Genomic DNA, 56,972 nt, shown 5'->3' on the forward strand with positions numbered 1-56,972 from the left:
AAGTACGTCGAACACGAACTGACGGCGGCGAAGGCGCTCGGGGCGATCCGCCCGGCCGCCGACCGGCTCGGGCTCGGCGACCTGGACGGGGACTGGGTGGAGGTCGACGGCCGGATGGTGCCCAATCCGTTGCGGCTGGCCGAGCCGGGCGGGCTCTTCGGCGACCTCCGCGTCCGCTACCTGGTCGGGCGTTCGCACGGCGACCTCCACGGCGGCAACGTGCTGATCCCGGCGACCGTCGACGGCATCCCCCGCCCGAGCACGTTCTACCTGATCGACTTCGAGTCGTACGAGAGCCGGGCGTCGCTGGCCCGCGACCTGGGCGCCATCCTGATGTCCATGGTCCTGCGGTGGGTGGCGCCACGACCCGGCCCGGACGGGACGTGGCCGCCCGGCCTGCCGCCCCGGCAGGCGGAGGCTCTCCTGCGCTACCTGGTCCGGCCGGACAAGCCCGCACCGAGCCAGCTGCCCCGGGCACTGGCCGACATCGTGCGGCTCACGCACGAGGCCGGAACGGCGTACGCCGACGACGGCAACTGGCGTCCGGAGTGGCGTACGCAGTTCCGGCTGTCGACGGTCGCCCATGCGCTCGCCGCCGCCACCTACGACAACGTGAGTCCGGACGGTGCCCGGTGGTGCTTCCGACTGGCCGCGCACCTGGTGGAGGCGCACCGCGAGGAGCACCACCGCACGGTGACGCCGCCGGCCTCCGGCACCGGCACGCCGGTGCCCGGGCGATTGGACACGTCCCGGCCCTCGGGTTGGGACCAGCTTTCCGGCGCGGGGCACGCCCCGGGGCGGCACCGCGCCACGCCGACTCTGCCGCGCAACGCGGTGCCCGCCATGGATGCGGGGCAGGCCCGACTGATGCCCCACCTGCGCAACCGGAACGCCGCGGCGGATCGGAGCGGCGGGCGGTGGCGCTCCCGCGTCGGGCGGCGGGCACCGGCCGGCCCGGCCGGAAACGGCGGCTGGCGTCGGATCGCCGCCCCGGCGACTCTCGTCGCGCTCGGCATCAGCCTCGTGCCGGTGCTGGCGGGAGCAGGCGTATCCGACCGGAGCATCCGGCCGACGGCGATGCCGTCCAACCGGACCGAGACGCCGCCGACCAGCCGCGACGACGATCGCGCGGGCACGCCGTTCGCGCCGGTCGGCCCGGGCGTGCAGCTCGACCGGATCGCCGCCCGGGTGGCGCAGCGGTCGGAGCCGCCGAGCCGGGGTTGGTACGCCCACATCTGCCTGCGGGTGTGGTCGCCGGACGACCTCAAGCCGCACTCGGATCGGCCGGAGCGGTTCCGCGAGGAGCGGCTCTGGTGGACCCGGGAGGGCACCGGCCGGCGCACCGTCCAGGCCGTCGACCACGGCCGGCGGTCCCGGGCGAAGGTCGCCCCGCTTGGTCCGAACGAGCTGACCGAGGTGCCGCCGCCACCGTCGACAGATCCGGCCGAGCTGCGCGCGCAGGTCGCGAGCCTGCTGGCCGGGCGCCCGCCGGAGCTGCGCAGCGCGGCCGGCCTGCTGGAACTGGTCGCCGAGATGTACCGGTTCTGGCCGCTCTCGCCGCCGCAGCGGGCGGCGCTGCTGCGGCTGCTCGCCGAGACCGAGGGCATCATCGACGGCGGCAGCTACCCCGATCGCGCCGGCCGGGACGGGTACGCGATCAGCGCCTTCAACGGGGAGGGCCAGCAGGAGGTGTTGCAGTTCGACGAGAAGACCGGCCGGCTGCTCAGTCACGAGAAGATCGGCGCCGGCAACGAGACGCTCGCTTCCTATCTGTTCCTGGACAGCGGGCGCACCAACACCATCGTCGACCGGCCGTGCGCCGACCCGAAACCGACTAACAGGGACGGTTGACGTAGTTGGCCCAGTCTCGATAGGGCGCGGCGTCGGCACGAACCCGGTTGCCGGCGCCGACGCTGAACAACGCGGTGCTGTTGTAGTAGAACGTGACCGATCCGCTCGACAGATTGTAGTGCGCGGACGCCACCCGGAACTGCCACTGCCAGGTCGCGAGGTTCTGTCGGCCACAGTCGGAGAGCTTGCCCCGCGGATAGCCGAAGTTGGGCCGGTCATAGAAGCAGTACCAGCCGTACGGGCAGTCGGCCAGCGCGTAGGTGCCGACGGGTGCGCGCAGCGTGACCAGCACCGCGCCGTCGCCGTAGCTGATCTCGTTGGCGCTCACCGGCATCCCGCCCGGGTGCGCCGCCAGGTAGTCGGTCATCTCGCGGTTCACCGCCGCCATCCCCGGCCGGGGAACGCCGGCGACGATCAGGAGGCCGCCGAGAACGGCGGCCACCATCCTTCGGTACGCACGCGGAAAAGCCATTCCACACCCCCGCTGGACATTGATGAATCCCTTCGTCCAACCAGAATAGGAAGGCGTCTTCCCTGATCACCAGGGGTGGCACCCGACACATCCTGTCGCCATGCCGATATTTTTGCCGTGGCGCAATCGTTCAGCGCACCGGTGGAATTTCCAGCGCCGATTCTTTCCGTCTGCCAATTGCGGAGTGCACCTTCGTGGCGTCGATTCCCGCCGTTCATCGTGCCCGCTGCGCGAGCGCGGGCAGGTGCAGGCGGTCGGCGGGCACGCCGGCGATGGGCAGCCAGCGGCGGGCGGCGGCGAGCATGGCGGGCGGCCCGCACGCGTACACGTGCTGACCGGACCGGTGGTGGTGGATCGCCAGGCCGATCGCGGTGCCCTGCTCGGCCGGCTCGGCGTCCGGGTCGTCGGAGAACGCCGGCACGATCCGCAGCCAGTCGTACGCCTGCTGGAGCTTGTCCAACGCGATCGCGTCGTACACGTCGGCGAAGGTGCGTGCGCCGACGATCAGCGTCACCCGCCGACGAGTCGCTACGCCGGCGACCTATTCGACCAGGGCCCGCAGCGGCGCCAGCCCGGTGCCGCCGGCCACCAGCAGCAGATCGTCGTCCCCACCGGCCAACTCCAGCCCGGAGTCGGCGGGCGCGCCGAGGTGGAGCAGTTCGCCGGGGCGTACCTCATGGACCAGGCTGCCGGAGACGGACCCGCCGGGCACCGCGCGGACATGGAACTCGACGGTGCCGTCCGCACGCGGCGCGTTGGCCGGCGACAGCCACCGCCACCGTCCAGGGTGGCGGGGCGTACACACCGGCACCGCCTGGCCGGGCCGGTGCGGCAGCCGCCGCCACGGGCGTACCGTCAGCGCCGCGACGCCCTCGGCGGCGCGATCGTGGTCGACCACCTGGGCCGGCCACCAGGCCGGGCCGTCACCCACCCGGGCCGCGGTCCGCTCGACCAGCCGCCACACCCGCCGCCACCGCACGCCGGGCACGGCCAGCAACGCGCCGCCGAGCGCCGCCGCGTGCCAGGGCCGCCAACCGAGATCGCGGTACGCGCAGCCGAGCACCCGCAGCGACGCCAGGCGAGCAGCCCGGTCGTCGCCGCCGTCGAGCAGGCGCAGCAGGGTGGCGTGCAGTAGCGCGGCGTCCCGCTCGGGAAGCGGCCCGGGGCAGCGGTCCTGCATTGCCGCCCAGAAACCGGCCCGCCGTCTCGTGGATCACGACAGCCGCCCTGCGCCGGTCGCGTGCGCCGGCACGCGGCCAGTGTGCGGGACGGGCGCGGGGTCGCTTTCCGGTGCTGGGGTGTGCACGGTCGGTGGGGCCTGGGTGGCGAGCGGGGTCAGGTCGGGGAAGTCGACGGGTGCGGCGGGCATCGGTGGGCGCCTCCGGGGTCGCGGTGTCGGGTGGCGGCGCCGGGGCGGGCGGGAGCGGCGGTCACGCCGCGATCGGGGGCGCGGCACCGCCGGAGCCAGCACCCGCCCCGGGCCGTGCGTCGACTCTCGACCATGGCTGCCTGCGGCCGTATTCCCTGGTGATCGTCGACGTCATGCGCGCTCCGTATGCGCCCGGTCACGACTCTCTCTTCCTGGCGGTATGCGTGGGATGCATACCGGCACGCCGCGGAGGGGTTTGAATGGTTAGGCTCGATTTCGGACACAGCCACCCGCGAGAGCGAGGTTGTCGGTGACACACGCGAACTGTCCCCGCTGCGGCGGGCGCCTGGCCCGCGACAACTCCAGCGGACGCTGCGCACCCTGCCAGGCCGCCGAGCGGGACCGACTGAGCGCGCCGCCGGTGGTGCCGGAGTCGTTCTGGGAACACGAACCGGTGCGGATGGCGTTGGCCGGGCGGCACCTCGGGCGAGTGATCCGCGCATACCGGTATCACCCGTACCACGGGCGGAGCCCGCTGCCGCAGAGCGTGGTGGCGGCATGGCTGGGGATCACGCAGGCCCAGTTGAGCCGGATCGAGAACGGGCCTGCGCTGGTGCACCTGGACCGACTGGCGCACTGGGCATCGTTGCTCGGCATCCCGCCGGCACGCCTATGGTTCGCCACCGGCCCGCACTCCCCGGCAGACGCTCCGTTCGGCTCGAACCACGTCGGACCGGACGAGGGCAGGCGCGCCCTGCTGGCCGGAATCGCCGCTGTGGCGGTCGGTGCCGGCCTGGTCGGCGGAGCCGGGGACACCCCGCCACGCCGTATCGGCAGTACGGACGTCGCACGGCTGAATGCCGTACTGGACCTGTACCGATCGGTCGACCGCGAGAGCGGCGGTGGCCTGCTCTATCGAGAGATCGCCCGTTTCGCCGAGTCGGTGTACCGGATGCTGGACTGGTCCCATCCGACAGGGTTGACGCCCCGCCTGGTCGCTGCGGTGGCGGCAGCCCGTCAGTTGGCCGGTTGGACCGCGCTCGACGCGGGCCGTCACTCGGACGCCCAACGACATTTCGTTGCCGCTGAACGGGCGGCGATCTCCGTCGACGATGTGCCACTGGCTGCGCTGATCCGCTACGCCCAGGCCAAGCAGTTGCAACACTTGCGGCACAACCAGGATGCGCGGGCGACGCTGCAACTGGCGCACTCCCAGCTCGGCGCACGCGGCACCCCGGCAGTGAAGGCTGTGCTGTGGGGGGCGGAAGCCGCCTCGGCTGCGGCGCTCGGCGACCACCAGGGAGCGCTGAATTTGCTCGGTCGGGCGACCGAACAGTTCGAGCGCGTGGACCCCGATCGCGAGCCAGCATGGGTGGCCTTCTACGACCGAGGCGAGCTGCTTGCCCAGTACGGTCGGGTGTACCGGGACATGGCACGGCGTGCGGGCACACATGCCGTGCAGGCGGTGCAGAGCGCGGAGGGTGCCATCGCGGCGTTCGGCCCGGCGAGCGTCCGCAGCATGGTGCTCAACGAGGTCGGCCTGTGCAGTGCGCTGTTCCTGGCCAACGAACCCGAGCGAGCCCTTGCTGTCGGCGCACGAGTGGTCGAGCAGGCCGGTTTACTCAGCTCCCGCCGCGTGGTCGACCGAGTTGTCAACCTGCGCCGTGACCTCAAGCAGCATCGCCGGATGCCGGAGGTCGCCGAGTTCGAGCGTGCGCTGAAAGCGCGGGCTGCGGTCGCGGTATGAGCGGACGCTTCTCGGAAGAAGTGATGACCCGAGCCATGCGGGAGATCGCGGCCGGTCTCGGCGTCCCGACCAAGGATGCTCGGCTGCTCCGCTTGACGAACAATGCGGTGTTCGCGCTGCCGGCATCTGGTCTTGTCATCCGGATCGCTCGCACGCATCGTCTGAGAGACCGGGTCACGAAGGTGGTGCAGCTCGCCCGCTGGTTCGCCGAGATAGACGCGCCAACGATCCGCCTAGCGCCCAAGGTCGTGCAACCTGTCGAGGTTGCTGATCTGACTGCATCGGTGTGGGCCTACGTCCCTGGGAATGCCTCGGCTCCGACTGTCGAAGACCTGGGTTCAAGCTTGCGGCGATTTCACGCACTCGACTCGCCGCCTTCCTCAGTCGCTGCCTGGGACCCGGTTGGAGATGCCCGCCGACGCTTGGTTGATGCCGACGGGCTAAGTGCGGAGGACCATGACTATCTCAGGGCATGGTGCGAACACTTGGAGCCCCAGATCGCCGAACTCAACGAACGTTCGGAGCGAACACTGATTCATGGAGACGCCCATGTCGGGAACCTGCTCCGCGAGCCATCTGGCCGGGTTGTCCTCTGCGACTTCGACGCCACCTGCATCGGACCTTGGCAGGTCGACTTGGCGGCGGTCGCAGTCGGCGCGGCCCGATTTGGGACTGGCGAAGCACACCGCAGGCTCGCTAATGCCTACGGGTACGATGTCACCTCCGACCGCCACTGGAGCGTTCTGCGGGAGGCGCGCGAACTTAAGATGATCTCAGCTGCGGCTCCTCTTCTCGCTAGTTCGGCAGCAGTAGCGGCTGAGTTCGCCATCCGAATGCGCTCTATAGATCAAATGGAGCCGACTAGGCGCTGGACACCATTTGCTAATCTCACGTAATTTCGCTGCGATCCAGCGCAGACAACAAAGCGACAAGCCCGCCACCTCGGATAACAGCTCAGGCGAGGCGACGCCCGGCTACAGAGGTCCAAGGCTGACGTCTCTCGGCGTGGCAGCCTGCGACAAGCCGGCTGACATTCGCTGCCTCATCAAAAATCCTTAGCACCCCGATCGGCGTCAAAGGCACGCCGTCGGCGGACTATCTCATCAACGCGGGAGGCAGCAGCAATAGGGTCTTCATGCTCCCAAACCGTGATCAGTAGCCAACCAGCATCTCGCAACAATTCCTCGTTCCTTCGGTCCCGAGCGACGTTCCGACCAATTTTGGCGGTCCAGTATTCACTGTTAGCGGTGGGCTTGCGATGGTGCTCAGAGCAGCCATGCCAGAAGCAGCCGCGGACTTCCACGACCACCCGAGCCGGTCGAAAAACTATGTCGGACTTCATTCGCAACTCAGGAAGCGGCTTTGCGCAAACACGATAGCGGAGGCCACGAGCATGCAGGGCGCGTCTGAGTAATAACTCGGGCTTGGTATCGCGGCTGCGATTTGACTGCATGGACCGACGGATAGCTGGCGTGGACGCCCAAGAACCGCCAGACGTGTCACTTGCTACGGCAGGCATATGCAAGCATCCAACGTTTGACCGGTGACCGACTGACGCCTCGCGAGCCTATTCGTTTGCCGAGCTGCCGCTCTCTTCTTCCTCAGTTTCTGCCTCATCCTTATCTTTCCGTCCCCGTGGGTCGGAGGGCTCGTACAGAACGGTTCCAACGAGGCCCTCGACATCGATTGCCGAAGCGGAAGGCTCGGGTCGCCCCTCAACGTATGCGAGACGGACAGCTGAGATGTATGCGAGGCGCACGGCCTGGATCACCAGGACTCTTCGCAGACCCTCTGACACTTCCCCGCGTTCATGAGCCACTGCGGCAAGTCGGGCAATGGTTTCGGCTCGCCGCGCGATGCGCACGTCTGGATGACCCCGCTCCTCGCGCGTATCAGCACTAATCAAGGGAAATCCCTGCGACGGCGGCAAACGAGTTGGATGAGATAGCGGAGGAATTTTTTCGTTAAGAATAGCGTGGAAACGACTTTCCTCGATCGCCTCCAAGTAGACGGCGTACTCCACCGCATCTAGCCGCGTTCTTGCCGCCTCGTAACCCTGCTCATCATCCTTCTTCGTCAGCCCCTCGTACTCCCATAGAGGCCACAGCCGCATCTCCGCGACCTCAAACACGTCAAGAATCCTCATAGCGACGGCATCAGTCCGCTGGTTCGTTAAATGTCGTCGGATGCGCGTACGAAGCTTCTCGTTTGTTTGTCCGACGTAGATGGGCTCACCGTCGTAGTCATAGAAGGCATAGACACCCCAGCGGGCATCAGCCCACTTTCGGCCATGGCCGTCACTAGCCGAGAGGGCATCTTCCAGGAGGGCGCGAAAATCACGAACAGAAGTTGCTGGGAGCTTGTTCTTCGCCGGCTTCCTCTTCTTGGCAGGTCGGTTAGCGCTAGCCATTGACGACGGCCAACTCAGGTGCAGTGCGCGTCTGCAGCGTGCCCAACATGAGAGGCATTAGGTAGTGCTTCGCCAACCATGACACTACCGGTACGCATACAGCGTCCCCGAAGCCAAAGAGAGCCTGATTGCTTCGGAGGTTATTGAGCGTGTAGCTCCCGGCTCCCATCAGGCGCGCATACTCAAGCGGGGTCATCCACCGTACGCGGACGGCCCCATCGCCCACTTCTACTACCGCCTGCTTTGATGATCCGCCGCGGGCGGTTCGCAGACATCCAGAGATGTCATCAGGGCGAATTTCCCAAGTCGGTTTGCCGTTTCTTGTCCGGCGGTAAGCAGTGCGGTAGGTCACAGTCGTCTGGACCTTCAACTTCTCAAGCCGCTCTGCCTGCATCGGCGACAAGGAGCCGAGGAACGCGTCGCGACGCTTGTCCTCCCACCAACCGTCAGGACCCACCTGCTCCACAAGGTCAGAGAGCCCGGAAGTGAGGGGAGGGGGCGGCGTGGGAAGCTTCGCCCGGTGCGTCCTCAAGGAGGGGTCGCCAAAGGGTGCGAGAAGCCAGTCAGGGCGAAGTTCGCTGTTGGGAACCGGCTCATCGGCTGGAGGGTTCAGCGCCCCCACGACGAACAGGCGGGGACGCGACTGCGGCACGAAACGCCTCGCATCAAGGGTCAAGACGTCCGCGGAGTAGCCGAGGCGATTGAGTTCACGGATGGCGGTCGCCAAGTCTTCGCCGCCGTGGCTAGTGGCGAACCCAACGACGTTCTCAAGCGCGACGACGGGCGGGCGGGCGTCTTCCCCCATCTCGTCCAGGACGTTGGTGAAACCCCAGAATGTTGATGATTCACTGCCGCTCAACCCTCTACGCCATCCGGCCAGGGAGAGGTCAGTGCACGGGAAGGAGGCCCATGCGAGAGCAAGGTTGGAAGGCATGTCGTTGCCTTTGACCTTGCCCACGTCGCCCGACTTGAAGACGTGGCCGTCGTCTTTCCCGAAGTGGCCTTCGTACATCTCCTGCTTGGCTGGCTCGATGTCGTTGGACCACACAACGCTGATACCGGCTTGCTCCAAGCCGAGGCGGACAAGGCCGATGCCCGCGAAGAACTCGGCGGCTGTGGGCTTGGGAGCGGCATCCGGCCCTGTCGGGACACTCTTCAGCGTAGGTGCGATCTTCACCCTGGCGACCCTAAGTCAAATCCGGTCGTAGGTCGATCCTGCGTGGCAGGTGTCGCAGGGCCGCTTGAGCACTACCGCTTTATTCGACGAGGCTCACCCTAGTGAGACTTGGCGATGGTGCCGCCTGAGCCCTACCCCGGACAGGCGGCCGGCAACTTCCCACTCGACCTGATCACCGGTGACGTCATGCGGACCGACGCGCCGGACCACGGCTAGGACACGCGCTCCGAGCTGCTGGCAGCATCAACGCGTACGTTCATGTCAGAGGGCACTGGTACTACGGACACCAGCGAAGGGAGGCGCGTGAGTGATCATCATCAACCAGGGCAACCTTCTGACTGCCGACGCGGAAGCCCTCGTGAACACGGTCAACACGGTGGGCGTCATGGGCAAGGGCATGGCTCTTCAGTTCAAGCGCGACTACCTGGCCAACTACAAGGCCTACCGGACTGCCTGTGCGGCTCGGAAGGTAAGCTTGGGGGGAATGTTCGTCTTCGACTCTGCCCGCCCCGGCCCGCGCCGATACATGATCAACTTTCCGACCAAGGGCCACTGGCGCGCCAGCTCCCGCCTCGAAGACATCCGCGCGGGGTTGGCGGACCTGGTTCGCGTGGTACGCCAGAAGGAGATCACCTCGGTAGCGGTTCCCGCGCTTGGTTGCGGCAACGGTGGCCTCGATTGGGGGAAGGTTCGGCCCATGATCGAGCAGGCATTCGCCGAGCTTCCCGAGGTCCGGGTTCTGCTGTTTCCTCCAGAAGGTGCGCACGACTCCGTCGACATGCCAGTGGTCACCGGCAGTAGAACTGCTGGTCAGCCTAGCGAGGGCCTGACAGGGTCCTCGGCGACGGCTATCAACGACGCAGCGCGAGTGCCGACCGCTCAGACCACGACCGCCGACGCTGCTCTGATCAGCGAGTCGTAGGTTGCCGTGCTGCGTTCCAGCTCGACCCCGAGCGAGCGGGCGAACCGGTCCAGCTCCGCCTGCACCTGCGTCGCCGCCCGGCCGTCGCCGACCATCGCCTCGATCTCGAAGAACGCCCCGAGCCCGTCCACCTCGTCCAGGCAGAGCACCATGTCACCGAGGCGGGCGGTCCGGCGGGTCTTCACGATCCGTACCGTCGGGTGGAAGCCCATCGCCAGGATCGCCGCGTGCATCTCGCTGCGGCCGAGCACCTCGGTCTCGTGTTCCTGGCAGGCCAGCTCGTTGTCGAGCGGTGTCTTGACGCAGAACAGGTGCCGACCGTCCTGGGTACGCAGACGGGCGAAGGCTCTGCCCTGTTTGCTCTGCCCGTAGTCCCAGCCGTTGGCCGCGTACGCCTGGTCGTCCTGGCGTGCTTCCGCCGAGAATGCGACTCCCTTGGCGGCCAGCGCCCGGATCAGGGCGTCGGGCTCCGCGACCCGGTACTTGACCTCGATCTCCCGGATGCCGTCGGTCATCACGTCTCCATGGCTGTGGGCCGCCGCGTACCCGGGGTACTCAACCACAGCCACGCGTCGGCCGGCCGGCGACACCCCGGGGTCGCAGTTGCCGCAGGTCAGCCCGGCTCACCCGCCGGCGCGGTCGAGCGCGCGAACCGCAGCAGCGCGATGAGCACCTGTTCGAAGTGATCCGCGCCGGGGCGGCCGGTTTCCTGCTCGAGGACACCCCGCGCGTACCTACGTGAGCCGGCTGCTCCAGAAGTTGCCCGCCCGGGACCGCGCCCAGCTCGTGGTGATCGCGTACGAGAGCGGGCTGGTCCGCCCCGGCGAGACGTGACCCGGCCGGCTACCCGACGTCGACGGTGGCCGGCTCCGGTTCGGCCGGCCGACCGCCGTCGCGCCGCTCGTCCCCATGCCCCGGCCACCACGCCTTGTGCCCGATCAGCCCGGTCAACGCCGGCACGAAGAACATCGACATGACGAACGCGGACAGCACGATCCCGATCGCCACCGCGAAGCCCATCTGCTGGAGGAACGAGATCGGCGCGAGCATCAGCACCCCGAACGTGCCGGCCAGGATCAGCCCGGCCGCGGCGATGGTCGGGCCGGCGTGTTCCACGCCGATGGCGGCGGCCCGGTGCGGTTCGTGGCCCTCGCGGGCTTCCTCGCGGAGCCGGGCGATCATGAGGATGTTGTAGTCGGTGCCGATCGCCACCACGAACAGGTAGAGGATGATCGGGAGCTGGAACGTGACGCCGGGTTTGCCCTGGAGCCCCTGGAACAGATAGACGGTCGCGCCCAGCGTGGCGGCGAAGTTGAGCAGCACGGCGATCACCAGGTAGACCGGCGCGACGAGGCTGCGCAGCAGCAGCCCGAGGATGAGCGCGATCAGGGCGGCGGCGACCGGCAGGATCACCGACAGGTCCCGGTTGTTGGCCGAGTTGATGTCGGCGAAGAGTGCGGTCGGGCCGCCGACCAGCGCCGTCGTGCCCTGTGGGGCCTTGGCGTGCAGCGCGTCCCGCAGGTCGTCACGGACCAGGGCGATCGCCTCGTTGGAGACCGGGTTCTCGTCGAGCAGCACGTTGATCCGGGCGACGCCCGGGTCGGTGGTGCTGCGCTCGGCCGGCTGCACCCGGGCCACGCCGGGCGCGTCGGCCGACGCGGCGGCGAACGCGTTCACCTGCTGGTCGGTGAGCGGGGTGCCGTTGCCGGTGGTCAGGTAGACCTCGGTGGGCGCGAGCGCGCCGGCGGCGAAGCCGCGCTGGAGGTCCTTGGCGGCCCGTGCAGACTCGGTGTCCTGCGGGAAGCCGGCGCTGAAGTCGTAGTCGGCCTGGTAGCTGAGCACGCCTGCGGCGAGCGCGACGAGCAGCGCGCCGGACGCGGCGGCCACCACGGCGGGTCGACGGCCGACGGCGGCGCCGAGCCGCCGGGACAGCGTCGCCTTCGGTTGGCGCTGCCACGCCTTCGACGGCCAGAACACCCAGCGGCCGAGCAGCGACACGACGGCCGGAATCAGGGTCAGCGAGGTGATCAGCATGACGCCGACCGCGATGGCGAGCGCCGGGCCGAGCGAGCCGAAGAAGCCGAGCGAGGCGAGCAGCAGCACCAGGAACGCGACGATGACCGCGCCGGCGGCGGACGTGATGACCTCGCCGACCCGCTGCACCGAGACGATCATCGCGGTGCGCTTGTCGTCGCCGGCGCGCAGCCGTTCGCGGTAGCGGAACAGCAGGAACAGGATGTAGTCGGTGCCGATGCCGAACAGCACGATCAGCAGGATGGTCTGGAGGTCCTGGCTGACGTTGAGGTCGAACGCCTTGCCGGCGGCGGCGACCAGCCCGGTGGTGACGGACATGACCACGCTGATCACCACGACCGGCAGCAGCGCGGCGATCGGGCTGCGGAAGATGATCAGAATCAGCCCGATGATCAGGACGATGGTGGCGACGCCGACGATCGCGAACGCCGAGTTGAACGTGTCCTCGTTGTCGACGAAGCTGGCCACGTCGCCGGCCACCCCGGCGGTGAGGCCGCTGTCGGCCAGGTCCGGCCCGAGCGCGGCGCGCAGGTCGCGTACGGCGTCGAGCAGTTTCGGGTCGCCCGGGTTCTCGGCGTCGAGACCGACGGAGATGATCTGCACGGACCGGTCCGGCGCGACGGCCGGCGGGCCGGTCAGGTAGCCGGAGGTCTGCGGGATGTTCCGGCCCTTCAGCGTCTGGGCGAGCTGCCCGACGCGCGCCTCGTCGGCCGCGCTGAGCGGTGTGCCGTCGCCGCGTTTGACCACGATGGTGGCGGTGGCGGTGGCGGCCTGTGGGAACGCCCTGGCGCCCAGCTCGGTGGCCCGCACCGACTCGTAGGAGCGCGGCAGGAAGCTCTCCTGGTCGGCCGAGGTGATGTCGCTCAACGACGGGCTGGTGACCACCACGGCGATCGCGGCGAGGACCCAGCCGCCGATCACCCACCACGCCTTGCCGACGACGAACCTGCCCAGTCGCTCGAACATCGTTTCCCCCCGTGGAGTTCGACTGTCTCGCCAGCATCCTACCGTCGGTGACCAATCCTTTTCGGACGGCACGCGCGGTCGCGTCGATGAACGGCGTGCGAGGATCGGTGGATGAGCGTTCGGTGGCCCGGCCCGGGTGTCCTGGCGGCGTGGCTGCTGGCGACCGTGCCGGTTCCACTGCTCTTCTTCGAGGTGACGCACCGGTGGGAGGAGGACCCGTCGCCCGCCGCCGCGCTGTGGTGGCCGGTGCTGGCGTCGCCGGTGCTCGCCGCCCTGGTCGCGGCCGGTCAGCCCCGCCGCCGCGGCGTCGCCGGCCCCGCGCTCGCGGTGGCCGTCGCCACGCCGGTCACGGCCGTGCTGCTGGGCGCGTCGCTGGCGTTCTTCCGCTGGGTGGTGCCGCTGACCGGCGAGGCCCGCTGGGGGTGGGCGCTGCTCGGCGGCTTGGCGCTCGCGGTGGCCGGCGCGCTGACCGGGTACGCCGCCGGCGCGCGCCTGCCCCGCCGGGACCGGCCGCCGTCGCGGCGCGGCTACCTGGCCGGGGCGCTCGCCGTCGTGTTCGGGGCGTTGCTGGCACAGTCCGCGGTCCGGCTCGGCGCCGAGGGCAGCACGATCGGGAAACCCCTTCGGGAGTACGGCGGCGCCGGCCCCTACGCCACGTCGGCCGGGCGGGTCACGGTGCCGGCGCCCGGGGCGTACGCGATCTTCGGGGTGGGTTTCGCACCGGCGGCCCCGGACTGCCGGCTCACCGGCGCGGGCGCGGCGGTCCGGGTGGCGGAGCCGGTGCGGGTGCCGCCCGGCGGCTACGGCGGGGACGCCGCCAGCTACGCCTGGGTCGCCTCGGTCCGGCTGCCGGCGGCCGGGGCGTGGACGCTGACCTGCCGCACGTCGGATCCGGAGGCGTCCTACGTGGTCGGCGACGAGCCGCGGATCCGGGGCGCGGTGGGCGCGCTGATCCACTGGCCGGTGGGCGTGATCTGGCTGCTCGGCGCGCTGCCCGGCCTGCTGGTCGGCGCGGACACCGCCCGGCGGCGGCGGGCCGCCCGGCGGGTCGGCGGGAGTGCGGCGCCCGAATGCCCGGGAAGTGTCGTAGTGGGCTCGTAGCCTGGCGGGGTTCTCGACGATCGCAGGGAGGCGACGTGCTCGACCACTTCTCCGTAGCGGTGCGCGACCTGAAGGCCAGCGCCGCCTTCTACGACACGGTCCTCGCCCCGCTGGGCGGCCGGCGGATCATGGAGCCGGGGCCGATCGGCTACGGCGTCGACACGCCCGACTTCTGGGTCGAGCCCGCGCCGGCCGACGCCGCCCCGGCGCCGCTGCACATCGCGTTCACCGCGCCCGACCGGGCGGCCGTGCGGGCGTTCCATGAGGCGGCGGTGGCGGCCGGCGCCGAGGTGCTGCACGCGCCGAAGGTCTGGCCGGAATACCACGCCGCCTACTACGGCGCGTTCGTCCGCGACCCGGACGGCAACAACGTCGAGGCGGTCTGTCACCGGCCGGAGTGACCGGCCGGCCCGGCGGGAGGCAGGATGGTCGGGTGGAGATCGAACCGGTCGAGCACGCGCCCGCACGCGCGATCCGTCGGGCCTGGCTGGCGCAACGCTGGCACGATCTCACGTTCCTGCACTGGGCGGTGCCGCCGGAGCGGGTCGCGCCGCTGCTGCCGGCCGGCACCCGTCCCGACACGATCGACGGGCTCAGCTACGTCGGGTTGATCGGCTTCCGGATGGTCGGGCTCGGGTTCGGCCGCGGGCCGGGCGTGCCCTACCTCGGCACGTTCGCCGAAACCAACGTACGGCTCTACTCGGTCGACGGCGCCGGCCGGCGGGCGGTGGTGTTCCGCTCGCTTGACGCGTCCCGGCTGGTGCCGGTGCTGGTCGCCCAGCTCAGCCTGCGCCTGCCCTACAAGTGGTCGGCGATGCGGCTGGAGCGGGCCGGCGACACGCTCACCTACCACTGTCGGCGGCGCTGGCCCGGCCCGGCCGGCGCGTCCAGCCGGATGACCGTCCGGGTCGGCGCGCCGATCCCCGAGCCGACGCCGCTGGAGCACTTCCTCACCGCGCGGTGGGGCCTGCACACCCGGGCGTACGGGCGCACCCGCCACCTGCCGAACTGGCATCCGCGGTGGCCGCTGCACCGCGCCGAGCTGCGGCACCTGGACGACGAGCTGGTCACCGCCGCCGGCCTGCCCGCGCCGGACGGGCCGCCGGTGAGCGTGCTGCACTCCCCCGGCGTCCCGGTCGTCTTCGGCGGCCCCACGTCGGTTCCCTGACCGCGCGCCGGCCGACGGTCAGCGCAGCGGGTCGTGGGTGCCGCGCGGCACGTCGGGGCGGCACCGGCGGATCCGGTCGGCGGCCATCCGGCCACCCACCGCGAGGCCGTGCCGTTCCACCGCGGCCAGCCCGTACGCGCTGCACGTGGGTGTGTACCGGCAGGTCCCCGGCCAGCGGTGCGACAGCCAGCGCCGGTAGCCGAGGATGGCGGCCCGGCCGGCCCGGTCCACGGCCGGCGTCCGCACCAGGCCGGCGGTCACCGAGCCGAGCGTGAGCAGGGTCGAGAAGAGCCCCAGGTCGCAGCAGCCCGGGCCGTCACAGTCGAGCAGATCGCAGTCGCAGTCGCACCAGTCCCGGTGCTTTTTCTTCTTGTGGTGTCGCTTCCGCATGATCACGAGGCCATGATGCGACACCCCCGCCAGTGGCGGCTCGGCCGACCGGGACGGGGCCGGTGCGGGCGGGTCCACGGGCAGCCGGAACCATGGGCGTCGAGGGCGAACCCAGGAAGGAGCATCCGGTGCTGGATCGGCTCAACCAGGCCATGGACCACCTCGAACAACGGCTCGACCAGCCGCTCGACGTGGCCGCGCTGGCCCGCGTCGCCTGCACGTCGGAGCACCACTTCCGGCGGCTCTTCTCGGCGCTGGCCGGGATGCCGCTGTCGGAGTACGTGCGCCGTCGCCGACTCACGCTGGCCGGCGCCGACGTGCTCGCCGACCGGGAGTCGCTGCTCGACGTGGCGATCCGGTGGGGCTACGGGTCGAACGAGGCGTTCGCCCGCGCGTTCCGGTCCGTGCACGGCGTCGGCCCGGCGCAGGCCCGGCGCACCGGTGCGGTGCTGCGGTCCCAGCCCCGGATGTCGTTCCGGCTCGTCGTCGAGGGCAGCAGCAGCATGGACTACCGGATCGTGGCCAAGGACGCCTGCCACCTCGCCGGCCGGAAGGCCCGGGTGCCGCTGGTCCACGAGGGGATGAACCCGCACATCGTGGCGTTCGTCAGGAGCGTGGACCCGGACACCGTACGCCGGATCGAGGCGCTGTCCGACCAGGAGCCGCGCGGCGTCGTCAACGTCAGCGACGACCTGGCCGGGTCCCGCGCGGAGGGCACCGAGCTGGACTACTGGCACGCGGTGGTGACCGGGGGCCCGGTGCCGGCGGACCTGGACACCCTGCCGGTGGCGGCCGGCGACTGGGCGGTCTTCCGCAGCTCCGGCGCGTTCCCGCAGGCGTTGCAGCACCTCTGGCGGGACGTGTTCACCCAGTGGTTCCCGTCCAACCCGTACGAGATCCGCCCCGGGCCGGAAATCTCCCGGGTGCGGATCGCCGAGGGCGGCGGCACCGCCGACGCGGAGTTGTGGATCCCGGTGCGCCGGGTCTAGCGGCGGGCCTCGGCGGCGGCCCGCGCCAACGCGGCCGGCACGTCGAGTGCGTGGTAGGGGTGCTCGCTCGGCTCGATGCCGGCGAGGAACATCGCGTACGCGGCGGCCAGCCGCAGCGGCGCGACCGGCCGGAGCAGGTCGACCGCCCGGTGCGGGTCGCAACCGGGCGCGTCGGCCCGCCACCGGTCGGCCCACGCGTCGATCAGCCGGGCGGCGGCCGGCGCGGCCAGGCCCTCGGCCAGACGCAGGACGTCGAACGCGGGGTGACCGACGAACGCGTCCGCCCAGTCGAGGACGACGCGCCGGGTGCCGTCGCCACGGACGTTGCCGGGGTGCAGGTCGCCGTGCACGAGCGTGTCGGGCAGCCCGCAGTCGCGAACCCGCCGCAGCCGCTCGTCGAGCCCGTCGAGCAGCAGCTCCGCGGCGGCCGACACGTCGTACCCCGCCAGCCACCTCCGGATCCACCCACCCAGCCGCGCCCCACGAAGGTCGGGTACGCCGTCCGCGACCAGCCGGCCCACCGCCCCCACGGCCCGCACCTGCACCGCGTGGTGCACCGCCGAGATACCCGCTAGTTCCACTTCCCCGGCCCCGTACCGGTCCTCCCCCACCACGTCCTCCACCAGCACCCGCCCCTCCCCGCCCACCGCCAGCACCCCCGGCCCGACCCCGACCCCGGCGTCGGCGCCGGCGATCAAGGAGTTTGCGTCGCCGGAGAGATCGACGGAGACGCAAACTCCTTGATCAACCGGGGAGGCCGAGGAGGCCGAGGAGGCCGAGGAGGTTGCGGAGGTTGGGGAGGTGCGGGAGGTGGGGAGCGGGAGGGTGGTCAGCCAGGTCAGGACGGCGGGTTCGTGGTGGGCGAACGGGGGGAGTTGTTTCAGCCAGGCCGGGCCCTGCGGGGTGTCCAGGCGCCAGATCGCGGAGAGGTTCCAGGTGCGCTGCTGCGCCACGGCGGTCACCGGGCGGCCGAGGCGGCGCAACTCGTCGGCGGCCCAGGCCACGCTGCGGGCCGAGCCGCCGGGCTCCGCCCACGGCTGGCGCAGTGGGTGCGGTGCGAGGTCCACCGCGACCGCCTCCAGGGGCATGCCGGGCGGTGCGGCGGCGGGCGAGGCCCCGGTGAGCTGGGCCAGGTAGCGGACGTGGCCGCCGGGTGGGTGCGGGCGGTCGGCGTCGAGCAGCCGGAGCACGGCCACGTCGACGCCGTGCCGGTGGCGGACGCCGTCGACGATCGATGCGACCTGCTGCCACCACGGGTCCGGCACGTCGAACGGGGGCAGCGCGCCGAGCGGCCGGCCGGCGGCGTCGACCAGGACCACTGTCACGGTGCGGGACACGGCCGGACGCTAGTCGAGCACCCCTACGGGAGGCGAGCGGATTGATCCGGGGGCGGTGCGGGGCGGCTCCCGGATGTCCCGGCGACGGGCGGCGGACACGCTGGGGCAATGAGTCTTCTCGATTCCCGGACTCCTCCCGCGTACCGCTGGTTGCGGCCGGTCGCGGTGACCGCCGCGGTGCTGCTGCTCGGCTACGGGCTGCTGCGCCTGCTCGACCGCCTGGACGGGCAGAGCGACAAGGGCGCCTGGGCGTGGAACACCGGGCACACCCTGTTCCTGTTCGGTGTGCTCGGGTTCGCCGCGCTGATCGTCGGGCTGCACGGCCTGCTGCGTACCCCGTCGGGCCGGCTGCGGACGCTCGACGACCTGGCCGCGCTGGCCGGCCTGGTCGGTGCCGCCGCCTTCGTCTGGGTGATCCTCGGTGACCTGTTCCCACGCTTCGCCGACGCGGTGGACACCCCCGGCGTGGTGCTCGTCGGCGGGCCGGCGCTGTTCGAGCTGGGTCTGCTGGTGCTGCTCTACCGCGCGGCGGCGGCGCGGCTGCTGCCGGTGTGGGCGCCGGTGCTGGTGCTGGTCGGGTTCGTGGCGATCGCGGTGAACCTGGACCTGCTGCCGGTCGGCGCCGCGCTGGTCCTGGCCGGTCTGCTGCCGCTGCGCGCCCGGGGAGTTGAGCGGGGGCCCCGCCTATACCAGAAGCGTTAACCGGGGGCCCCGCCTTACCCGTCAGCTGAAGAGGGGGCGGCGCGGGCCGCGGTGGTCGGCGCACGCGTCGCGCTGGCCGCCGGTCCGGCTGATCGTGCCGTCCCGGCACTGCACCAGCCAGCCCCGACCGGACCAGAACCCGGGTACGCACTCGAACCAGTCGCAGACACCGGCGGCCGGCTTGCGGATCCGGTCGCCGCCGCAGAAGTCGTACCCGAAGGGGTTCACCGGGGCGCCGCAGCGCCGCTCGGTGGCCGGCTGCGGGACGGCGGCGCGCGGCGACGCGGGCCGGGTGCGGCGCGGTTCCGGGTCGGCGCTGGGCCGGACCTGGACGGCGGGGGCGACGACCGGCGGCGCGGGCGTGCCGGTGGCCGCCGGGGTGGCGGCGGCGGCGCGTTCCGACCCGGCCCGGGTGGGCGGGTTGGACTCGACGAGCATCGCCGGCACGGCCAGCGCGAGCGCCGCGCCCACCGCGACGGTCCGCCGGCCGCCGGGCACCAGCGCGGAGGGCCGGGCCTGGCCCGGGGTGAGCACGGCCGGGCGCTGCGGGCGGGACTCCGCGTGCTCGTCAAGCAGTGCGTCCAGCTCGGCGACGACCGCGGCGCGCTGCTCGATCGCGTCGGCGAAGGCCAGCGTGAGCGTGAACCGGAAGTCGGCCGCCGCGCCGGTGGGCAGCAGCAGCCCCGAGGTACGCCGCCGGTCCAGCACCTGGATCAGGGTGACCGGCGCGGCCGGGTCGTGGGACAGCCCGGTCATCCGGCCGTACACCCAGTCGCGCCGCCCGCGCCCGCCGAGCAGCACCAGCCGCCGGTTGGTGAGCACGGCCAGCCCGGCGTCGACCACCCGCACCCCCTCGGGGCGGCGCGGGCGCAGCACCGGCGGGTCGGGGTCGACGGTCAGCTCGGGGGCCGGTAGCACGGCGGTGTGCCGCACCTCGACCAGTTGCGCGGCCGGCAGCGTCCAGAAGACCACCTCGCCGGGGGCCAGCTCCATCGGCAGGCCCACGCCGGCCCGCACCGAACCGTGAAAGGAAACCGCGAGCGTACGCAGGCGACGCAGCTCGTCGTCGCGGCGCCGCCACGCCTCGTCGGCCGCGCGGAAGGCCCGCTGCCGCCGTTCGTTCTGCCGGTGTGCCCACCGGTAACGCCATGTGGAACCCGTCGAATCAGTCATCGCCACGCCGACTCCTCCGCCGCGCGAGCCCACCAACCGGGGTGTCACTGGTGTCAACGGTGATCCGGGGGTACGAAGACACGCCAAAGTCACCAATTAGACCGATTGGCTGATTGACGGTCGCAATCGGCGGAAAACGCTGCGGCGATTCACGTTTCGTGTGGGTCCGCCTCCGGCCGCCCCGCTTCGCCATGCGGGCCGGTGGACACGTCGGTAACGTCAGCCGCAGGGCGGGGCGTCCGCGGCCCCCGGCGGCGAGTGGAGGTGCACCGGTGGGCGACCCGGCCGTCGTGGTGGGCGTGGACATCGGCACCACCAGCAGCAAGGCGGTCGCGTTCGACACCGACGGCCGGCAGTTGGCCAGCCACTCGATCGGCTACCCGCTGGAGGAGCCGCACCCGGGCTGGGCCGAGCAGGACCCGGACCTGATCTACCAGGCCGTGCTCGGCGTGATCCGCGCGGTCGTCGACGAGCTGGGCCGGCCGGTCGCCGGGCTGTCGTTCAGCACCGCGATGCACAGCCTGATCGGGCTGGACGCCGACGGCAACCCGCTCACCGCGTCGATCACCTGGGCCGACTCCCGGGCCAGCGCGCAGGCCGAACGGCTGCGGGCCGCGCCGTCCGGGCTGGCCCTGCACCGGCGCACCGGCACGCCGGTGCACCCGATGGCGCCGCTGTCCAAGCTGGTCTGGTTCGCCGAGCAGGAGCCGAAGCTGCACGAGCGGGTGTCGCACTGGGTCGGCATCAAGGATCTCGTCCTGCGGCGGCTCGCCGAGGCGCTGGTCACCGACCACTCGGTCGCCTCCGCCACCGGCCTGATGGACATCCACCGGCTGGCCTGGGACGCCGAGGCGCTGCGCGTCGCCGGCATCACCGAGGAGCAGCTTCCCCAGCTCGTCCCCACCACGCACGTGCTGCCCGGGCTGACCGCCGAGGCCGCCCGGGCCACCGGCCTGCCGGCGGACACCCCGCTCGTGGTGGGCGCCGGCGACGGGCCGCTGGCCAACCTCGGGCTCGGCGCGGTCCGCCCCGGCGTGGTGGCCTGCTCGATCGGCACCAGCGGCGCGATGCGGGTGATGGTGGAACGCCCCGGTGTGGACCCGCTGGGCGGCGTCTTCTGCTACGCGCTGACCGAGGACCGCTGGGTGGTCGGCGGCGCGATCAACAACGGCGGGATCGTGCTCCAGTGGGCCCACGACGCGCTCGCCCCGGAGCTGGGCGAGCAAGCCGAGGAGGAACTGCTCGGCCTGGCCGCCCAGGCGCCGGTCGGCTCCGGCGGGCTGATCATGCTGCCGTACCTGCTCAGCGAGCGGGCGCCGCACTGGAGCGCGCTGCCGCGCGGCGCGTACGTCGGGTTGACCCACGGCCACGGCCGCGCCCACCTGGTGCGGGCCGCGCTGGAGGGGGTCTGCCAGCAGCTCGCGCTGGTCCTGGCGTCGGTGCGGGCGGCCGGCAACGAGGTCCGCGAGGTCCGCGCCAGCGGCGGCTTCGCGCGCAGCCCGCTGTGGCGGCAGATCCTGGCCGACGCGTTGGGCATGCCGGTGCGTTTCCCGGCCGGGCACGAGGGTTCCGGGTTCGGCGCCGCGCTGCTCGGCATGCAGGCGCTCGGCCTGATCCCCTCGGTCGAGGTCGCCGCCGATCTGGTCCGGATCGAGGAGACGGTCCGCCCCGATCCCGCCGCCGCCGCCACGTACGCGGCGCTGCTCCCGCTCTTCTCCGAGCTGTACGACGCGCTCGTGCCGACGTTCGCGTCGCTGCGACGGCTGGCCCCGAGCCTGCCGCCGGAGCCACCACCCACCGCACCACCCCGATGACCGAACAGAGGTCGTGATAGCCGTGGTCACACTGCTCGCCGCACCGGCGGAACCACTCACGAACGCCGGCAACACCCAACTCGTCGTCGCCGCGCTGCTCGGCATCACGGCGGTGGTGCTGCTCATCGCCTGGGGCAAGGTACACCCGTTCCTGGCGCTGATCCTCGGCGCGGCGGTGCTGGGCGTGGTCGCCGGCGTCTCCGCCGAAAAGATCGTCACCTCGTTCAGCGGCGGCGTCGGCTCCACGGTCGGCGGCGTCGGCCTGTTGATCGCGCTCGGCGCGATGATCGGCGGCATGCTGGCCGAGTCGGGCGGGGCGGACAGCATCGTCGAACGGGTGGTGAGCCGGGTCTCCGGCGGCGCGCTGCCCTGGGCGATGGCCGGGGTCGCCGCGTTGATCGGCCTGCCGCTGTTCTTCGAGGTCGGCGTGGTGCTGCTGGTGCCGATCGTGCTGCTGGTCTCGCGCCGGGTCGACGTGCCACTGATGAAGATCGGCATCCCGGCGCTGGCCGGCCTGTCGGTGCTGCACGGCCTGGTGCCGCCGCACCCGGGCCCGCTGGTCGCGATCGACGCGCTCGGCGCCAAGCTCGGCCAGACGCTCGCCTTCGGCCTGCTGGTGGCGATCCCCACCGTGATCATCGCCGGCCCGGTGTTCGGTAACTTCATCGCCCGGTACGTGCCGGCCACCGCACCGGAGGCGCTGCTGCCCACCCGGCGTGACCTGGCGGTCGCCGGGGACCGCAGCCCCACCCGCCCCGGCGACGGGCGGGCCGACGCCGACGGCGACCTGGTCACCGAGGACGACCTGGTCAACCCCGGGGCCGGTCGTCCCGGCGCGTCGATCGACGAGCCGGCCGGGCCGCGGTCCCGCCGCGCGCCGGCGCTCTGGGCCGCCGTGGTCACCGTGCTGCTGCCGGTGGCGCTCATGCTGCTGCGCGCCATCGGCGAGCTGACCCTCGGCGAGGACACCGCCGGCCGCAAGGCGCTGGACATCGCCGGCACCCCGATCGTCGCGCTGCTCGCCGGCGTCATCTTCGCCATGGTCTTCCTGGGCTACCGGAACGGCTTCAGCCGTACCCAGGTCTCGGGTTTCCTGGGTGGCTCGCTGCCGGCGATCGCCGGCATCCTGCTGATCGTGGCCGCCGGCGGCGGCTTCAAGCAGGTGCTGGTGGACGCCGGCGTGGGCAACCTGGTCGCGGACGCCGCCACCGGCGCCAACCTGTCGCCGCTGTTGCTCGGCTGGCTGGTAGCGGTCGGCATCCGGGTGGCCACCGGCTCGGCCACGGTCGCCACCATCACCGCCGCCGGCATCGTCGCACCGCTGGCCGCCACGCTCCAGGGCCCCGAGGTGGCGTTGCTGGCGCTGGCGATCGGCTGCGGGTCGCTGTTCTTCTCGCACGTCAACGACGCCGGTTTCTGGCTGGTGAAGGAGTACTTCGGGCTGACCGTCGGGCAGACCATCAAGAGTTGGTCGGTGATGGAGACCATCATCTCGGTGGTCGGCTTCCTCGGCGTCCTCCTGCTGGACGTCTTCGTCTAGCCCGGCTGCCCGGCTGCCCGGCTGCCCGGCTGCGACGAACGAGGATGCTTCCGCACCGCCTACGAACTTGATGGCGTGAATGGGTCAACCAGGACGCGACCCACCGCAGCCGCCGTGCTGACCCGTCCGTGCCATCAAGTTCGTAGGCGACCGTGGGCACTGTTCGACCCAGGCCAGCCAGGGCCACGAGCCCTGCTCAGGGTGCCTCGACGCCGAGGATCGCCGGCGGGCTCAGGCCCGGCTGACCGCGTTGGCGTGGATGGCCTCGTTCAGGTAGGCGGCCATCCCGGGCCGGATCGTCTCGAAGTACGCGGTGAACCGGGGGTCGGCCACGTACATGTCGGCCAGCCCGGTGTGGATCTCGTACGAGCAGTCGTACCACCACTCGGTGATGAGCTGGCGGTGCTCCTCGGCCAGCGCCATCGCCTCCGGGCCGTCGGCCGGCGCGCCCGAGTCCATCAGCGCGGCGAACCGCCGCCCCCAGTCCTCGTTCACCGCCTTGTTGCGCAGCCAGTCCTCCTTCGAGTAGCGGCTGGCCCGCTGCTGCGACTGCCGGTACGCCTCGGTGTCACCCCACCGCTGCTCCACCTCCTCGGCGTGCTCGTCCGGGTCGAAGTCCCCGAACACCTCGAACCGCTCCTCCGGCGTCAATCGGATCTCCAATTTCCTCGCCTCCATCGCGCGTTCGATCGCCGCGACCATCTCCTGGAGCTTGCCGATCCGCCCGGAGAGCAGCTCGTGCTGCCGGCGCAGGTGCGCCGCCGGGTCGGCGTCCGGGTCGTCCAGGATCGCGGCGATCTCGTCAAGCGGGAACCCCAGCTCGCGGTAGTAGCGGATGAGCTGGAGGCGGTCCAGGTCACGGTCGTCGTAGCGGCGGTAGCCCGCCGGGGTCCGCCCGCTCGGCCGCAGCAGCCCGATCTCGTCGTAGTGGTGCAACGTGCGGACCGTCACCCGGGCCGCCCGCGCCACCTGACCCACCGTGTACGCCATGGGTTCCCTCCCTTCCGCGACCAAGGCTCCCGCCTCCCGCAGCGTGAGGGTCAAGTCACCCGCTGATTCTCTCGTGGGCCAGCGTGGGGAGCAGGTCCGGCAGGGCGCTCGGACGGCCGTACCGCCAGCCCTGGCCCTGCCGGCAGCCGATCGCGGTGACCGCCGCGTGCTGGGCGCCGGTCTCCACCCCCTCCGCCACCACCGCCAGGTCGAACGCGCCGGCCAGCCGGTTGACCATCTCCACCGTGGCGTAGGCGCGGGAGTCGCCGGCGCCCAGCCGGGCCACGAAGGATCGGTCGATCTTCAGTTCGGTGGCCGGGATCCGGTGCAGGTAGCTCAACGACGAGTAGCCGGTGCCGAAGTCGTCGATGGCGATACGGATGCCGAGGTCGCGGAGCTGGGCCAGCCGGTCGAGCACCGCCTCGCTGCCCTCGATCAGCGCCGACTCGGTGAGTTCCAGGGTGAGCGCACGCGGCGGCAGCCCGGCCGCGCCCATCGCGCCGGTGACCGTGGCGATCAGGTCCGGCCGGCACAGGTGGGCGGCGGCGATGTTGACCGCGACGGTCACCTCGGGGGCCCGCTCCCGCCAGGTCGCGGCGGCCCGGCACGCCTCGTGGATCACCCAGCGGTCGATGGCCAGGATCAGCCCGGTCTCCTCGGCCAGCGGCAGGAACCGTGCCGGGGTGAGCACGCCGAGCCGGGGGTGCCGCCAGCGGACCAGCGCCTCGGCGCTGCGGACCGTGCCGGTGGCCAGGTCCACGATGGGCTGGAACTCCATCAGCAACTGACCCTCGTCGACCGCGCGGCGCAGGTCGGCGATCAGCTCGGCCCGGCTCACCGCCGACTCGCGCAGCTCCGGCGTACACGTGCGCCAGGCGGACTTGCCGGCCGCCTTCGCCGCGTACATGGCGATGTCGGCGTCGCGCAGCAGGTCGGTGTGCGAGCTGTGCTGCGGGCCGTACTCGGCGATGCCGATGCTGGCCGACGGGTGGACGCCGAGGTCCTCCTCGCCGGGCAGCGGTTCGAGCGCGGCGAGCAGCCGCACGGCGAGCCGCTCGGGGGCCACCGGGCGGTCCCCGACGACAAGCACCGCGAACTCGTCGCCGCCGAGCCGGGCGATCATCCCGTCCGGGCCGGTCGCGTCCCGCATGCGCGCCGCGGTGGTGGTGAGCAGGCGGTCCCCGGCGGCGTGCCCGAACCGGTCGTTGACCTGCTTGAAGCCGTCCAGGTCGAGCAGCACCACGGCGACCGGCCCGCCCGCCCGCAGCGCGCGGCGCAGCCGCCGGATGAAGGTCAGCCGGTTGGGCAGGCCGGTGAGCTGGTCGGAGTAGGCCAGCCGGCGCAGCCGGGCGACCAGCCGCAGGTTCTCGTTCGCGGCCAACCCCTGCCGCAGCGCCAGCACCCCGAGCAGCGCCATCATGCCGACGAAGACCAGGTGCGGGGTCTGCCCGGTGGGCTGCCGGGACACCATCACCGCGACGATCGCGCCGCCCACCGGCAGGTACGGCAGAGCGACCCGCCACCACGGCGGCAGCGGTGACTCGCCGGCGTCGTCCTCCCGGTCACCGCCGCCCGGCGCCGGATAGCGGGTGGCCAGGCCGACCAGCAGGTAGCTCAGCGGCCAGCAGACGTCGACCGGGTGCCCGGGGGCGTAGCTGCCGTGCGCGACGAGGGAGACGTAGACCGCGTCGGCGCCGGCCCGGATCGCCAGGCCCGCGCCGATCAGGGTGAGCGCCCGCCACATCGGCCGGCCCGGCCCGGCGACCGCCACCAGGATGGTGAGCTGCATCAGGTCGAACATCGGGTAGAGCAGCCCGAACGTGCGCAGCGGGTCGGACAGGTCGGCGGCGGCGAGGTCGCGGAACACCACCACCCAGCCGATCGGGATCAGGGCCAGCCCGACGATCACGCCGTCGAGCAGCGTGCGGGCCTGCCCGATGAAGCTGCTTCCGCCGGCCCGGGAACAGAGCAGCGCGGCGGTGCCGGTGACGATGCCGGCGGTGAACAGCCCGCCGACCAGCGGCGTGTGCGGCAGGTCGATCCCACTGAGCCGCTCGACCGTCCACACCATACGGCCGAGCGCGGCGAGGGCCATGGTGGTCGCGAGCAGCCACCAGAACCGCCGCAATGGGAACGGATGCCGGCGGGCCGCGCCCACGCAGAGCACCGCCGCCCAGCTCGACACCGCCATCGCGCCGAGGTCGCTGACCAGCGCCGCGCCGGGCAGGGCGGCGACCAGCCAGATCATCTCCCCGAGTACGACGACGGCGGCCGCGACGAGTCCGACACGGCCGGCGAGCGGGTGACGGGCCGGTGCCGCGGCGGCGAGGCTCACGTCGTGCGGGGGGACAACGATGCGCTCCGGCTCTCTTCCAGACGTGCGCCCTCGGTGATGAGGACCGGACGGCGGACGACGAACGGCGCAAGCCTAGTCAGCGCCGGGGGCCGCCGCCAGACTCGGTCCGGTGTCGGTCACCGGACGTGACGCGGGCCGTCCCACCGTAGTGGAGACGGCCCGCGTCCTCATCGGACTTCCGCACGGATCACCAGCGGCGGTTGCTGTCCGGCCAGGAGTCGTACGACTGGGCGGAGAGGATCGCGTCCCAGCCGGCGCTGGCCGTGCCGGTCGGCACGTACGCCGCCAGGTCGGCGCCGCTCGTGTCGAACGGCCTGGTTTCCAGGTAGCCGGTCAGCACGCCGTTGGCGTCGCGCCGGTAGTACTGGCCGCCGCCCGGCGAGAAGAGCGACGTGACCCCGGTCCAGCCGCTGGTCGCCGGGTCGAACCGGCCGTCCCAGGCGCCGGCCGGCGTGACGACGTAGGTGGCCAGGGCCCCGGTGCTGGTCGTGGTGATCAGGTGCCCCTTGCCGTTGGCGCCGAGGGACTGCACCCCGAAGCCGCTGGCGATCGGCACCACGTGGTTGGGCAGGTCGGTGGTCGCGTCGGCCGGCTTGGCCTTGGCTACCGTGTACCTGTGCAGGACGCTGCCGGCCTGCCCGAAGAGCGAGCCGTTGCCGTCGTAGACCAGCCGGTCGTGCGTCCAGCCGCCGCCGAGGCGCTCGGTGGTGCGGGTGAAGGTGAGCGGCTGGACGCTCGTGACGTCGACCCGGTGGAGGTCACCGCCGTTGGTCACCAGCAGGGTGTCCGAGCTGAGGGTGGCCAGCGCCTTGGGCGTGAAGCCGAGCGTCTGCTCGGAGACCGTCCGCACCACGATCGCGCCGGTCACCGGGTCGAGGGCGGTGTAGGTGAGCCGGCCGTCGGGCCGGGCGCCGAAGACCGAGATGACGCCGTGCCACGGCCGGGCCGAAAGCAGGGTCTGGTTCCACCCGCTGGTGCTGACCGCTGTGGACTTCGTCAGGTCGGCGCCGCTGCCGTCGACCGGGTTCGCGTCGCGGAAGCGGTCCAGCCCGCCGCCGGCCGTGCGGGCGAAGTACCAGCCGCCACCGGGCGAGAGCACGTGGGTGTAGCCGGCCCAGCCGGTCGTGGCGAGCGTGCTGAGGATGAACCCCTCCGGCCCGCCGCCGTTGACGCGGTAGGAGAGCAGCCGGCCGTCGGTGAGGTTCCCGAGGATGCGGCCCGGCGCCGGGGAGGTGAGCGTCTTCTGGCTGAAGCCGGTGGCGACCGTCACCGGGTACCCGAGGTCGTTCTGCGAGGTCGGCTTCTCGGTGGTGAGCGTCCGGCGACGCAGTTCGTAGCCGATCTGCCCGTAGAGCGAGCCGTAGCCGTCGTAGGTCAGCCGGTCGTAGGTGGACCAACCGTCCATGATCCAGGTGGTGGTGAACGTCAACGGGTCGACGCCGGTGACGTCCAGCCGGTACATCTTGCCGCCGGTGTCGGTCACCAGGATGGTGTTCTCGTTCAGCGTGGCCATCGCCTTGGGCGTGAAGCCGAGCGTCGCGGTCGACACCCGGTTCGCGCGCAGTTCGCCGCTGGTGGCGTCGATGACGCCGTAGGTGAGCTGCCCGGTGGCGGTCACGCCGAAGATCTGCACGTCGGCGGTCCGCTCACGGATCCACGCGGTCAGGTCGTCCACCCGGGTGACGGTGGCCCCGTCGCGGGTCTCGGTCTCGCCGAGGCAGCCCTTCTGCCAGGAGGTGTTGCCGATCGCCACGAGCTGCGGCGCACCGGCGACGACGCGGAGCGCCGGGCCGCCGGCGTCGCCCCGGCAGATGGTGGCCCCGGCCGAGGCGCCGGTGACGTCGGCGGTGGCCGTGCCGACACCCTGCACGGTGAAGTCGGCGGCGTGCAGCCGGTCCGGCACCCACTCGGTCGCGGTGCGGCCGTACCCGGCGATGGTCAGCGTGTCGGCCACGGCGGGCGCGGCGGTGGCGAGCGCGACCGGGGTGACGCCGGTGACCGGGTTGGCGAGCCGGAGCAGCGCCAGATTGCGGTCCGGGTGCGGGAGGACCGCGACGGCGGCGCGCTGGTGCCCGGCGGTGCCGGTCAGGTCGGTGCGCCCGACGACGACGGTGGTGGGGCGGGCCGGGGCGCCGGCGGTGACGGGGCCGGTGCCGTCGGTCAGGCAGGTCTTCGCGGTGACCACGAAGTTCGGGTCGACCAGCGCGCCGGTGCAGGCGCGCAGGTCACCGAAGGTGATCTTGGCGGTGAAGGCGTAGGTGCCGTCGGGCACCGGGGTGGCACCGCTGACCGCCGACGCGGTCCCACCACCCAGCAGTGTCGAGACGGTGACGACGCCGAGGAGAGCGGCTCCCCACCGGCGGGCATGGCGAACTGACAACGAATCCCCCGTGGTTCGATCGGCGCGGACCGGGGGTCCGGCCCGGTCCCGCTGGATGTTATCCGGCGGACACGCGACGTGTAGCGCGCCGGAACATAACCGCCCAAACGCGACAGCCAGCCGGACCGGACCGATCTGTCCTCACTGGGCGGTCAGGTCCTCGCTGGACGGTTCGACGTGGTGCTCCGGCGGTCCGCCGTGCGTCCACGGCGTCTCCTCCGGCGTCGGGAACACGCCACCCGGCAGGTAGCCGTCGGAGAGGCTGGTCAGGCAGATCCGCTCCCCCACCTCCGGCACGCTGCCGGCCGGCGCGGTCAGCCCGCGCCCCATCCCGCCGGACAGCTCCAGCACCACCTCCGTCTTGCCGTCCCCGCCGGGGGTCACGAACACCACAGTCGCCTTCTGCCCCGGCCGGGCCGGCGAATACAGCGTCGCGCCCACCGGCATCGGCACCGGCTCGACGGTCACCACCTGGATCCGGGGCCGCAGCACCGGCCGCCGGCCGGAGTCGTCCACCCGCTTCGGGTCCGCCAGCGTCACCTCGCCCACGAACGCCTCCCCGGCCAGCCGGTGCTCGGCCATCACCAGCGGATCGTCGTACGCCCGCTGCACCGCCCACGCGGTCAACGCCCGCTCCAGCCGCTGCAACCGCAGCGCCGCGGCCACCGCGCCGTCGCGGCGCGGCTGCGGACCGCCGCCGGCGTCCACATGCTCGGCGTACCCGGTGAACGCGTCCCGGTCCCCGGCCCACCGGCCCGCCACCCGCGCGCCGGGCGGCAGCGCCCGCAACAGCCCGACCCCGCGCCACATCAGCTCCCAGGTGGGCGCGAACTGGCCGCGCACCAGGGCGGCAAGCTCGGCGTACGCGGACGAGCGGGCCGCCGGGTCGTCCCCCGCCCCGGCGTACGCCTCGATCGCCGGGGCCAGCCGGTGGTTGTCGAAGTCCGGGTCGGTGGCCGGCCCGGCCGGGGGCACGAGCGCCGGGTCCTCGGCCCGGAGCGCCGCCTCGGCCCCGGTCGACCCGGGCGGCGGGTCGAGCCAGCCGAGCACCGCCGGCAGGTGCAGGTCCTCCACCGCGCTCTGCCCGGTCGCCCAGTGCAGCGTCAGCGCGTCGGTCAGCGCCAGCAGCGCCGCCGAGCCGGGCTGCTCGGCCCGCTCCGCGAAGAACGTCAACCAGCGGCCGAGCAGCGGCACCGACGGGTGCACCGGATGGTCGCCGTCCGGGCGACGGAACCGGGTGGACCGGCCGAACAGCCGCAGGAACGTGATCCCGGCCGGGTTCGGCACCAGCAGTTGCGGCGCGTCGACGTACCGGTGGCGGACGTCCCGGCCCCGGTCCACCGCCACCGCCTCGGTCACGCCGCGGAACGAGTCCAGATAGGGCAGCACGATGCCGGCCAGCTCGGCGGCGAACGCGAACCGCTGGTCCCGGTTGCGGGGCTGCGGCACCACCAGCAGCCGGGCCTCGTCCGGCGCGGCGCCCACCAGCACGGCCAGCGGGGCGTTCGCCTCACCCGCGAGGGCCAGCGGCACCAGCACCAGCGGCCGGTCCGACAGGTGCAGGTGCCGGACCGTGGCCACCGGCTGGGCCCGCCCGGCGGCGACCGCCTGCGCCCGGGCCAGCGCGCGCAGCGTACTCAACGCGGCTCCCCCGCTCGACGCGCCCGCGCGCTTCGGGGCGTACTCATGCGGGGTTTCCGGCGAGGGCGTCGGCGCGCAGGCGCGCGGCGGCCCGCAGCAGCGCGGCGGCCTCCGCCTGCTCCGGCTCCGGGGTGCCGACGCCCGCGGCGAGCGCCAGCACGTCCGCCACCGCCGGCACACCGCCGAGCGCCTCCCGGACCGGCCGGCCCAGCGCCCCGGTCTGGCCGCGCGCCTCGTGCCGGCAGAAAAAGGCCAGCTCGCAGGCGGCCAGGCAGTCCGGCGCGTAGCGGGCCGGCACCTCGTGCAGCGCGGCGGCCAGCGTGGCCGGGTCGGCCGCCGGGTCGGCGGTGAAGCCGGCCGGCAGGGTGGCCAGCAGGTCGTCGACGCGGGCCATCCGGGCGAGCTGCCGGCGCAGCACCAGGAGCTGCCGGCGGACGTCGAGCAGGCTGGCCACCGGCCGGTTGGCGAAGTCGCGCGGGCAGATCAGCACCACCTCGTGCGAGACCAGCTCCGGATCGCGTCCCGCGGCGGCGAGCAGCTCACGCAGGGCCAGCACGTAGACCGCGGACTGGATCGCGGCGGCGGCCACCTTCGCCGGGTCGGCCTGCCCGTCGATCACCGGAAACGACTTGATCTCCACGACGTGGAACCGGCCGCCCAGCCGGGCGGCGACCAGATCCGGCTCCAGGTGCACGCGCCGGCCGGCCACCTCCAGGCCGAGCAGCGGATGGTCGAACAGCGCCGGGCCGTCCCCGCCGGCCGTCAACGCCGCCCGGGAGCGTGCCGTCCGGTCGTCGTCGCCGCCCAGGTCCGTCCAGGTCGCGCCCGCCGGCACCGGTACGCCGAGCCGCTCCGCCACCAGGCGCAGCAGCTCCACCCCGCCGTCCGCCTTGACCTGGGCCTCGAACGCGTTGCCCCGGGTGATGGCGAACCGGGACTGCCCGAACCGGGCCGGGAAGCCCAGCCGCTCGGCCAGCGCCGGCTTGTCCGCGCCGGCGCTGTCCAGCACCGCGCGCCGGGTGCAGCCGGGGTTGCCGGTCAGCGCCGCGATGGTGCGGGCGTTGTGCCGCCGCGGCGGCCCCCCACCCCGAATCTCCCCCAGCCGATCTTCCACCCGATGAAGTGTAAGGAGGGGCCCCCGCTTAACGCCTCCGGTAGCGGCGGGGCCCCTGTCAACACCCGCTCCGGCGGGTCACCGTCCGGCGGAACGGTTCCACGGGGAGCGCGGGGACAGCGCGCCCGCCGCCGGCCGGCTGCGGCGACGGTGCCGACGGCCGGGCGTGCAGGGTGGACGGGCGGCGGTGTGCACCGGTACGGCAGGTGGGGTGACCATCGGCCGTCCCATCAGCCAGCAGAGGAAGCGCGTCACGGTCAGCCGACCGGGAGGCGCTCGGCCTCGGCGCGGGAGATGTCGTACTCGGCGCCGCAGAACGTGCACTGCTGCGCGTACCGGGTACGCACCGGGATCAGCGGGACGAAGAAGAGGCTGAACTTCGTGGCCCGCCGGGTGATCACCTGTGCGGCCCGGTTGCCGCAGTGACGGCAGACCCGGGTGACGACACCGGAGCGGGTGACCTTGGTCCGCAGCCCGAAGATGAAGAACATCGCCCGGCATTACCCACCCGGGGCACGTGTTAAGCGGGGCCCCCGCCTATACCTGAGGCGTTAACCGGGGGCCCCTCCTTACACCTCAGAGCCAGATGGGGCGCCAGGCGGGGAGTTCGTGGAAGCGGCGCAGCTCGGCCAGGCCGGCCACCGTGCCGGTCCAGGCCGCGTACGGGGGGTTGCCCTCGTCGAAGCCGGACTGCACGAACGTCAGCTTCGTCCGGCCGGCGGACTTGGCCAGCTCCCAGGTGCTGACGCCGGTGGGCCCCCAGTCGACGGAGATGGCCCGGCCGGGCGTCACGTCCAGCACCTTCGCCACATAGCCGGTGTCGAAGCCACCCATCGCGTAGCGACCGCCCGCCCAGGGTTCGATGCCGATCGGGTAGCCGAACCAGGCACTGGCCTGCTCCGAGTCGGTCAGCGAGGTCCACACCGCGTCGATCGGGGCGTCGATCAGCAACTCGCCACTCAGGTCGGCGGCGGTGAAGTCGGTACGCGGCAGCAGCGGCCGGCCCTCCAGGTGCGCGTTGAGGTTGGCGATCGACAGCGCCCAGTACGTCTGGAGCACGCCCCGGATGCTGCTGCCGCTCATCGCCTCGTCGAAGGAGAAGTGGCTCTGCCGCAGCGTGAGGATCGTGGCGTCGCCGTCGGGCGCCAGCTCGATCTCGGTGGTGGTCTCCACCCCGTCGAGCGTCCACGCGAAGCGCAGCGACGTGTCGTCGACGTGCCGCAGCCGCTGGTGCGGCGCGTCCCCCTCGGGCGTGAAGCGGCCCCAGAACTCGTACCGGCGGGGCAGCTCGACCTCGGCGTGCTCGGCGAGCCACACGCGCAGCTCGGTCGGGTCGGTCAGCGCGTGGCGGACGGTCGCCACGTCGGCGGCGAGGCGGGCGCGGACGGTCAGCGGCTCAGTCATCGGTGTGATCGCCTTTCGGGTAGCAGGCCACGGCGAGCTTGAAGGCGTCTCCCTCGGCGCCGCCGTATCGGGTGAACAGGTCCCGCAGCGTCGACTGCAGGTCGTGCAGGAACTCCTGGCGCCGCTCGGCGGGCACCCGGATCTCGCCGGACACGCCGATCGAGGGCAGCTCGGGGGCGGCGCGGTCGAGCGCGGCGATGTCGGCCTGGACCTCCTCCATCAGGTCGAGCAGGTAGCCGAGGCTCAGCTCGTCGCGCACCCGGCGCCCGTCGCCGAGGCGGCCGACCAGCCGCGGGGAGAGCCAGTAGGACCGGGCGACGGCCTGGTAGATGCCCTCGGTGATGCCGCGCACCTGCCGCTGCGCGACCTGCTCGGCCAGGCCGGCCGCGACCAGTTGCTTGACGTGGTAGTAGACGCGCTGCGGCGTCTGGTCCAGCCGGGCGGCGACCTCGGTGCAGGTGCGCGGTTCGGCGAGTTGCCGCAGCACCTCGATGCGCTGCGGCTTGAGCAGGGCTTCCGCCTGCTCACGGGCTTCCAGGTACAGGACGTCTCTCATGGCAAAAACAAGTTTGTACGTACAAAATTTGTTTGTCAATGACGTCGACGAGAGGCCGCGCGGGTCGCGCGGCCTCTCGTCGGTACGGGTCAGGGCGTCCAGTCCGGACGCAGCGGGTAGCCGTTCACCCCCTGCGGGCCGTTGTGCGTGGCGAGCACCTGGTGCAGTTGGATGCCGTTGCGTTCGAACGCCATCCGGGAGCCGGCCATGTAGAGGCCCCACACCCGGGCGGTGCCCGGACCGACCTCGTCGACGCAGAAGTCCCAGTGCTCGACCAGGTTGCGGCACCAGCCGGCCAGCGTCAGCGCGTAGTGCTGGCGCAGGTTCTCCTCGTGGTGCACCTCGAACCCGGCGTCGTGGATCTCGCTGATCAGCCGCCCCGGGCCGGCCAGCTCACCGTCCGGGAAGACGTACCTGTCGATGAACGCGCCGGAGCGGTGCGGCGCCCGGTTGTCGGCCCGGGTGATGCAGTGGTTGAGCAGCCGCCCACCGGGCTTGAGCCGGGACCGCAACGCGCCGAAGTAGGCCGGGTAGTTGCGCACGCCGATGTGCTCGGTCAGCCCGATCGAGGAGATCGCGTCGAACTGCTCGCGCGGCGCGTCCCGGTAGTCGAGGTGCCGCACCTCGGCCAGGTCGCCCAGCCCCTCCCGCTCGATCGCGGCCTGCGCCCACTCGGCCTGCGCCCTGGACAGCGTCACGCCCAGCGCCTTGACGCCGTATTCCCGGGCCGCGTGCCGGACCATGCCGCCCCAGCCGCAGCCGACGTCCAGCAGCCGCATCCCCGGCCGCAGCGCCAGTTTGCCGGCGACCAGGTCGTACTTGGCCCGCTGCGCCTCCTCCAGCGTGTCGCCGGGGGTGCGGAAGACCGCGCAGGTGTACGTCATGGACTCGCCGAGCACCTTCTCGTAGAAGGCGTTCGACACGTCGTAGTGGTGGGAGATCGCGGTGCTGTCCCGCGCCCGCGAGTGGCGCAACCCGTTCACCACCCGCTTCCAGCGCGGCGCCGCCTCCTGCGGCGGGGCCGGCGGGGGCCGCAGCCGCTCCCAGCCCAGCCCTCTGACCAGGGCCAGCGCGTCGGCCACCGGCGGCAGCCGCAGCGGCAGCTCGTCCTTGAGCACCCGCAACGCCTCGTACGGGTCACCCGGGTGCACGCCGTCGAGGCCCAGGTCACCGCTGACGTAGGCCCGGGCCATGCCCAGGTCACCCGGCGCGGTGAGGAGGTACGACAGGCCCCGCTCGGTGCGGATCGCCAGGGTGATCCCGGCGTCGGCCGGGCCCACCGCGCTGCCGTCGTACCCGGTGACCCGGACGGGCAGGTCGCCGGTGGTCACCGCGCGGATCACGTCCGCGACGGTCGGTCCGGTGCGCCGGCCGCCCGTGGGCGGCCCGGCCGGGGCGCTCGCCGCCCCCGGTGTTCGGTCGGTCAGACTCATGCTCGGGATACCGCCTTCTCGTACAGTCCGGTGAGTCGGTGCTCCGGGTCGTAGCGGTCCTTCACGGCACGCCAGGTCTCCCCGCCGTAGAGCCGGTCGAACGCGGCCCGGTCGTAGTACGCGTCGGAGTAGAGCGACTTGTGGCCGCCCGTCTCCGACACCATGTGCTCGATCCGCCGGTTGACGTCGCCGTCGGCGGCGCCCGGCGCGATCGGGACGCTGCCCCAGAAGCCGATGTTCACATAGGTCTCGCCCGGTTGGAGCGGATACAGCGGCCACGCCCGGGCCGACCCCGGGCCGGCCGGCTCCCGCAACCGCAGCGGGCAGAGCCACACCGGGTTCATTCCCACGTTCGCCGCGAACCAGCGCAGGAACTCCGGCGTACGCGCGAGCGGGATCTCCACGTCCTGCACCACCCGCTCGCGCGCCGGCCGGCCCCGCCACCTGTCGACCCGGGCGGCCACCTGGTGCCGGTGCTCGAAGCGCACGATCTTGTGATAGAAGTCGCTGCGCCGGTAGCGCTGCGGCCAGAGCCGCCGGAGGACCGGGTGCTGCACGCCGAACGCGGACGAGCACCAGAACCAGTCGGTGTCCCACCGCCAGAGATAGTCGTACGCGGTCAGCACGTCGCGGGTGCGCCGACGCAGGGAGCGGTAGTAGATCTCCTGGCCGGTGTAGTCGGACGGACGGCCGTCGGCCTGGTCGGTGAACGTGGCGAGCACCAGGTAGGACTCGCCGGGGCTGAACATCACGCCGTCCATGGCGTCGACCGGCTCGCCGGCGAACGCGCCCTTGTCGACCACCTCGCCGATCGCGTCGACCAACTCCTCAAGCCGGGTGAACCGGATGTTGCGCAGCGCCACGTGCCGGCCGACCGGTTGCAGCTCGATGCGCAGCCGGGTGGCGTAACCGAGGCTGCCCAGCGAGTTGGGGAACGCCCGGTGCAGCTCGGCGTGCTCGCCCCGGGGGCGGGTGGTGATCAGCTCACCCGCGCCGGTGAGCACGTCCATCTCGGTCACCGACTCGTGCGGCAGGCCGTTGCGGAACGACGTCGACTCGATGCCCAGGCCGGTCACCGCGCCACCCAGCGTGATGGTGCGCAACTGCGGCACGACGAGCGGCATCAGCCCGTGCGGCAGCGTCGCGTCGACCAGGTCCTCGTAGGTGCACATGCCCTGCACGTCGGCGGTGCGGGCCGTCGCGTCGACGTCGAGCACCCCGGTCAGCCCGCGCACGTCCAGCCCCGGCACCCGGGGCGCGGAACGGGGACGGAACAGGTTCGACGTCTGCTTGGCCAGCCGCACCGTCTCACCGGCGGGCACCGCGGCGTAGGACCGCCGCAACGCGTCCACCGCCCGTTCATGATCACGGACAGCTCGCATGAGATCACCTTACGCCCCGGTCCGACAATTCGTGGCACCTCGACGGTGGCCGCCGGGCGGGTCGCGGCATAGCGTGGAGGACATGCCGAAAGCCGTCTGGAACGACCTGGTCGTCGCGGAGAGCGACGACACCGTACTGGTCGAGGGCAACCACTACTTCCCGCGTACGGCCCTGCGCGACGACCTGATCCGCTCCTCCGACACGCACACGGTCTGCCCGTGGAAGGGCACCGCCTCCTACTTCACTCTGGAACACGAGGGCGTCACCAGTCCGGACGCGGTCTGGTACTACCCCGAGCCGAAGCCCGAGGCCGAGATGGTGCGGGACCGGGTGGCGTTCTGGAAGGACGTCCGGGTCGTCGACTGAGTCACCGGCCGCCGGGGCGACTGGCCCTCGGCGGCTCCGGTGGGTCAGGATGCCCCCATGGCCGACCCGCGTCCCGACCCGTCCGGCACCGTCTACGGTGCCCGCCCCGCCCGCGGCGGGAGCCGGCTGCCCCGGGACCCGCTGATGCGCACCGCGCTGGGCATCGGCCTGGTCGGCGTACTCCTGGGGGTGTTCTTCGCGACCGGCGTGCTGGGGGGCGGGGCCGACCGGCCGGTGGTGCCGGCGGCGGCCGTGCCGACCCCGGCGGAGAGCGAGCCGAGTTCGGCCCCGCCGACGACCGCTGCCGCGCCGTCGCCCACGCCGAGCGCGACGCCGGAGACACCGGCCGCGCCGGTGGCCACGCCCCGGGTGATCCGGGGCGTGCCATCCGGGCGCTGCGTCGGCGTCACCGGCGACGACCCGGAGGGCGCGCAGGCCGCGCTCGCCGACTGCACCGGCGGGCCGGAGCAGCAGTGGGTGGTCACGCCGGTCGCCCCCGACACCTACCTGCTGGTCAACGCCGCCAGCGGCAAGTGCCTCGACGTCAACGAGGCGAGCACCGACGACGGCGCCGACGTGCAGCAGTGGTCCTGCAACGGGCAGGCCAACCAGCAGTGGAAGCTCCAGCCGACAGGCGGCGGGCCGGTGCTGCTGGTCGCCGTGCACAGCGGCAGGTGCGCGCAGGTCGACGACGCGGGCACCGAGGCCGGTCGGGAGCTGGAACAGGCGCCGTGCGGCGGCGGCGCCGAGCAGCAGTGGGCGCTCGGCTGACTCAGCTCCGGTAGCTCCAGGCCCGCCGCCCGGCCGTGACTGCGGGCAACGCGAGCGCGGGCCGTCGGCGCAGCAGCAGGGAGAGCCCGGCCGCGCCGATCGAGAGCGCACCGGCCACGTACCAGGCCATCGCGTAGTCACCGAGGCGGTCCCGGACCAGGCCGGCGCCGGTGGCGGCCAGCGCGGCGCCCACCTGGTGCGCGGCGAACACCCAGCCGAACACCACCGCACCGGACGCGCCGAACCACTCCCGGCACAACGCCACCGTCGGCGGCACGGTGGCCACCCAGTCGAGCCCGTAGAAGACGACGAAGACCAGCATGCTCGGCTCGGCCCGGCCGGCGAACAGGCTCGGCAGCACCAGCAGCGATCCGCCGCGCAACGTGTAGTAGGCGCCGAGCAGCAGCCGGCTGTCGACCCGGTCGGTGAGCCAGCCGGACGCCACCGAGCCGGCGATGTCGAAGATCCCGACCAGGGCGAGCAGGCCGGCGGCGGTGGTCTCCGGCATGCCGTGGTCGTGCGCGGCCGGCACGAAGTGCGTGCCGACCAGCCCGTTCGTGGTCGCGCCGCAGATCGCGAAGCCGCCGGCCAGCAACCAGAACGGCCGGGTCCGCGCGGCGGCGGCCAGCGCGCCGATCGCGCGGCCCGCCGCGCCGCCCGCCGGCCGGGCCGGCGGCACGACAGCGGTGGCGCCGTAGGCCGGCCGCCCGAGATCCGCCGGGTGCTCGCGCAGCAACCACCCCACCAGGGGTACGACGGCGAGCGCGGCCCCGGCCACGACGAGTGCCGCCGTCCGCCACCCGTGGTCGCGCACCAGCACCGCGAGCAGCGGGAGGAACACCAGTTGCCCGGCCGCCCCGCCGGCGGTGAGCACGCCGGTGACCAGGCCCCGGCGGCGGACGAACCAGCGCCCGGTGACGGTCGCCACGAACGCCAGCGCCATCGAGCCGGTACCCAGCCCGACCAGCACGCCCCAGCAGAGGATGAGCTGCCAACTCTCGGTCATCGCCACGGTCAGCCCGCTGCCGGCGGCCACCAGCAGCAGCGCGACGGCCACCACCCGGCGGATGCCGAACCGGTCCATCAGCGCCGCGGCGAACGGGGCGGTGACGCCGTAGAGCAGCAGGTTGACCGAGACGGCGGCGGAGATGGTGGCGAGCGGCCAGCCGAACTCGGCGTGCAACGGATGCAGCAGGACGCCCGGGGTGGCCCGGAAGCCGGCGGCGCCGACCAGCGCCACGAACGCGACGCCGGCGACCAGCCAGGCCGGGTGCAGTCTTCTCACCCCACCGAGTCTCGCCACGGCGGGCGACGGGGACGAGTGGCCGGAAAGCCATCGTGCGCAATAATCGGGCCATGCCCGCCCTGCCGCCGCACCGCGTCGTCGTCCTCGCCCTGGACGGCGTGGTCGCCCTCGACCTCGGCACCCCCGCCCAGCTCTTCGGCGCCGCCCGCGGCACGGACCGGACCCGGCTGTACGCGGTCACCACCTGCACCGCCGGGGCCCGTCCGGTCCGCAGCACGGGCGGCTTCCGGGTGCTCCCCGACCACGACCTCGACGCGCTGGCCACCGCCGACACGGTGGTCGTCCCCGGCATCCACGACGGCCCACCGCTCACCACCGGGACGGTGGACGACGACGTGGCGGACGCGCTGCGCGCCGCCCACGAGCGGGGCGCCCGGATCATGTCCATCTGCACCGGCGCGTTCGTGCTCGCCGCCGCCGGCCTGCTCGACGGCCGGCCGGCCACCACCCACTGGGCGTACGCGGCCCGCTTCCGGCGGCTGTACCCCGGTGTACGGCTCGACCCCGAGGTGCTCTTCGTCGACGACGGGTCGGTGCTCACCTCGGCCGGGGTGGCCGCCGGCATCGACCTCTGCCTGCACGTGATCCGCACCGACCACGGCAGCGCGGTGGCCAACCGGGCGGCCCGCCGCTGCGTGGTGCCGCCGTGGCGCGACGGCGGCCAGGCCCAGTACATCGAGCGGCCGGTGCCCCGGGCCACGGCCACCGGCACCGCGGCCACCCGCGAGTGGGCCCGGCGCCGGCTGCACGAACCGGTCGCGTTGCGCGAGATGGCCGCGCACGCGCGGATGAGCGTCCGCACGTTCACCCGGCACTTCCGTTCCGAGACCGGGCTCAGCCCGGCGCAGTGGCTGCTGCGGCAACGCACCGAGCACGCCCGGGTGCTGTTGGAGACCACCGACCTGAGCGTCGACCGGATCGCCCGGGACGCCGGCTTCGGCACCACCGCCGCCCTGCGCCAGCACTTCCACGCCCGGGTGGGGGTGGCCCCCACCGCCTACCGCCGCGCCTTCCGCGCGCCCCCGGCGTCAGGCCGGGTGGGGCTGCCGGCGTAGCGCGCGGAGCTGGGTCAGGCCGGGTGGGGCTGCCGGCGTAGCGCGCGGAACTGGGTCAGGCCGGGTGGGGCTGCCGGCGTAGCGCGCGGAGCTGGGTCAGGTGCAGCGGCAGGTGCACCCGGATGTGCAGGTCGAGCGCGCGTCCCCAGGGCAGCGAATCATCGACGTCGAGGTCGTAGCCCTCGCGCAGCACGGTCTCGACAGGCGTCTCGGCGGCCGGGCCGAGCCGCTCGGCCAACACGCAGAGCTTCAGGCTGGTGGCCCGCAGCAGGGCGGCCAGCCCGTCCAGCCCGCCGCACTCGGAGACCAGCGCGTCGAGCTGCGGGCGATGCACGGTGTCCAGGTCGTAGTAGGCGAACGGCGACCCGGCCAGCACCGCCTCGGTCGCCTCGCTCATCAGCTCGTCGTTGGCGGCGAGGTGCGCGACGATCTGCTCGGCGCTCAGCTCCCCCTCCGGCGGCGGCCCGAACCCGCCCGCGTCCACCTCCGCGAGCAGCTCGTCGTAGGCCCGCCGCAGCGCTCCGGCGTCCACCTCGTCCATGCCCGCATCCAACCCCATCCCACCCCCACCCCGCGCGGATTCACGGAAAGCGTGGCCATGGCACGCGGAATGGCCACACTTTCCGTGAATCCGGCGGACAGCAGCCCGGCGGGGTCGGGGGTCAGCGGCGGCCGTGGCGGGCGCGGAGGTAGTCGGAGACGACGTACTCGCCGAGGTCGTTCAGGTCGGGGGTGAACATCCGGCCGCCGGAGCGGCGGGCCACCGCGTCGACGAACCGGCGCAGCCCCGGATCGTCGCCGAGCATGAACAGGTTGAGTGTGGCGCCGTACCGGGTCAGCTTGTCCACCTCGCGGATGGTCGCCTCGATCGTCTCCGGCAGCGGGGGCCAGTTGAAGTACGCCTCCCCGTCGTCCGGGTCCAGATGGGCGGTGGGCTCGCCGTCGGTCACCACGAGCACCACCGGCTCCGCGCCCGGGTGCCGGCGCAGGTGCCGGCCCGCCAGCCGCAACGCGTGCTGGAGGTTGGTGCCCTGCTCCATGTCCGGCTCCGCCGCCGCCAGCTCCTGCTGGGTCAGCGGCATCGCCTCCCGCCCGAAGCCGACGATCTGCAACGCGTCCTGCGGGAACCGGGTGGCCATCAGGTGCGACAGCGCCAGCGCCGTCTGCTTCATCGGGCCCCACCGCCCCTGCGAGATCATCGAGTACGACAGGTCGACGCAGAGCACCACCGCCGCGGACGCCCGACGCTCGGTCTCCATCACCTCGAAGTCCTCGACCGCGAGCGGCACCGGCACGCCGGGGCCGGCCCGGCGGACCGCCCGGGTCAGCGTGCGCACCACGTCCAGCGGCTGCTCGTCGCCGTACTCCCAGGGACGGGAGGCGCCGCTGACCTCGCCGGCCGCACCGGCGGAACGCAGGTCGTGCTGGCCCCGGGGACCGGCCGTCAGATCGGCGAAGACCCGTCGCAGCGCGGTGCCGGCGAGCCGGCGCAGCGCCTTCGGGCTGAGCGTGAGCCCGTCCGCGTCCCGGGTCACCCAGCCCTGGCGGCGCAGCTCGCGTTCCAGGTCGCGCAGGCGGCGTACGTCGTCGGCGGCGTCCCGGCCCAGCGTCCGGGCCACCGCGTCGACGTCGACGTCGTCGAGCGTGGCGCCGGCCTGGTCCTGGTCGAGCGAGTCCAGCAGCTCGTCGAGTTCGGCGATCTCGTCGAGCGCGCCGGTCGCCTCGCCGTAACCGAGCGGCTGGTCGCCGCGGACCCGTTCGCCGCGCTGCCAGTTCAGGTCCGGGCGCAGCGAGCGCAGGTGCGCGTCGAGTTGGGACAGCTCCCCGGCGAGCCGGTCGCCGAGCGACTGGCGCATCAGCCCGGCCAGTTCCTCGCGCTGCTGGTCCGACAGCGACCGCATCAGTCGTTCCCCGGCCGCCGACCGGCGGGCCAGCACGTCGATCAGCTCGTCGACGTCGCGGGGCCGTTCCGGGAAGAACTCGCCGTGCCGGCGCATGAACTCGGCGAACGCGTCGGTGGTGTCCTCCGAGCGGGCGTGCCGGGCGAGCAGCTCGTTGAGGTCGCGCATCATGTCGCCGAGCTGCCGCTGGGCGTCCGGGTCACCGGCGGCCCGCGCCGCGTCCCGCAGCCCGGCGAAGCGCTGCTCCAGCACGTCGCCGCGCAGCCCGTCGAGGATCCGCTGGTACGTCTGGCGGGCCTCGGCGCTGGCCCAGTCGTACCCGGACAGCTCGGCGACCGCACGCGCGGTGGACCGGGGCAGGTTGTCCAGCACCGCCTCGGCGAACCGGGCGTCGTCGCCGTCACGGCCCCGCAGCTCGTCCCGCTCGGCGGCGAGCGCCTGGTCGAGCAGCGCGCGGGCCCGGGTCACCGCGCCGTCCAGGTCGCCCCGGCGCAGCGCCTCCCGGCGCAGCCGCCGGGCCCGGGCGGCCAGGTCCCGGAGGCCGCCGCGACCGTCCGGGCCGCGCCGCAGCAGGTCCCGCAGCGCCTCCCGGAGGCTGCCCCCGCCGAGCACCTCCGCGCCGACCGCGTCCACCGCGGCACGCACGTCGTACGGCGGGGCGAGCGGGTCGGGCCCGCCGCGCCACTGCCCGTACCGGAACCGGTTGCCGGCCACGGTCAGCCCCGGCCGCCGTAGACGGTGCGCCCGGAGTCGGTGACGTCCTTGCCGAGCCGGCGGGTCAGGTGCAGCCCTTCGAGGACGAACTCGACGCCGGCGGCGGCCTCCGCCGGGCTGGGCGCGTCACCCAGACCGAGCCGGTCGAGCACCTTGGCCAGCCCCGGCACGGTGCCGACCTGGCGCAGCAGCTCCGCGGCGGAGACCAGCTCACCGGTCTCGACGGCGCCGCCCTCGGCGACCAGCGCGGTGAAGCCGGACAGGTCCAGCCCGGACAGCCGGGCCCGGAACGTCTCCGCCGTGGCGGTACGCAGCAGGTGCGCGAGCACCTCGATCTCGCGCCCCTCCTCGCCGCTCTCGAACTCGACCTTCCCGCGCAGCGTCGACGTCACCGAGACCGCGTCGCCGACGCGCGCCACCGCCTCCTCCGGCGCGCGGCCGGACCCGGCGCCGGCGGGGTCAGCGGTGGAGCCGGCGGCGAGCAGGCCGGAGCGGCGCAGCGCGGCGGCGGCCACGGTCTCCGCGGCGGCGATGGCGAACCGGGCGGACACCCCGGAGCGCGGGTCCACCGACGGCGACTCGCGCACCCCGCGGGCGAACCGGGCGAGCACCTCCAGCACGTGCTCCGGCACGCCTGCGACCAGGTCGGCCTCCTGCCGGATCAACTCCAGCTCCAGCTCCAGGTCGAGCGGGTAGTGGGTGCGGATCTCGGCGCCGAAGCGGTCCTTGAGCGGCGTGATGATCCGGCCCCGGTTGGTGTAGTCCTCCGGGTTGGCGCTGGCCACCAGCAGCAGGTCCAGCGGCAGCCGGAGCTGGTAGCCGCGGACCTGGATGTCCCGCTCCTCCAGCACGTTGAGCAGCGCCACCTGGATCCGTTCGGCCAGGTCGGGCAGCTCGTTGACGGCGAACACGCCCCGGTTGGTGCGCGGGACGAGGCCGAAGTGGATGGTCTCCGGGTCGCCGAGCGTACGCCCCTGGGCGAGCCGGACCGGGTCGACGTCGCCGATCAGGTCGCCCACGCTGGTGTCCGGCGTGGCGAGCTTCTCGCCGTAGCGCATCGAGCGGTGCAGCCAGCCGATCGACAGGTCGTCGCCGGCCTCGGCCACCCGGGCCCGGCTGGCCGGGGTGAGCGGGTGCATCGGGTGCTCGTTGAGCACCGAGCCGGGAATCACCGGGGTCCACTCGTCGAGCAGGCCGCCGAGCGCGCGGATCAGCCGGGTCTTGCCCTGCCCCCGCTCGCCGAGCAGCACCATGTCGTGGCCGGCGAGCAGCGCCCGCTCGACCTCGGGCAGCACCGTGTCCTGGTAGCCGACGATGCCGGGGAAGCGCTCCGCGCCGGACCGCATCCGGGCGAGGAGGTTGTCGCGGAGTTCCTGCTTGACGGTGCGGTAGTGGTGGCCGGTCGCGCGCAGCGCGCCGAGCGTGGCGGGCAGCTCGGCCGGCGGAGCCGGGGAAACCTGGGAGTGAGCGCTCACCCGCACCACGCTAGCTCAGTTTTCCCGCGTCGCCCGGTGGTCGGTCCCGCCCCGTGACCGGGACCGACCACCGGGGGCGGTCAGCGCCCGCAGCGGCGGCAGGCGCCGCGCCGGCGCAGCAGGTAGGCGTACGCGGCGGCGCCGAGCGCCACGCCCCACAGCGGCCAGAGCAGCATCGGCAGCGTGGTGAGGCTGAACCCGCCGGTCAACGCCCAGAACCGGGGGGCGGTGAGCAGCCCGAGGGAGCCGGCGGTGACCGCGAGCGCGACGAGCGTGGCCGGCGCCACGGCGAGCGACACCGGCACCCGGCGGCCGGCCAGGCCGACCATCCACCGGGGGAACCGCTCGCCCCAGGGGCGGACCAGCCCGAGCGTGAGCACCGCTCCGGCCACCGCGAAGGCGCCCAGCCCGGCGCCCGCCCAGACGAGTCCGCTGTCGTGCATCTCGTCGAGGAAGTCGCGGGAGATGCCGAGCGGGACGCCGGCGGCCCAGGCGAGCCGGGTGAGCGCGTACAGGGTGGGGATGACCGCGGCGGTCCAGGCCGCCCAGCGCCCCCAGCGGGCCGCGGCGGCCGGGGTGGTCCAGCCCCGCCCGGCGTCGCCCCGGCCGCAGGCGGCACAGGCCCCGGCGGTACGGCGTTGCCAGCCGAGCACCGCCAATGCGAGCAGCACCCCGCCCGCCATCGCGGCGCTCTTGCACAGCAGCGTCCAGGTGAACACGTCGGCGTAGTCGACCGGTGGCCAGCCGAACGGCGCGCCGACGAGCAGGATCGGCGCGTAGCCCAGCGTGATCAGTACCCGGGTGTCCGGCACCACCACGGCCAGCACGAACGCGACCGTCCAGCCGTAGCCGAGCAGCAGCGCGCGCAGCGGCCGGGACGGGTGGGCGACCGGGCCGGCCATGGCCAACGCGACGACTGCGGCGGTGAGCAGCAGCGCCGCGAACAGCGCCGGCCCGACCGACACCGGCACCAGGCGGAGCAGGTTGACCTCACGGTCCCGGTCGTGCGCGCCGAACGGGTAGCCGGCGCGGGTCACGGTGGAGATCAGGGCGAGCACGCCCCAGAGCGCGAGCCAGCCGGCGGCGAGCGGCGCGGTCCGGGACCGGTGACGGGTCGGTGCGAGCGACGTGGCGGTCATGGTTCGAGCCTCGGCTCCCGGCGACCCGAAACCCTCCCGTGGCGGAGTGAGACGCCTCCCCCGGCCGGGGGATCAGCCGGTCGGGACCACGAACCCCGACTCGTACGCGGCGACCACCGCCTGGGTGCGGTCCCGCACCCCGAGCTTGGCCAGCACGTTCCCGACGTGCGTCTTGACCGTCTCGCCGCCGACCACCAGCCGGGCGGCGATCTCCGGGTTCGACAGCCCGGCCGCCATCAGCCGCAGCACCTCGGCCTCCCGTTCGGTGAGCCGGGCGGCGGCCAGCCGGTCCCCGCCGCGTCGCCCGTACGCGCCGACGAGCTGCCGGATCGCGGCCGGGAAGAGCAGTGACTCACCGGCCGCGACCACCCGGATCGCCTCCACCACCTCGGCCGGGCGGGCCCGTTTGAGCAGGAAGCCGCTCGCGCCGGCGCGCAGCGCCTCGTAGACGTACTCGTCGTTGGCGAACGTGGTGACCACCAGCACGCGCGGCGGGTCGGCGGAGGCGGCGAGCAGCCGGCGGGTGGCCTGGATGCCGTCGATGGCCGGCATCCGCACGTCCATCAGCACCACCCGCGGACGCAGCCTGGCCACCAGCGGCGGCACCGCCGCGCCGTCCGCCGCCTCACCGACCACGCGCAGGTCCGGCTGGGCGTCCACGATGGCCCGCAGCCCGACCCGGATCAGCTCGTCGTCGTCCACGATCAGCACGTCGATGGTCACCCGGGCTCCTTCCTCGACGCCGGCAGGGTCGCCCGCACCCGCCAGCGGTCCCCGACCGGGCCGGCGTCCAGCCGCCCGCCGAGCAGCAGCACCCGTTCCCGCATGCCGTCCAGCCCGCGTCCGCCGCCGGTCGGGCCGGTGCCGCCGCGCACGGTGTTGACCAGCTCGATCGCCAACCCGTCCGGGGGTACGCCGACCCGCAGCGTGACCGCTCCCCGGCCGTGCCGGGCCGCGTTGGTCAGCCCCTCCTGCACGATCCGGTAGCCCTCGCGGGACACCACCGCGGGCAGCGCGTCCAGCGGGCCGTCGACCCGGAACTGGACGACCAGCCCGGCGGCCCGGGCGGCGGCGACCAGATCGGCGAGGCCGGCCAGGGTGGGCTGCGGCGCGGTGGACGCGGCCGGCCGCCCGGCGTCCGTCTCGCGGAGCAGCCCGAGCACCTGGTCGAGGTCGTCCATGGCCCGGCGGCTGGTTTCCTCGATGGCCCGCAGCGCCCGCCGGGTGAACTCCGGGTCGGTGTCGAGCAGCTCCCGCGCGGCGCCGGCCTGGAGTGTCGCCACGGTCAGCGCGTGCCCCACCGAGTCGTGCAGTTCCCGGGCCAGCCGGTTGCGCTCGGCCAGCCGTACGGCCCGGGCCTCCAACGCGGCGATCCGCTCGGCCTGGGCCGGGCCGAGCAGCACCGGCGCCATCGAGGCGGCGAGCGCGCCCAGCCCGGCCACCGCGTACCCGAGCACGACCAGCAGGGCCACCCCGGCCAGTCCGGCCGGCACCGGACGGGTCGGGTCGAACGGCCCGAACCGCTCGCCCGGCCCGGCCCCGGTGTCGATCCCGGTCAGGCCGACGACGAACACCAGGGCCATCGGGAACGCGCTGATCGCGGCGAACAGCACGGCCGCGCCGGTGCCCAGGTGCATGGCGATCCAGAGCGCGGCGCGCAGCCGGGTCTCCCGGTCGACGCGGTGGCCCGGCAGCGGCTCCGGCAGCTCGACCGCGAGCAGCGCGCGGGCGGCGGCGATCTCCAGCGCCCGGCTGCCGGCCAGGAACACCGGCACCACGGCCAGCCCGACGCCGACGAGCAGCAGCCCGAGCCCGAGCGGGCGCGGCACCCCCGTGCTGGTCAGGAGCTGCGCGAACGCCACCACCAGCAGCGCGTACGGCAGTGCGAGCACGCCGCCGAGCAGCAGGAACACGGCCCGCCGCCAGGTGCTGCCGCGCACCAGCGGCGCGAGCGCGCCCCGGACCGTCATCCGGTCATTGTCGCGTCGCCGGTCGCCGGGCGACTCCCCCGCGCCGGGGAGATCGGCCGGTCAGCGGTGGTCGCGCACGTAGCCCTGCGGGTCCTTGTCGCGGAACCGCAGGTCCCGGCCGTTCTTGTGTTCGCCGTAGAAGGTGAGCCACCGCGCCCCCAGCTCGGCCCGCAGCTCCACGCTCGCGTGCCGGCGGAAGTCGGGCAGCGCCTCGTCCTCCTCCTCGGCCAGGTGCTCGCTGTTCTCCCGGCGGGCCGTGCCGACCGCCGCCCACCAGGCGTCCGAGCCGACCTCGTGCAGCTTGGCCTCGGCGATCGCGTCGCGGATCTTGTTGTGGTCGCCGATCGCGTCGGCGGTCTCGTCCTCGCCGTCGTCGCCGTGCTTCACCAGGTGCGGATAGAGGATGGCCTCCTCCGCCTCGGCGTGGATGTCCAGGTGCAGGGCGAGCGCCTCCCAGATCGCCAGCATCTCGGCCGGGTCGCGGGCGTCGTCGAGTCGGGCGAAGCCGCGCCGGAAGGCGGCGTGGTCGTCCAGGATCAGTGCGGTGACGTCGTCCATGCGGTCACTTCCCCAGTCGGGCGCGGATCAGCCGGGGCATCGCGGCCAGGCCGGTGACCGGCCGGAACGCGTGCGCGGCGGCGACCAGCGCGGCGTACTCGTCGTCGGCCAGGTCGATGTCGGCGGCGGCCGCGTTGCGTTCCATCTGCTCCACCCCGGACGCGCCGGGGATGGCCACCACGTTCGGGTGCCGCAGCACGTACGCGAGCGCGATCTGGCTCGGGGTGGCGTCGTGCGCGTCGGCCACCTCGCGCAGCGTGGCGATCAGTTCGGTGCCGCGGGCCAGGTTCTCCGGCAGGAAGTACGGGTTGGCCCGGCGCACCGCCCCGGACGGCGGGTTGCTGGCGTCGTAGCGGCCGGAGAGGAACCCCTGCGCCAGCGGGCTGTACGCGATGACGATCCGGCCGGCCTGCTCCGCGTACGGGATCAGGTCCTCCTCCGGGCCGCGGTCGATCATGCTGTAGCGGACCTGGTTGCTCAGCACCCGGCGGCCCAGCGCGGCCTCGGCGAACCGCCACCGGCGCAGGTCGTAGTTGCTGACCCCGACCTCGCCGACCAGCCCGACGTCCTGGAGCGTGCGCATGCCGCGCATGGTGGTGGTGTCGGCGACCACCGGGTTGGCCTGGTGCACCTGGTACAGGTCGATGCTGTCGACGCCGAGCCGGGCGGCGGAGGCCACCGCCCGCTGCTGCACCACCGGCGCGACCGGCAGCAGCGGGAAGATCTTGCTGGCCACCACCACCTTCGCCCGGTCGGCTCCCAGCGCCGCGCCGAGGATGCGTTCGCTGCGGCCGAAGCCGTACAGCTCGGCGGTGTCGAACAGGGTGACCCCGAGGTCGAGCGCCCGCCGCACGATCTCGGCCGCCCGCCGCTCGTAGTCCGCGCCGTAGCCCCACTCGCGGGAGCCGAACTGCCACGTGCCGAGACCGATCTTGGAAATGGGCTTGGGAGTGTCGAGCCGCACGAAACGCATGGCTCCGACGCTACCCGCGCCCCGGTGCCCGCACACCGGTTCGCCGGTGGGCGCAGAATGATCGGGTGACCTACCTCGCCAGCGACGACCGTTACGACTCGATGCTCTACCGCCGCAGCGGCCGCAGCGGGCTGAAGCTGCCCGTCATCTCCCTCGGTCTGTGGCACAACTTCGGGCCGGACCGGCCCTTCGAACGGCAGCGCGACATCGTCCGCCGCGCCTTCGACCTCGGCATCACCCATTTCGACCTGGCCAACAACTACGGCCCGCCGCCGGGCGCGGCGGAGGAGGTGTTCGGCCGGCTGCTCGCCACCGACCTGAAGCCGTACCGGGACGAGCTGGTGGTGTCCAGCAAGGCCGGCTACCTGATGTGGCCCGGCCCGTACGGCGAGTGGGGCTCCCGGAAGTACCTGATCTCGTCGCTGGACCAGTCACTGCGCCGGCTGGGCCTGGATCACGTGGACATCTTCTACTCGCACCGGTTCGACCCGGACACCCCGCTCGAGGAGACGATGGGCGCGTTGGACGCGATCGTCCGCTCGGGCAGGGCGCTCTACGTGGGCATCTCCAACTACGACTCGGAGCAGACCGCCCGGGCCGCCGAGATCCTCCGGGACCTGGGCACCCCGCTGTTGATCAACCAGCCGTCGTACTCGATGCTCAACCGCTGGACCGAGTCCGACGGCCTGCTGGACACGCTGGACCAGGTCGGCGCCGGGTGCATCGCGTTCAGCCCGCTGGCCCAGGGCCTGCTCACCGACCGTTACCTGGGCGGCATCCCGGCCGACTCGCGCGTGCGGACCAGCGTCTTCCTCAACGAGAGCGACCTGGACGAGTCGCGGATGGCCACCGTCCGCGCGCTCGCCGAGGTGGCCCGGCGGCGGGGGCAGAGCCTGGCCCAGCTCGCCCTGGTCTGGGCGTTGCGCGATCCGCGGATGACCAGCCTGATCATCGGCGCGAGCAGTGTCGAGCAGTTGGCCGGCAACGTCGCCGCACTGGACGACCTGGACCTCGCGGGCGAGGACCTGGCCGAGATCGACCAGATCCTCGCCGGCGCCTGAGGACGCGCGACGCTACTGGAAGATGGTGCCGTTGCCGGCGTCCCGGACCGCGCTCACCCGGTTCGGGGTGAACGTGTTGCCGGGCCCGACCACTGTCGCGTTGCAGCCCTCGGTGACGTAGAGCCCGTAACGCTGCGTCTTGACGGTCTGGTCGTCGACGGCCACGTCCCCGCTGACCACGGTGTCGACGCAGGTGATCCCGGTCGCGGTGGTGACCCGGATGCCGTCCCGGTTGGGCGTGTCGTCGGCGCTGTCGGTGACGTGGTTGTCGATGATCTGGTTGCCGGTGCCGCCGTTCACGTTGATGCCGTCCTGCCCGGCCTGGTCGACGACGTTGTCGCTGACCAGGTTGTGGTCGGCCGTCTTGTTCGGCTGGTCGGCCGTGGACGAGGCGCGGTTGACCTGGATGCCGTGCCCGCCCACGTTGGTGATGGTGCAGCCGGTGACCGTGTCCCCGCTTGTCGCCAGCAGTTCGACGCCGTCGCTCTGGGCGCCGCTGATGACGCAGTCCCGGACCGTGTTGCCCATCGACGTCCAGGTCTGGTTCTTGCCGTCGAACACGATGCCCCGCCCCCGGGAGGCGGTCACCCGCACCCGCTCCACGACCATGTTGTTGCCGTCGTCGAAGTCGAGCGCGTCGCTTGTGCTCCGGAACGCCCCGCCGGCCGAGACCGCGAGGTCCCGGACGATCACCCCGTCCCAGCCCTTGGTGTTGAACGGCTCGGTGTCCCCCGCCGACGAGTTGTCGTTGCGGATCAGCGTGTCGTACATGCCGGCGCCGACGAAGGTCACCTTGCGGATGCCCTCCAGCTTCATGTATTCGGCGCCGAAGTCGAACGTGCCGGCCTCGAACCGGACCGTGCCGCCGCCCAGCCGGTTCAGCTCGACCACGGCGCTCTCCAGCACGGTCTTGAGACTGCCGGTGTAGGTCTCCCCGGTGACGTCGGAGGCCGCCCGGTAGGTCGTCGCCCCGGTCCGGGTCACCACGTACGGCGACGGGTTGGGCGGTGCCGGCGTCAACAGTTGCGGCCTGTCGGCGCCCTCCCGGCTGGTCACCCGCAGGCCGGTGTCGTTGGTGGTGGTGAGCGCCACGGTCACCGGCCCGTTGCCGGTGACCAGCGACGAGACGTTCACCGACACCCAGGTGTCCGCGCCCACCGGTCCGCTGCGGACGACCGCCGCGCCGATCGGTGGGGCGTTGTCGTAGGTGAGGGTGTTCTCGTCCCAGGTGTTGTCGGCGACGGGGTGAACGTCCACCCCGGTGCTGCTGGCGGTCTCCACGTAGAGACGCAGCAGCGCGGTCGGGTCCGTGGCCACGTCGGTGACCTCGAAGCGCAGGTAGGCGACCTGCCGGGGCACGGCGTCGACGCGGAGCGAGGCGGTCCGCCCCGCGTTGACCGTCGGGTGGGAGGCGTCCACCCAGGCGTCGGCGACCGGGTTGAGCGTCACGGCGGCGGTGGCCCGGGCCACCTGGGCCGCGGTGGTGACGTGCGGCTTCACCGGGGTGCCGGCGGGTGCCGCGGTGGCGGGCGGAGCGACGGCGACGACGGCCAGGAGCACTGCGGGCGCCGACGCGAGGAGACGGGCCAGGGATCGGGATCGAGTTCTCATTGCTCCTCCAGAACGGTGTGGAGGGTGGTCCGGGCCGGCCGCGACATCGGGTCGCCCGGTCAGTGGTGGAGCGGCGCCTCCTCGGACCGCGTGGCGCCGGATGTGGTCGGCGGTGTGGCGGCGGCTCGCGCACGCCGTCGACGGCGGTACAGCCAGAGCGGCACCAGGACCACCGCGCCGACCGCCAGGATCAGCGCGGCCCAGGCGGGCAGGCCCCAGTTGTCGCCCTCGGCGCTGCTGTCCAGTTGCGCGTCCGGGTGCGGGGCGACGCCGAGCAGGCCGGCCAGGACCTCCAGGTACCTGCTGCCCCACTGTTCACTCGGTTCCACGTACGTGTTCTCGGTGAACTCGTTCCAGCTGATGACGCCGAGGGCGTCGGGCTGGGAGAGCCGGGCGGCGGCGAAGGACGCGCGCAGGGTCTCGCCGTCCCGGCGGGGCACCTCCCTTCTCCCGCCGATCTGGCGGGCGTCGAAGCCGGGCGAGACCGGGGCGATCCACAGCCCGCCCCGGAGATGGACGGCCCGGGACATCGCGGTGAGCTTGTCCCGGCTCTTGTCGACGAGCGGGTCGGCGGACGACCAGTAGTACGCCTGCCCGTCCAGGGCCGACTGGCTGTTCACCACCGAGACGCTCTTGGCGGTGCCGAGCACCTGGAGTTTTTCCTGGGCCTGGCGGACGGTGTCCGCGACCTCGGTGGCGGAGTACCTGTCGCTGCCGTTCCAGATCACCACCGGTTGGTCGAAGATCCCGAAGACCGGGTCGGCGGCGTAGCGTTCGGCGAAACGGGCCAGGTCGGTCCGGACCGTGGCCAGCGGCAACGGCTTACGACTGAAGTCGATGCCCTGGTAGACGATGCCGAGCCGGAAGCTCTCCGCGCGGGCGACCTCGACCAGCGCGGCGAGTCGTTCGTCGAGCTGCTCGGTGTGTTTCCAGGAGACCAGGAAGCCGGTTACCCCGGCGGCCTTGGCCATCCGGACGTGCCGCCGCATGATCTCCTGGTCGTCGCTGGAGTAGCGGCCGAGCACCGGGTAGTCGATCTTCGCCCGGTTCCACGAGCTGGGGTTGAACCAGATGTAGTAGTAGGCCAGCACCGGAACCGGCGACGACGTCGGGGTCGCCGCGGGCCCGGACCGGGCGGGCGCGGCCTGGGCCCGGGCCGCCGGCAGGCTCGCCGCGGCGACCAGCAGCAGCACCAGCACCAGGCCGGCGGCGGCGCGGGGCCGCCAGCGACGCCGACCGGACCGTCGCGCGGCATCCCGGAGCGCCCGGAACGGGCGGCGCAGGTGCGGGCGGCCCAGCAGGACCAACCCGACGGCCACCCCGAGCAGGCCCACCGCCACCAGGGCGAGGTCGACGACGCTGATCACGGTGAGCGTCACCTCCTGGTCCCGGCTGATGGTCACCGGCCGGCCGAAGGAGAGGCCGCCGCCGCGGACGGTCAGGGTGTAGGTGCCCCGGGGCAGGTCGGGGACCAGGACGGTGCCGTCCGGGCCGAACCCCAGCCGCTGCACCCGCCCGTCGGCCCGGGTGAGCTGGATCCCGCTGCCGGCCCGCCGGGGGAAGAGCATGTCCGAGGCGGTGAACGACACCTTGAAGAAGAGCAACTGCACCACCCAGGACTGCCGGTCCCAGGGCACGAACTTCTGGCCGGCCCGGTTGACCACCGAGGTGCCGTCCACCACCACGGCGTCCACCACGTAGTAGAGACGTTTCGAGACGAGCCCTCGGGGCCCCTGCTGGGTGCGGCTCTCGGCGACCCAGAGCGGCCTCGCCAACTGGTCACCGGTCAGCTCGATGATCTCGCCGGTGTTGCTGCGCAGCCGCATCGCGGTCGCCCGCCGGGCCGGCACCGGTGACCCGAACCGGTCGGTGTAGCGCCAGCTCACCCGCCGGATCGTGCGCAGGCCCACCTCGACGATCCGGTCCCGGACGCCGTGGTCCACGCTGCCCCGGATGCGGTCGAGCACCGCCTTCCGGTCGGCGCCGACCGTCGCCGACCCGACCTTGAGCCGGTTGTCGAGCCCGAGGAAGTTCTTCACCCGGATGTTCACCCGGCCCTTGGCGTCCGAGCGGCCGGTGTTGCCGTCCACCGCGACCGGCACGCCCCGGATCGGCGGCACCATCTGCAGGTGCAGCGTGCCGGGCAGCGCGGAGCGGGGCGCCGCGGTGGCGGCGGCCGGGGTGAGCAGGACGACCAGGAGCACCAGGAGCAGCGGCGGCAGCCGGCGGGCGGCGCTCACCGCGACCGCCGCCGGCCCCGGACGGCCGCGGCGCCGACCAGCGCGCCGACGAGCAGCAGCGCGGTGGCGTACGAGCCGTAGACCGGCCGGGGGTCGGGCCGCTTCAACGCGACGGTGGTGCGTTCGGCGCTGAGCAGGACGCCGGGACGGGGCGGCGCGTCGAAGTCGAACGCGTCGAGGAACGTGTTCGCCTTGGCGTCCCGGCTGGCGAGCGGTCTCAGCCGCCAGTTGACCTCGATGAACTTGAGCACCGAGGTGAAGTCGAGCGTGGTGGAGTCGACCCGCCCGCGCCGGGCGTACGGGCTGACCAGCAGCGCCGGCACCCGGAACCCGTAGCCGTACTGGTCGACCTTCGGCGGCTTGACGTGGTCGTACCAGCCGCCCCAGTCGTCGTACGACCAGATGAAGGCCGAGGAGGACCACTCGGGGGACCGCATGAGCTGCGTCAGCAGCGCCCGGACCAGGTTCTGGCCGGCGCCGATGTTGCCCGGCGGGTGCTCGCTGTTGCCGGCCGGCGCGATGAAGGAGACCGCCGGCAGGTCGCCCCGGGCGGCGTCCGCGTAGTACTCGTCCAGATCCACGATCTTGGAGAACAGGCGCGGGTCGTCGACGTAGCGGGCGTACCCCAGCAACGGCACCCAGATGACCTGCGCGCCCCGGTCGATGTCCTCCTCCTCGACCCGGGACCGGAACGTGATGGTCGGGTCGTAGTTCTGCACGTAGAACTTCCAACTGATCCCGGCCGCCTCCAGCCGGTCGAAGATGGTCGGGATGTTCCCCCAGCCGGTCGCCGGGATGGTCTCCGACCTGCCGGCCGCGCCCGGGCCACCGGTGACCCGGTACATGTGGTTGCGGATGCTGCCGGAGTGCGACGAGCTGAAGAAGCGGTCGAAGAGCACGTACTCGTCGGCCAGGTTCCAGTAGTACGGCAGGTCGCGGTCGTCGTAGTAGGCCATCGCCATCCGGCCGTCCTTGCCCGCCTTGCTCACTCCCTCCACGAAGCCGTTCATCCGGCCGCCGTTGTACTGCTGGGCGAACGCGTCGGCGGAGTGGTCGAGGTCGATCGCGCCGAGCTTGCCGATGTGGAACGGCTTGACGCAGGGTTCCGGCAGGTCCGCCCGCATCGGCATGCAGACGCCCTTCGGGATGCCGTCCACCCCGGGCCGGGTGCCGAAGTAGTTGTCGAACGTGTGGTTCTCCTGCATCAGGAAAACCAGGTTCTCGATCGGCGTGGTCGGCGTGGTCGGCGTCGCCGGGGCGGCCGACGCGGCGGCCGGCGTCGTCGCCACCACGGACAGGGTCAGCAGCACGGCGACGGCCGACAGCCGCCCGGCGCGGCGCCGGAGCACGGAATCGATCCGACGGGTCATGGACGCACCTCATAGATGATGATCACGGGGACGGGAACGGCGCGGCCGGAGGCGTCGGCGCCGCCGACGTACTCGGTGTGCACGATCCGGCCGTGATAGCGCCGGACGAGGGTCGCCAGCCGGTCGGCGAAGAACGTCGAGCGACGCGCGGAGAACGAGTCCCAGACGATGTAGTGCAGGTTGTTGTTGCGCAGCCACCCGTCCGGGTTGTTGAGCGCCACGTAGGACGGGTTGCGGTGCAACGGGTTCGGGCTGACCGACAGCCCGTAGCTCTGCCGCTGGCCGTAGTAGCGGATGATGTTCGACATGGACGGGCCGAGGGTGAGGATCACCGACCCGTCCGGCGTGTGGTCGGTCAACCACCGCCCGGCCTCCCGGCCGCCCGGCACGCCGCCGGAGCCGGCCAGGAAGTGCGCCCCACCCTGCTGGCTCACCGCCCGCCAGCACGGTCCGAGGAGGCTCAGCGCGACCGTGGCGACGGCCACCAGCCGGACCACCAGGTGCACCCGGGCCCGGGGCATCACCCGCCGGGGGACGGCGGCGACCCGGGCCGGCACCGGCAGGACGGCCAACGCCCGCGCGGCGAGCACCGCCACCGGCACCACGACCGGCAGCAGGTACTGGAAACCCTTGACCGGCCAGAGCTGGAAGAAGACCACCGGCACGGCGATCCAGGACAACAGCAGCGTCTCCCGCCAACTCCGCTGCCGGCGGGCCCACCACAGGCCCCCGAACGCGGCGAGCAGCACCAGCAGCCCGATCGACGAGGGCACGTTCTCCAGGTAGAACGACATCGGGTGGTTGGGACGCCGGAACAACTGCCAGACGAGGTAGTTGCGGCCGGTCTCGGTGCGGCCGGCCAACGCCTGGGAGATCGGATGGGTGGCGAAGACCAACGCCAGCACCGGCAGCGCCAGCAGCGTGGCCCGCACCGGCCGGCGTACGCCGGGGGTGAGCGCCAGGAACGCGTAGACGCTGCCGGCCAGCACGATGCTGGTCTCCTTGGCCAGCATGGTGACGCCGAGCATGGCGGCGGTGGCCACGTACCAGAGCGCGTCCTGCCGTTGGACGAACCGGACCATGCAGTACAGCGTGAGCGTGGCCAGCAGCACCATCGGCCCGTCCAGCAGCACCTGCCGGGTCACCACCACGTGGTACGGCATCACGGCCAGCAACAGCGCGGCGATGAGCCCGACCCGCCGGGTGTAGAGCCGCGCGCCCAGCGGATACACCGCGAGCACGGTCAGCACGCCGAGCGCCACGACGACCAGCCGGCCGGCCACGTCCACCTCCCCGACCCGGAAGAACGGCGACAGCAGCGCCTGGACGAGCATCGGGTGGGCCCGGAAGACCGGGAAGTACTCGGTGTAGCGGGGGTTGCCGGCGAGCGAGGCGGCCTGCCCGGCGTACACCGCCTCGTCGCTGTTGAAGCCGAACGCGTCGATCTGCCACGTCCGGACGAACAGCGCCAGCACGGCGACCCCGGTCAGTCCACCGGCCACCTTCCACCGTGGCCGCCGCAGCGCCGGGAGCCAGGACGGCGGCGCCGGCCTCGCCGGCCGCTGCGCCTCGCCCCGCCGCTGCTCGGGCAGCGTGTCGGTGGTGGTCGGAGAGCTCACGCTCACGCCGGCCCTCCCGCCACGGTCAGGTCACCGCTCCAGCTCGGCCACGGCTGGGCGGGCACCACCGCGGCGCCCCGGCCGGCGCGTTCCTCCCGCAGCAGCCGGGGGATGTCGTCGGCCCAGCCGAAATTGTCCGAGACGACGACCCGGCTGCGGACGTGCGACAGGAAACCCGCGAGGATGTCCCGCTCCCGTGCCCGGAGCTGGACGTACCCCTGGCCGTCGATCGTGATGGATGGCGCGAGGTACCGGAACGGCGGGAACCCGTACGCGTCGTCGGTGTTGTCGATCATGCGGTCGAGCGTCTCGGCGGCGTCCAGCTCGGTGATGTCGGGTTTGCCGCGCTCGATGACGAACAGCTCCTCCACCCGGGTGGTGGTGCCGATCCGGCACGGCACCAGACGGTCGACGCTGTACTTCG

50 protein-coding genes and 2 pseudogenes (2 of these 52 cut by a window edge) are annotated in these 56,972 nt (G+C 72.9%); 16 read left to right on the forward strand and 36 right to left on the reverse strand.

The window, feature by feature from the left end; genetic code table 11:
* Positions 1–1,851, forward strand: the 3' portion of a protein-coding gene (locus ACIA6B_RS23855; RefSeq protein WP_396776438.1) for a hypothetical protein. 522 nt of this gene lie to the left of the window's left edge; 1,851 of the gene's 2,373 nt are visible here — the last part of the coding sequence; its start codon lies beyond the left edge, outside the window; its stop codon occupies positions 1,849–1,851.
* On the opposite strand, the gene ACIA6B_RS23860 is transcribed toward ACIA6B_RS23855, so the two are convergent.
* From ACIA6B_RS23860 to ACIA6B_RS23870, 3 genes are all read right to left on the reverse strand, one after another.
* A complete protein-coding gene (locus ACIA6B_RS23860; RefSeq protein WP_396776440.1) occupies positions 1,835–2,293 on the reverse strand; it encodes a hypothetical protein in 459 nt (152 codons plus the stop codon). The genes ACIA6B_RS23855 and ACIA6B_RS23860 overlap by 17 nt on opposite strands.
* Positions 2,294–2,537: 244 nt before the next feature.
* Entirely contained in the window at positions 2,538–2,837 is a 300-nt protein-coding gene (locus ACIA6B_RS23865) for a hypothetical protein (RefSeq protein ID WP_396776442.1), read from the reverse strand.
* Between the two features lie 27 nt (positions 2,838–2,864).
* Positions 2,865–3,503, reverse strand: a complete 639-nt coding sequence (locus ACIA6B_RS23870; protein ID WP_396776444.1) for an FAD-binding oxidoreductase — start codon at positions 3,501–3,503, stop codon at positions 2,865–2,867.
* A 499-nt stretch (positions 3,504–4,002) separates the two neighbouring features.
* Between ACIA6B_RS23870 and ACIA6B_RS23875 the strand changes: the two genes are divergently transcribed.
* Positions 4,003–5,439 carry a helix-turn-helix domain-containing protein gene (locus tag ACIA6B_RS23875; protein WP_396776446.1) on the forward strand — a complete coding sequence of 479 codons (1,437 nt, stop codon included), beginning with the start codon at positions 4,003–4,005 and terminating at the stop codon, positions 5,437–5,439.
* Positions 5,436–6,335: a phosphotransferase family protein gene (locus ACIA6B_RS23880; protein ID WP_396776447.1), complete on the forward strand. Its 900-nt coding sequence runs from the start codon at positions 5,436–5,438 to the stop codon at positions 6,333–6,335. The genes ACIA6B_RS23875 and ACIA6B_RS23880 overlap by 4 nt, the downstream gene beginning before the upstream one ends.
* A gap of 149 nt (positions 6,336–6,484) precedes the next feature.
* Here the strand turns inward: ACIA6B_RS23880 and ACIA6B_RS23885 are convergent, their stop codons facing one another.
* The 4 genes and pseudogenes from ACIA6B_RS23885 to ACIA6B_RS23900 form a co-directional block, all read right to left on the reverse strand.
* On the reverse strand, positions 6,485–6,958 hold the full coding sequence (locus ACIA6B_RS23885; protein ID WP_396776449.1) for a very short patch repair endonuclease: 474 nt from the start codon (positions 6,956–6,958) through the stop codon (positions 6,485–6,487).
* A 48-nt stretch (positions 6,959–7,006) separates the two neighbouring features.
* Complete coding sequence (locus tag ACIA6B_RS23890) at positions 7,007–7,570, reverse strand: GIY-YIG nuclease family protein (RefSeq protein WP_396776613.1); 564 nt, start codon at positions 7,568–7,570, stop codon at positions 7,007–7,009.
* A gap of 21 nt (positions 7,571–7,591) precedes the next feature.
* Positions 7,592–7,849, reverse strand: a pseudogene (locus tag ACIA6B_RS23895) (GIY-YIG nuclease family protein); the annotation flags it as partial.
* On the reverse strand, positions 7,842–9,026 hold the full coding sequence (locus ACIA6B_RS23900; protein WP_396776451.1) for a DNA cytosine methyltransferase: 1,185 nt from the start codon (positions 9,024–9,026) through the stop codon (positions 7,842–7,844). The pseudogene ACIA6B_RS23895 and the gene ACIA6B_RS23900, both read right to left, overlap by 8 nt.
* Before the next feature lie 307 nt (positions 9,027–9,333).
* Here ACIA6B_RS23900 and ACIA6B_RS23905 point away from each other — a divergent pair, with 307 nt between their 5' ends.
* Entirely contained in the window at positions 9,334–9,948 is a 615-nt protein-coding gene (locus ACIA6B_RS23905; protein WP_396776453.1) for a macro domain-containing protein, read from the forward strand.
* Here the strand turns inward: ACIA6B_RS23905 and cyaB are convergent.
* The gene (gene cyaB, locus ACIA6B_RS23910) at positions 9,906–10,463 is read right to left on the reverse strand and encodes a class IV adenylate cyclase (RefSeq protein ID WP_396776455.1); all 558 of its coding nucleotides are present in this window, start codon (positions 10,461–10,463) and stop codon (positions 9,906–9,908) included. The genes ACIA6B_RS23905 and cyaB overlap by 43 nt on opposite strands.
* A gap of 211 nt (positions 10,464–10,674) precedes the next feature.
* On the opposite strand from cyaB, the pseudogene ACIA6B_RS23915 reads away from it, so the two are divergent.
* Positions 10,675–10,782 (forward strand): annotated as a pseudogene (locus ACIA6B_RS23915) (DNA-binding response regulator); the annotation flags it as partial.
* Positions 10,783–10,791: 9 nt separating this feature from the next.
* Here ACIA6B_RS23915 and ACIA6B_RS23920 read toward each other — a convergent pair.
* Positions 10,792–12,948, reverse strand: a complete 2,157-nt coding sequence (locus ACIA6B_RS23920; protein WP_396776457.1) for an MMPL family transporter — start codon at positions 12,946–12,948, stop codon at positions 10,792–10,794.
* 111 nt (positions 12,949–13,059) lie between these two features.
* Here ACIA6B_RS23920 and ACIA6B_RS23925 point away from each other — a divergent pair, with 111 nt between their 5' ends.
* From ACIA6B_RS23925 to ACIA6B_RS23935, 3 genes are read left to right on the forward strand one after another with little or no spacing between them, the layout of a single operon-like run.
* Entirely contained in the window at positions 13,060–14,049 is a 990-nt protein-coding gene (locus ACIA6B_RS23925; protein ID WP_396776459.1) for a hypothetical protein, read from the forward strand.
* Between the two features lie 35 nt (positions 14,050–14,084).
* Entirely contained in the window at positions 14,085–14,450 is a 366-nt protein-coding gene (locus ACIA6B_RS23930) for a VOC family protein (RefSeq protein WP_396776461.1), read from the forward strand.
* Positions 14,451–14,482: 32 nt separating this feature from the next.
* Entirely contained in the window at positions 14,483–15,217 is a 735-nt protein-coding gene (locus ACIA6B_RS23935; protein ID WP_396776463.1) for a YqjF family protein, read from the forward strand.
* An 18-nt stretch (positions 15,218–15,235) separates the two neighbouring features.
* On the opposite strand, the gene yidD is transcribed toward ACIA6B_RS23935, so the two are convergent.
* The gene (yidD, locus tag ACIA6B_RS23940; protein ID WP_396776465.1) at positions 15,236–15,607 is read right to left on the reverse strand and encodes a membrane protein insertion efficiency factor YidD; all 372 of its coding nucleotides are present in this window, start codon (positions 15,605–15,607) and stop codon (positions 15,236–15,238) included.
* A gap of 128 nt (positions 15,608–15,735) precedes the next feature.
* Between yidD and ACIA6B_RS23945 the strand changes: the two genes are divergently transcribed.
* Entirely contained in the window at positions 15,736–16,596 is an 861-nt protein-coding gene (locus ACIA6B_RS23945; RefSeq protein ID WP_396776466.1) for a helix-turn-helix domain-containing protein, read from the forward strand.
* Here ACIA6B_RS23945 and ACIA6B_RS23950 read toward each other — a convergent pair.
* Positions 16,593–17,933, reverse strand: a complete 1,341-nt coding sequence (locus ACIA6B_RS23950; RefSeq protein WP_396776468.1) for a phosphotransferase family protein — start codon at positions 17,931–17,933, stop codon at positions 16,593–16,595. The two genes, ACIA6B_RS23945 and ACIA6B_RS23950, sit on opposite strands and share 4 nt — an antisense overlap.
* Before the next feature lie 108 nt (positions 17,934–18,041).
* On the opposite strand from ACIA6B_RS23950, the gene ACIA6B_RS23955 reads away from it, so the two are divergent.
* On the forward strand, positions 18,042–18,635 hold the full coding sequence (locus ACIA6B_RS23955; protein ID WP_396776470.1) for a hypothetical protein: 594 nt from the start codon (positions 18,042–18,044) through the stop codon (positions 18,633–18,635).
* A gap of 21 nt (positions 18,636–18,656) precedes the next feature.
* Here the strand turns inward: ACIA6B_RS23955 and ACIA6B_RS23960 are convergent, their stop codons facing one another.
* Positions 18,657–19,814 (reverse strand): hypothetical protein, encoded by a 1,158-nt coding sequence (locus ACIA6B_RS23960; protein WP_396776472.1) that lies wholly within the window; start codon positions 19,812–19,814, stop codon positions 18,657–18,659.
* Positions 19,815–20,080: 266 nt separating this feature from the next.
* On the opposite strand from ACIA6B_RS23960, the gene ACIA6B_RS23965 reads away from it, so the two are divergent.
* Both ACIA6B_RS23965 and ACIA6B_RS23970 read left to right on the forward strand, forming a co-directional pair.
* Positions 20,081–21,622, forward strand: coding sequence for a gluconokinase (locus ACIA6B_RS23965; protein ID WP_396776475.1), 1,542 nt, complete (start codon positions 20,081–20,083; stop codon positions 21,620–21,622).
* Positions 21,623–21,644: 22 nt separating this feature from the next.
* Positions 21,645–23,162: an SLC13 family permease gene (locus tag ACIA6B_RS23970; protein WP_396776477.1), complete on the forward strand. Its 1,518-nt coding sequence runs from the start codon at positions 21,645–21,647 to the stop codon at positions 23,160–23,162.
* Between the two features lie 231 nt (positions 23,163–23,393).
* Here ACIA6B_RS23970 and ACIA6B_RS23975 read toward each other — a convergent pair whose 3' ends face one another.
* From ACIA6B_RS23975 to ACIA6B_RS24020, 10 genes are all read right to left on the reverse strand, one after another.
* Entirely contained in the window at positions 23,394–24,152 is a 759-nt protein-coding gene (locus tag ACIA6B_RS23975; protein ID WP_396776479.1) for a MerR family transcriptional regulator, read from the reverse strand.
* A 55-nt stretch (positions 24,153–24,207) separates the two neighbouring features.
* A complete protein-coding gene (locus tag ACIA6B_RS23980; protein WP_396776481.1) occupies positions 24,208–26,400 on the reverse strand; it encodes a putative bifunctional diguanylate cyclase/phosphodiesterase in 2,193 nt (730 codons plus the stop codon).
* Positions 26,401–26,695: 295 nt separating this feature from the next.
* Positions 26,696–28,888: a S1 family peptidase gene (locus ACIA6B_RS23985; RefSeq protein ID WP_396776483.1), complete on the reverse strand. Its 2,193-nt coding sequence runs from the start codon at positions 28,886–28,888 to the stop codon at positions 26,696–26,698.
* Positions 28,889–29,029: 141 nt separating this feature from the next.
* On the reverse strand, positions 29,030–30,529 hold the full coding sequence (locus ACIA6B_RS23990; protein WP_396776485.1) for a hypothetical protein: 1,500 nt from the start codon (positions 30,527–30,529) through the stop codon (positions 29,030–29,032).
* A 43-nt stretch (positions 30,530–30,572) separates the two neighbouring features.
* The gene (locus ACIA6B_RS23995) at positions 30,573–31,643 is read right to left on the reverse strand and encodes a hypothetical protein (RefSeq protein WP_396776487.1); all 1,071 of its coding nucleotides are present in this window, start codon (positions 31,641–31,643) and stop codon (positions 30,573–30,575) included.
* A gap of 257 nt (positions 31,644–31,900) precedes the next feature.
* Entirely contained in the window at positions 31,901–32,134 is a 234-nt protein-coding gene (locus ACIA6B_RS24000) for a zinc-ribbon domain-containing protein (protein WP_396776489.1), read from the reverse strand.
* Between the two features lie 85 nt (positions 32,135–32,219).
* Entirely contained in the window at positions 32,220–33,047 is an 828-nt protein-coding gene (locus ACIA6B_RS24005; RefSeq protein ID WP_396776490.1) for an SRPBCC domain-containing protein, read from the reverse strand.
* On the reverse strand, positions 33,040–33,603 hold the full coding sequence (locus ACIA6B_RS24010; protein ID WP_396776492.1) for a helix-turn-helix domain-containing protein: 564 nt from the start codon (positions 33,601–33,603) through the stop codon (positions 33,040–33,042). Before ACIA6B_RS24010 ends, ACIA6B_RS24005 begins: the two co-directional genes overlap by 8 nt.
* 89 nt (positions 33,604–33,692) lie before the next feature.
* On the reverse strand, positions 33,693–35,036 hold the full coding sequence (locus ACIA6B_RS24015; RefSeq protein WP_396776494.1) for a class I SAM-dependent methyltransferase: 1,344 nt from the start codon (positions 35,034–35,036) through the stop codon (positions 33,693–33,695).
* Complete coding sequence (locus tag ACIA6B_RS24020; RefSeq protein WP_396776495.1) at positions 35,033–36,418, reverse strand: FAD-binding oxidoreductase; 1,386 nt, start codon at positions 36,416–36,418, stop codon at positions 35,033–35,035. The genes ACIA6B_RS24015 and ACIA6B_RS24020 overlap by 4 nt, the downstream gene beginning before the upstream one ends.
* A gap of 82 nt (positions 36,419–36,500) precedes the next feature.
* Here ACIA6B_RS24020 and ACIA6B_RS24025 point away from each other — a divergent pair, with 82 nt between their 5' ends.
* Complete coding sequence (locus ACIA6B_RS24025) at positions 36,501–36,785, forward strand: DUF427 domain-containing protein (protein WP_396776497.1); 285 nt, start codon at positions 36,501–36,503, stop codon at positions 36,783–36,785.
* A 57-nt stretch (positions 36,786–36,842) separates the two neighbouring features.
* Positions 36,843–37,556: an RICIN domain-containing protein gene (locus ACIA6B_RS24030; protein ID WP_396776499.1), complete on the forward strand. Its 714-nt coding sequence runs from the start codon at positions 36,843–36,845 to the stop codon at positions 37,554–37,556.
* A gap of 1 nt (position 37,557) precedes the next feature.
* On the opposite strand, the gene ACIA6B_RS24035 is transcribed toward ACIA6B_RS24030, so the two are convergent.
* Positions 37,558–38,841, reverse strand: a complete 1,284-nt coding sequence (locus ACIA6B_RS24035) for an MFS transporter (protein WP_396776501.1) — start codon at positions 38,839–38,841, stop codon at positions 37,558–37,560.
* A gap of 71 nt (positions 38,842–38,912) precedes the next feature.
* On the opposite strand from ACIA6B_RS24035, the gene ACIA6B_RS24040 reads away from it, so the two are divergent.
* A complete protein-coding gene (locus ACIA6B_RS24040; RefSeq protein ID WP_396776503.1) occupies positions 38,913–39,917 on the forward strand; it encodes a GlxA family transcriptional regulator in 1,005 nt (334 codons plus the stop codon).
* A 55-nt stretch (positions 39,918–39,972) separates the two neighbouring features.
* On the opposite strand, the gene ACIA6B_RS24045 is transcribed toward ACIA6B_RS24040, so the two are convergent.
* The 8 genes from ACIA6B_RS24045 to ACIA6B_RS24080 all read right to left on the reverse strand — a co-directional run bounded on the left by ACIA6B_RS24045 (position 39,973) and on the right by ACIA6B_RS24080 (position 48,647).
* Positions 39,973–40,458 (reverse strand): hypothetical protein, encoded by a 486-nt coding sequence (locus ACIA6B_RS24045; RefSeq protein ID WP_396776505.1) that lies wholly within the window; start codon positions 40,456–40,458, stop codon positions 39,973–39,975.
* 121 nt (positions 40,459–40,579) lie between these two features.
* Positions 40,580–42,532 carry a VWA domain-containing protein gene (locus ACIA6B_RS24050; protein ID WP_396776507.1) on the reverse strand — a complete coding sequence of 651 codons (1,953 nt, stop codon included), beginning with the start codon at positions 42,530–42,532 and terminating at the stop codon, positions 40,580–40,582.
* A gap of 2 nt (positions 42,533–42,534) precedes the next feature.
* The gene (locus ACIA6B_RS24055; RefSeq protein ID WP_396776509.1) at positions 42,535–44,016 is read right to left on the reverse strand and encodes a magnesium chelatase; all 1,482 of its coding nucleotides are present in this window, start codon (positions 44,014–44,016) and stop codon (positions 42,535–42,537) included.
* Positions 44,017–44,087: 71 nt separating this feature from the next.
* On the reverse strand, positions 44,088–45,146 hold the full coding sequence (locus tag ACIA6B_RS24060) for a hypothetical protein (protein ID WP_396776510.1): 1,059 nt from the start codon (positions 45,144–45,146) through the stop codon (positions 44,088–44,090).
* A gap of 72 nt (positions 45,147–45,218) precedes the next feature.
* The gene (locus ACIA6B_RS24065; RefSeq protein ID WP_396776512.1) at positions 45,219–45,869 is read right to left on the reverse strand and encodes a response regulator; all 651 of its coding nucleotides are present in this window, start codon (positions 45,867–45,869) and stop codon (positions 45,219–45,221) included.
* On the reverse strand, positions 45,866–47,116 hold the full coding sequence (locus ACIA6B_RS24070) for a sensor histidine kinase (protein ID WP_396776514.1): 1,251 nt from the start codon (positions 47,114–47,116) through the stop codon (positions 45,866–45,868). Before ACIA6B_RS24070 ends, ACIA6B_RS24065 begins: the two co-directional genes overlap by 4 nt.
* A gap of 60 nt (positions 47,117–47,176) precedes the next feature.
* A complete protein-coding gene (locus tag ACIA6B_RS24075) occupies positions 47,177–47,674 on the reverse strand; it encodes a hemerythrin domain-containing protein (RefSeq protein ID WP_396776516.1) in 498 nt (165 codons plus the stop codon).
* A gap of 4 nt (positions 47,675–47,678) precedes the next feature.
* Positions 47,679–48,647, reverse strand: coding sequence for an aldo/keto reductase (locus ACIA6B_RS24080; RefSeq protein WP_396776518.1), 969 nt, complete (start codon positions 48,645–48,647; stop codon positions 47,679–47,681).
* A 65-nt stretch (positions 48,648–48,712) separates the two neighbouring features.
* On the opposite strand from ACIA6B_RS24080, the gene mgrA reads away from it, so the two are divergent.
* A complete protein-coding gene (gene mgrA / locus ACIA6B_RS24085; protein ID WP_107158256.1) occupies positions 48,713–49,708 on the forward strand; it encodes an L-glyceraldehyde 3-phosphate reductase in 996 nt (331 codons plus the stop codon).
* Positions 49,709–49,720: 12 nt separating this feature from the next.
* On the opposite strand, the gene ACIA6B_RS24090 is transcribed toward mgrA, so the two are convergent.
* The 5 genes in view from ACIA6B_RS24090 to ACIA6B_RS24110 are tightly spaced (at most 59 nt apart) and all read right to left on the reverse strand, a layout consistent with a single transcriptional unit that may run on beyond the window.
* Entirely contained in the window at positions 49,721–51,319 is a 1,599-nt protein-coding gene (locus tag ACIA6B_RS24090; RefSeq protein WP_396776520.1) for a DNRLRE domain-containing protein, read from the reverse strand.
* Between the two features lie 59 nt (positions 51,320–51,378).
* Positions 51,379–53,559 (reverse strand): hypothetical protein, encoded by a 2,181-nt coding sequence (locus ACIA6B_RS24095; RefSeq protein WP_396776522.1) that lies wholly within the window; start codon positions 53,557–53,559, stop codon positions 51,379–51,381.
* On the reverse strand, positions 53,556–54,929 hold the full coding sequence (locus ACIA6B_RS24100; RefSeq protein WP_396776524.1) for an alkaline phosphatase family protein: 1,374 nt from the start codon (positions 54,927–54,929) through the stop codon (positions 53,556–53,558). Before ACIA6B_RS24100 ends, ACIA6B_RS24095 begins: the two co-directional genes overlap by 4 nt.
* On the reverse strand, positions 54,926–56,554 hold the full coding sequence (locus ACIA6B_RS24105; RefSeq protein ID WP_396776526.1) for a glycosyltransferase family 39 protein: 1,629 nt from the start codon (positions 56,552–56,554) through the stop codon (positions 54,926–54,928). Before ACIA6B_RS24105 ends, ACIA6B_RS24100 begins: the two co-directional genes overlap by 4 nt.
* Positions 56,551–56,972: the final stretch of a glycosyltransferase gene (locus ACIA6B_RS24110; RefSeq protein ID WP_396776527.1), read on the reverse strand. It continues 2,029 nt past the right edge of the window; 422 of the gene's 2,451 nt are visible here — the last part of the coding sequence; its start codon lies off the right edge, out of view; its stop codon occupies positions 56,551–56,553. The genes ACIA6B_RS24105 and ACIA6B_RS24110 overlap by 4 nt, the downstream gene beginning before the upstream one ends.

The sequence above is a fragment of the Micromonospora sp. NPDC051141 genome, assembly GCF_044455765.1.
Lineage (GTDB): Bacteria > Actinomycetota > Actinomycetes > Mycobacteriales > Micromonosporaceae > Micromonospora.

What these genes read in the sequence shown, in the direction of transcription:
- ACIA6B_RS23870 (WP_396776444.1), bottom strand. Translation starts at nt 3,503, where the DNA reads ATGCAGGACCGCTGCCCCGGGCCGCTTCCCGAGCGGGACGCCGCGCTA.
- ACIA6B_RS23880 (WP_396776447.1), top strand. Translation starts at nt 5,436, where the DNA reads ATGAGCGGACGCTTCTCGGAAGAAGTGATGACCCGAGCCATGCGGGAG.
- ACIA6B_RS23885 (WP_396776449.1), bottom strand. Translation starts at nt 6,958, where the DNA reads ATGCCTGCCGTAGCAAGTGACACGTCTGGCGGTTCTTGGGCGTCCACG.
- cyaB (WP_396776455.1), bottom strand. Translation starts at nt 10,463, where the DNA reads ATGACCGACGGCATCCGGGAGATCGAGGTCAAGTACCGGGTCGCGGAG.
- ACIA6B_RS23920 (WP_396776457.1), bottom strand. Translation starts at nt 12,948, where the DNA reads ATGTTCGAGCGACTGGGCAGGTTCGTCGTCGGCAAGGCGTGGTGGGTG.
- ACIA6B_RS23925 (WP_396776459.1), top strand. Translation starts at nt 13,060, where the DNA reads ATGAGCGTTCGGTGGCCCGGCCCGGGTGTCCTGGCGGCGTGGCTGCTG.
- yidD (WP_396776465.1), bottom strand. Translation starts at nt 15,607, where the DNA reads ATGCGGAAGCGACACCACAAGAAGAAAAAGCACCGGGACTGGTGCGAC.
- ACIA6B_RS23955 (WP_396776470.1), top strand. Translation starts at nt 18,042, where the DNA reads ATGAGTCTTCTCGATTCCCGGACTCCTCCCGCGTACCGCTGGTTGCGG.
- ACIA6B_RS23975 (WP_396776479.1), bottom strand. Translation starts at nt 24,152, where the DNA reads ATGGCGTACACGGTGGGTCAGGTGGCGCGGGCGGCCCGGGTGACGGTC.
- ACIA6B_RS23980 (WP_396776481.1), bottom strand. Translation starts at nt 26,400, where the DNA reads ATGATCTGGCTGGTCGCCGCCCTGCCCGGCGCGGCGCTGGTCAGCGAC.
- ACIA6B_RS24000 (WP_396776489.1), bottom strand. Translation starts at nt 32,134, where the DNA reads ATGTTCTTCATCTTCGGGCTGCGGACCAAGGTCACCCGCTCCGGTGTC.
- ACIA6B_RS24005 (WP_396776490.1), bottom strand. Translation starts at nt 33,047, where the DNA reads ATGACTGAGCCGCTGACCGTCCGCGCCCGCCTCGCCGCCGACGTGGCG.
- ACIA6B_RS24010 (WP_396776492.1), bottom strand. Translation starts at nt 33,603, where the DNA reads ATGAGAGACGTCCTGTACCTGGAAGCCCGTGAGCAGGCGGAAGCCCTG.
- ACIA6B_RS24015 (WP_396776494.1), bottom strand. Translation starts at nt 35,036, where the DNA reads ATGAGTCTGACCGACCGAACACCGGGGGCGGCGAGCGCCCCGGCCGGG.
- ACIA6B_RS24020 (WP_396776495.1), bottom strand. Translation starts at nt 36,418, where the DNA reads ATGCGAGCTGTCCGTGATCATGAACGGGCGGTGGACGCGTTGCGGCGG.
- ACIA6B_RS24025 (WP_396776497.1), top strand. Translation starts at nt 36,501, where the DNA reads ATGCCGAAAGCCGTCTGGAACGACCTGGTCGTCGCGGAGAGCGACGAC.
- ACIA6B_RS24030 (WP_396776499.1), top strand. Translation starts at nt 36,843, where the DNA reads ATGGCCGACCCGCGTCCCGACCCGTCCGGCACCGTCTACGGTGCCCGC.
- ACIA6B_RS24040 (WP_396776503.1), top strand. Translation starts at nt 38,913, where the DNA reads ATGCCCGCCCTGCCGCCGCACCGCGTCGTCGTCCTCGCCCTGGACGGC.
- ACIA6B_RS24045 (WP_396776505.1), bottom strand. Translation starts at nt 40,458, where the DNA reads ATGGACGAGGTGGACGCCGGAGCGCTGCGGCGGGCCTACGACGAGCTG.
- ACIA6B_RS24060 (WP_396776510.1), bottom strand. Translation starts at nt 45,146, where the DNA reads ATGACCGCCACGTCGCTCGCACCGACCCGTCACCGGTCCCGGACCGCG.
- ACIA6B_RS24070 (WP_396776514.1), bottom strand. Translation starts at nt 47,116, where the DNA reads ATGACGGTCCGGGGCGCGCTCGCGCCGCTGGTGCGCGGCAGCACCTGG.
- ACIA6B_RS24075 (WP_396776516.1), bottom strand. Translation starts at nt 47,674, where the DNA reads ATGGACGACGTCACCGCACTGATCCTGGACGACCACGCCGCCTTCCGG.
- ACIA6B_RS24080 (WP_396776518.1), bottom strand. Translation starts at nt 48,647, where the DNA reads ATGCGTTTCGTGCGGCTCGACACTCCCAAGCCCATTTCCAAGATCGGT.
- ACIA6B_RS24090 (WP_396776520.1), bottom strand. Translation starts at nt 51,319, where the DNA reads ATGAGAACTCGATCCCGATCCCTGGCCCGTCTCCTCGCGTCGGCGCCC.
- ACIA6B_RS24100 (WP_396776524.1), bottom strand. Translation starts at nt 54,929, where the DNA reads ATGACCCGTCGGATCGATTCCGTGCTCCGGCGCCGCGCCGGGCGGCTG.